A 57,671-nucleotide genomic window follows, 5' to 3' on the forward strand; every position below is an offset into this window, starting at 1 on the left:
AGTTTTACCGTGGTCAACGTGGCCGATAGTACCAACGTTAACGTGCGGTTTTGAACGTTCAAATTTTTCTTTAGACACGACTATATTCCTTAATATCGCTCCCTCTTATTAGAGGGAGCGTAAACTAAATTGAACTCGAAAGGATCTTATTTCGCTTTACGAGCTTCGATAATAGCCTGAGCGACGTTGCTAGGCGCTTCGTTGTACTTCAAGAACTCCATAGAGTATGAAGCACGACCCTGAGTTTGTGAACGCAGGTCAGTTGCATAACCGAACATTTCAGCCAGTGGTACTTGAGCACGGATGATCTTACCGGTAGGCAGATCGTCCATACCTTCAACCATACCACGACGACGGTTTAAGTCACCGATAACGTCGCCCATGTAATCTTCTGGCGTTTCAATCTCAACTTTCATGACTGGCTCAAGCAGAATTGGCTTAGCTTTCATGAAGCCGTCTTTAAATGCCATTGATGCGGCAATTTTAAACGCGATTTCTGAGGAGTCAACATCATGGTAAGAACCGTAATGTAAACGAGCCTGAATATCCACAACAGGGTAACCTGCTAATGGACCAGATTTCAGCTGTTCTTGAATACCTTTATCAACAGCTGGGATGAATTCTTTAGGAATTACACCACCAACGATATCGTTGATAAATACGTAGTTCTCTTCACCACCTGCTGGTAATGGAGACAGGTCGATAACAACATGACCGTACTGACCACGACCACCAGATTGTTTCGCGTGCTTACCTTCGATATCAGTTACTGTATCACGAATAGTTTCACGGTAAGCAACCTGTGGTTTACCTACGTTCGCTTCAACTTTAAATTCGCGACGCATACGGTCAACTAACACGTCTAAGTGCAGCTCACCCATACCAGCAATGATAGTCTGACCAGTTTCTTCGTCGCTTGATACGCGGAAAGATGGATCTTCTTGAGCCAGACGGTTCAGAGCGATACCCATTTTTTCTTGGTCAGCTTTAGTCTTAGGTTCGATAGCAACAGAGATTACTGGCTCTGGGAATTCCATACGTTCTAAGATGATTGGTGCATCAATTGCACATAAAGTATCACCTGTAGTTACGTCTTTCAGACCGATAGCAGCAGCGATGTCGCCCGCACGAACTTCTTTAATTTCTTCACGCTTGTTAGCATGCATCTGAACAATACGGCCAAAACGTTCTTTTTTGTCTTTAACCGGGTTCAGAACTGTGTCACCTGAGTTTACAACACCAGAGTACACACGGAAGAATGTTAAGTTACCAACAAATGGGTCAGTAGCGATTTTGAATGCCAGAGATGAGAATGGCTCTTCGTCGCTTGAATGACGTTCTGCTGGAGTATCTTTACCGTCTGGTAACATACCATTGATAGCAGGAACATCTGTTGGTGCTGGCAGGTATTCAATTACCGCATCCAGCATTGCCTGAACACCTTTGTTCTTAAATGCAGAACCACAGGTAACCAGGATAATTTCGTTATCTAGAACGCGTTTACGCAGAGCAGCTTTGATTTCTGCTTCTGACAGCTCTTCACCGCCCAGATATTTGTCCATCAGTTCTTCTGATGCTTCAGCAGCTGATTCGACTAGGTTGTTGTGCCATTCTTCAGCTAAATCTTGCAGATTTGCAGGAATGTCTTCGTATTCGAAAGTAACACCTTGGTCTTCTTCATTCCAACGGATTGCTTTCATTTTGATTAAGTCAACAACACCGGTGAAATGTTCTTCAGCGCCTACTGGAATTTGCAGTGGAACTGGGTTTGCTGCCAGACGTGTTTTGATTTGTTCAACAACACGCAGGAAGTTTGCACCCATACGGTCCATTTTGTTAACGAACGCGATACGTGGTACATGATATTTGTTAGCCTGGCGCCATACTGTTTCTGACTGAGGCTGAACACCACCAACTGCACAGTAAACCATAACCGCGCCATCAAGAACACGCATAGAACGTTCTACTTCGATTGTGAAGTCAACGTGTCCTGGGGTGTCGATGATATTTACACGGTGAGGCTCAAACTGTTTAGCCATACCAGACCAGAATGCAGTAGTTGCTGCGGATGTGATAGTAATACCACGTTCCTGCTCCTGCTCCATCCAGTCCATTGTTGCTGAACCTTCGTGAGTTTCACCAATTTTATGGTTTACACCGGTATAAAACAGAATACGTTCACTTGTAGTGGTTTTACCGGCATCGATGTGCGCACTGATACCGATATTACGGTAACGTGCTATGGGGGTTTGACGAGCCATTTTTTCCTCTCTCGTGGGCGTTCAATTCAGGTAAAGGACAGCAGAGCTGTCCTGAAAAGAGTTGCGACAACTACTTCGTGGATTACCAACGGTAGTGTGCGAACGCCTTGTTTGCATCTGCCATACGGTGAACGTCTTCACGTTTCTTAACAGCAGCGCCTTTGTTTTCAGCCGCATCAGATAATTCATTTGCCAGGCGAAGAGCCATGGATTTATCACCGCGTTTACGAGCAGCTTCAACAATCCAACGCATTGCTAATGCATTACGACGAACTGGGCGTACTTCAACTGGAACTTGGTAAGTTGAACCACCAACACGGCGGGATTTAACTTCCACAGTAGGACGTACGTTATCTAATGCGATTTCGAACGCTTCCAGTTCAGTTTTGCCTGAACGCTGAGCCAGGGTCTCAAGCGCATTATATACGATAGATTCTGCAGTAGATTTTTTACCGTCTACCATCAGAATGTTTACAAATTTAGCCAGCAGTTCTGATCCGAACTTAGGATCTGGCAGAATTTTACGTTGACCAATTACACGACGACGTGGCATGGAAATACTCCGTTTAAAATTCAGGGTTGTCCAAAACTCAATGAGTTTATTTTGACATTATTGGTGAAAAAATGTTTGGCCTTACTTAACGGAGAACCATTAAGCCTTTGGCTTCTTCACACCGTACTTAGAACGAGCTTGTTTACGGTCTTTAACACCAGAACAGTCCAGCGCGCCGCGAACAGTGTGGTAACGCACACCTGGTAAGTCTTTAACACGACCACCACGGATTAAGATTACGGAGTGCTCCTGCAAGTTGTGGCCTTCACCACCGATGTAGGAAGAAACTTCGAAACCGTTAGTCAAACGCACACGGCATACTTTACGCAGTGCTGAGTTTGGTTTTTTTGGAGTGGTAGTATATACACGAGTACATACGCCACGTTTTTGCGGGCAAGCTTCCAGAGCTGGAACGTTGCTTTTAACAACTTTCGAGCTACGAGATTTGCGTACCAGCTGATTAATAGTTGCCATTTAAAAAAAGCTCCTGGTTTTTGCTTCGTAAACACGGATTTGAACTCTGTCTTGTCAACAAGACAAAACATGAGGACGCAGAATTTTATTGCTGAAGGGCTCATGTGTCAAGAATTATACAGCAATTCTACGCTCCCCAATGAATTTGTTGGGGGTGTTTTACCGTTAAATCGACAAAATCACCATAACTGATGAGTTTAATATGATGAGATGCTTGATCTTTTAAGCCTCTAGCTAAAACATCATCAATTAATGCGTAAACTGAAATTTGCTGTTGAAGACAATATTTTAATAAAGGATTGCCCTCAAGAACTGCCAATACACCATCTTGTATTAACAAAACATCATCTTCTTTTGTCAATAAAGATAAAAAAGCCTCTAAATCACTTTGATAAATAGAGACGGAATAAGTATACAACATAACCGTTCAACCTTCCTGCCTAAGTTCTGTATCAAAAGCGTAATACCACATCATATTCACTCAATTTTTGAGTAATATCTTGATGTGATATCACTTGTGCATCCAACACAAAAGAAGTTTGAGAGGATAATCCACGATGAGCCATGTCTTGGTGTGATATATAGACGTTTGTTACATCATACAAGGGGAGCACTTTAAAAGTTACCGCATGATGGCGTGATAACACACCTTCAGGTTGTTGATTTTCAACCAATTGAAACACACCATCTGAGATAAAAAAAACACCAATATCTTCTGTTAACGCAGAGGTTGCGAGCAAAGCGTCCAGACCTTCTCGTCCAGCACTATTACCGTGCGGTGCCTGTGTAAAAAGAAATGCGATTGAATTCATTTTTTTCATTAAAATTGCACCACACGCGAACAAGTCAACATCGCTTGAGCAAGTGAACCCAGCCCGCTGAGTTCAAACTCCATTGCCATATTATGATTATCAATTCCTTGCTCTTTTGCCTGTTCCTTATCAATAATTCCTCGGCGTAGCGCAGCTGCAACACAAACATGCAAAGGAATTTGGTGTTTTTTCGCCAATGTTATCCACGCCTTGGGAAGATCAAATTCATCATTTGCGGGTGATACTAACTTATTAGCATTTACCACCCCTTCCCGATAAAAGAAAATTTGCGCAATTTTATGCCCTTTTTCAAGAAGGGCATTGGCGAACAAATAGGCACTTGAAGCTTGTTCAGTTCCATAATGAGGCCCTGTTACCACTAAACAATATGTCAAGGAGCTCATAATGTTGCCCTACTCTCCATTTTTAAACTGGCGAATATAGAGATAAACAGTATGTTTTGAGATATTCAGTCGATCAGCAACTTGATTAATGGCATCTTTAATATCAAAAATACCTTTTTCATAAAGACTTAATACCACTTGTTTATTTTTTGCGTTATTGGCCACTTCACGATCATTATTCACTTCTTCAATTGTGAACTCTAATGTTTGAGCCACTAAATCATCAACAGATGAAGCAAAGTTAACATCAGAAGCAACTTCATGTGTTTCTTCAGGTATAAAAGTTTTGATTATTTCAGAGAATGGAACATCAAGGTTCATATTAATACATAATAAACCGATGACACGACGTTCACGATTACGAATTGCAATCGTGATCGATTTCATCAATGCACCACTTTTCGCTCTAGTAAAATAAGCCTTTGAAAAACTTGAATCTTCATCTGTGATATCATGTAACATTTGTAATGCTAAATCGGTAATTGGAGAACCAATCTTACGACCAGTATGTTCTCCATTCGCGATTTTAACCGCTGAACATTTCAAATCTTCCAGAGAGTGCAATACGATTTCGCAATGGTTGCCGATGAGCATGGCCAAACCATCTACGGCTGCTTCATAGGACTTCAATATTTCGTGATCAGTTTGAGTAAAAGGTCGGCTATCTAGTTTTTCAAACTCGCTGCTGTCACCATTAAATAACGGGCTAGACATTTGATTATATAATCCTTAAAGGCTTTAATTATGATAATGACTTGAGGTTCTATTTTTTATAACGATTCGTCACTGCGAATCAATTTAATATTAAAAAATTTTAAATATAAAAACTGAATTAGGGCACGATTCTGACGTTAGATCGTCAAAAGATCTACGTCAAGTGCCTTAGAATAAGAGCTTTGTCATAGGTCACAGCTTTTTTCGTTTTTCTTTATCTTTTTGTATCAACACCCCTATATTTTTGAAGATTTCACTTTTAAAGAGGGTCTGGATAAAGATTGACACTATTGAATAGATTACCTATATTCCAAATTATTGTTATTTTAACGAGTGATTAATCCCATGAATATACTGATGATATGCCAATCTCAGCAAACTTCATCAATAATGGGGTTAATTTCTGTTGCTTCTATGCCTATTGAAACTCTCTCTTCACCACCTCCACCTGTGAAAGTGGTTGTAGTCAATACAACGGTTATTGTTGCAACTTATATCGCTTGATCTATTTAATCAGCTTAATCGCGTATTTAACCAACAGACTAGATTGATATGTTATTTACGTTTATTTATTGATGCTTTATCAATCGCCAACCATGACTAAAAATAATCAAGCTATCTTACTGCTCAGTTTACAGGTGTATCATCATGTACTTACGTCAATATTGGACAAGATTCGGTCCAACGACATTATTTGTTTTATTATGGAGTAGCGGTGCTATCTTTTCTCGCTGGGGTTTAGATAATGGTAGCTCATTTGCTATTTTGACTTGGCGTTTTATTATCGCTTTGGCGTTTCTTTCTTTTTTGTGTATTCAGCGCCATCGCTTTTTGCCACCGAAAGGAAGCCGCTTAAAAACAGCGTGGGTCGGTCTATTAATTATTGGTGGTTATTCTATTTGTTATCTTTTAGCGCTCGCCAATAGCATTACACCTGGAATGCTAGCCACAATCATGGGCGTACAACCCATTATCACATTATGGATAATTGAACGTAACTTTTCAGCGACGCGACTGCTAGGGCTTTTAATCGCATTGACTGGGTTAGTGTTGGTAGTTGCACAAAGTTTATTTAATACAGCACTTTCATTAACAGGGATGATTTATGCGTTAGTTGCTCTACTTTGTATGAGCTTTGGTGCGATTTCACAAAAAAAATTACAATTAGCACCAATGGATGCTTTGCCTTTGCAATATGTAGTTAGTCTCGTGCTGTGTTTGTTATTTGTGCCATTTCAACCTTTTGATGCTTCATTCGATATTGGCTTTATCATTCCTGTTCTTTGGCTGGCTATTATCATTTCTGTTGTTGCTCAGTTGCTGCTATATCGCTTACTCACAACAGGTAATTTAGTTAATGTGACGAGCTTATTTTATTTAGTACCTGGAGTGACAGCATTAATGGATTACATCTTCTTAGGTAATAAAATGTCTTTACTCAGCTTAGCAGGAATGGGAGCAATCATTGTGGGCTTGCTGTTTGTCTTTAAAAAACCCAAAGCTATTATTGTTGAAGAACAAGTAGATTAATATTATCTATTCGTAAGCTATGTGTATTAATGAGCTTTATAATTAGAAATAAAAATGCTGACATTGATGTCAGCATTTTTTCTTTCGTGATAAGTGAATTACTTATCGCTTTCAACACTCAGTAATTCAACTTCAAATACTAATGTTGAGTTAGCTGGAATACCACTTGTTGCGCGTTGGCCATAGCCTAATTCTGGTGGAATAACTAACTTGATTTTACCGCCTTCTTTGATGTATTTCATGCCTTCAGTCCAGCCTGGAATAACACTTTTTAGGCTAATTGTCAGAGGCTCATTACGATCATAAGAGCTATCAAACTGTTTACCATCAATCAACATACCTTTGTAGTGTACAGTAACGCGATCAGCATCTGTTGGAGTTTTACCTTTACCTGGGTTTTCAACTAAATACAGTAAACCTGATTTTGTTTTGACTACACCTTTTTCAGCAGCAAATTCTGTACGGAATTTATCACCCGCAGTTTTGTTCTCGGTTGCTTCTTTTTCCATTTTCGCTGTAGCCGCTGTGCGAACTTGATCTTCAAAAGCCGCTAAGGTTAATTCAATCTCAGCATCTGATAGTTTTGATTTACTGTTAAATGCATCCTGAACACCCGCCAGCAGTTGTTTAGAATCTAAAGTAATACCAATATTTTTTTGCTCTTGTAATGCAGCTTCCATGTAGCGACCCATCGACGCGCCTAACGCATAGGCATTTTGCTCATTTTGAGTTTTAAATGCGCTATTTAATGTTGGCACTTTAGCTGCTTCTTCAGCGAATGCTTGAGGTGCACTGAATGCGAAAGCTAAACTTGTTGCCAGCAACGTCGTTTTTAATAAAGATTTCATCCCATTCTCCAGTATATGTTAGTGAATCGCTACGTTTTACAAACAAAGATCATAGATCTTCACTAAAACGTTTTGCATCACATCTTGCTGTCATTGCGGTATGTACTCGCCATACTTCAAGTTGTCACGTTGTTGATTGCATTTATTCGCACTCGTCAACGTATATATGCGTCTAATGACTTATTCTCTTGTCACCTAGCTGCACCTCGAAATATTTAGAGTAAGATCTATCCGCGGGTAGCAATTTTATATGAATTTAAAAAATTTGCCGACACTCTTAACAGTTAATGTTAGGATTTTTGCCAGCACAGAGTGTTATCACATTAACAAAATAGTCTTTTATCTCAAACCAGATTTATGTCTTCCTGTGTATATATCAGTAAATAAGATTAAATTTCACAATTTCGTTAATCTCATTCGTCGTAATTCGACATTTTAAAGGAGGAAAAACACAATGGATATTAAGGAAGTAGAGCACTTGCTCATACAATTAGAAAGCAAAGTTGCTTTCCAAGATGCGACAATTGAAGAGTTAAATCAGGTGGTCACACAGCAACAAATTGAAATTAGTCGCTTTAAAGAAGCATTAAAGATTGTCACTGAACGCTTAAAAGCATCTCAATCCTCAATACTTGCAAGACCTGAAGATGAAACGCCGCCCCCACACTATTAAGTGATAATTTTCTTTTTAGCGTAATCAGAAAAAACAAAAAAGGAGCGTTTAAGCGCTCCTTTTGATCTTTCTTTAGAAAGATTAGTGTTGGCAACCGCAACCGCCATGACCGTGGCCGTGACCATGACCTTCGCCACCACAGCATCCACCTTCTTCACCATGAGAATGGCCATGACCATGACCACCGCCACAGCATCCGCCTTCTTCACCGTGACCGTGGCCACCACAACATTCGTGCTCTTCTTCTTCACCGTGTACGTGACCGTGTGCTAATTCTTCTTCAGTCGCTTCACGAATTGCAACGATTTCAACATGAAACTTCAGGTTTTGGCCTGCTAACATGTGGTTACCATCAACGATAACTTCGTCACCTTCAATACCTGTAATTTCTACTGGTACTGGACCTTGATCGGTATCAGCAAGAAAACGCATGCCAACTTCTAACTCATCAACACCAACAAAAACATCTTTTGGTACGCGTTGAACTAAGTTTTCATCGTATTGGCCATAAGCATCATCAGAAGCCACTTCTACGTCGAATTTCTCACCGACTTCGCGACCTGTTAATGCATTTTCTAAACCACTGATTAAAGAACCACGGCCATGCAGATAGTCTAACGGTGCGCTTACCGTGGACTCATCAACTAAAACACCGTCTTCTGATCTTACTTGATAAGCCAGACTAACTACCAAGTCGTTTGCTACTTTCATGACATCTCCTACATACCCGTGGGCAAAATTTTCCCGATTGTAACGAAAAATAAATCTTCTGTATCGGGTTATATCAAAAAAACCTACAATTATTGTGGTGTAAAGATCCCAATGACCTGTTCATTTTCACGAACAAGCGAATTAACTTCACCGTCTGTTTGCCGTTGCTGATGGCCACATTGAGCACATTCCACAATATCAACTTTATCTTCGCGCCACATTTTGAGTGTGTCTTGAGCTTGACAGTGTGGGCACACAGCTCCAGCGATAAAGCGTTTACGGGTTGCAGACATGGGGTCAGTTCTCCTGTTTATCAATAGATCTTTTTTCTTTACTTATTTGAGGAATATCCTCGGTTAAAGATTCATCCCAAATATCTGGTTGGTGATGTTCTTGACGAATTTCTTCACTAAAAAGTTCTTCAAGTTCTCGCCTTGCTTCTTTTACACGAGAGACATTGGAAACTTCTTCAGGTGATTCATCCACCAGCTTTCTAAGTAATTGCATATCTAAACGACGAAAATGCTGTTGTGCTCGATAAGCTTGATGAGGATGCATACCTAATTCAATTAATGTTTTACGCCCTAGTTCTAAAGCACTAGAAAATGTTTCTCGGCTAAAATCTGTTACACCCGCTTTAAGCAATTCATGAGCCTCAACACGTCCCCTTGCTCTGGAAATAATATGCAAATTAGGGAAGTGTCGCTGACAGAGGTGAACAATTTCCATCGTCGCTTCAGGTTCATTACTAGTGATTACAATCGTTTTTGCGTGTTCCGCACCCGCCGCACGTAATAAATTGAGATCAGTAGCATCACCATAATAAACTTTATAGCCATATTTACGCATGGTGCTTAAACTTCCCACATCATGCTCTAAGACGGTGACGTTAATCTTGTTAGCCATCAACAAGCGCCCTACAACCTGTCCCATTCGACCAAAACCAACAAGAATGACTTCTGGATGATTGTTTTCAACAAAAGGCTGTTCGTCTGTTTTAGGCTCATTATAACGGCGAGATAATACAGCGTCTGTCATTTGCATCACAAGTGGCGTTGTCATCATAGAAAGCGTGACAACCACCAGCAACAATGCCATCTGCTGACTATCTAATACGCCCATTGCCATTGATGTTGAAAAAACAACAAAGGCAAACTCACCACCTTGACTTAATACTGATGAAAATTGTAAACGTGTAGAAAATCGTAATCCAGCTAACCATGCAATACCGTAAAGTATCAAAGCTTTAACAATGACTAGAATAAGCACACCCAGTAAAACTTCTGGTAAATAGCGCCATAAGATACCTATATCTAAAGACATGCCGACAGAAATAAAAAAGAGGCCCAGTAACAAGCCCTTAAAAGGCTCAATAGAAATTTCTAATTCATGCCGATATTCTGTATCCGCCAATAATACACCAGCAATAAAGGTTCCCATTGCCATTGAAAAACCGAGAGTTTCCATAAAAATAGCCGCACCTAGCACGACTAATAATGCGGCAGCTGTAAAGACTTCTCTTACACCCGATTTGACAACTAAACGAAACAGAGGACGTAATAAATAACGCCCACAAACCAATAACGCAGCAAAAGAGGCAACTTTTAATCCAATACGATACCAATCACTGCTAGCAGTTTCCCCAGCAAGTAGCGGAATAACAGCAAGAATAGGGATCACTGCCATATCTTGGAATAACAGAACTGCAAAACCTAACTGCCCACCCTCATTATGATTCATCCCTTTTTCACTCATAAGCTGTAATGCCATAGCCGTTGAGGACATCGCAATACCTAATCCGCCAATAACGGCGGCCTGCCATGAAAAAGAGGTTAAAACGAGAATAAGTCCTGAGAAAATAGAGGCGGTGAAAACCACCTGCATTGAACCGACACCAAAAATAGCGCGTCTTAATTCCCACAGCTTGGCTGGATTTAGCTCCAATCCAATAATGAACATCAAAAAGACCACACCGAGTTCAGCAAAATGTAAGATGTTATCGACATCTTTAAATAGCCCTAACCCCCAAGGGCCAATGGCAATACCAGCAATTAAGTAACCCAGTACGGCACCAATTTTAAGACGTTGTGCAATCGGTACCATGATAACCGCAGCACAAAGGAAAAAGAGAACCGCTTTAATCATCCAGTTATCTTCCATTAGACATGCTCCCCTTCAAGTGGCGCACTTAACCAATGGCGATAAGCCTCTCCAATATGCGTCAATGTCGTTTTAGACTGTTGCCTTGCTGAATACACAATCATGGGTGATAACCAACGCATACCACACATTTCTGCCATTAATTCAAAAGGACGTAATAATTCTGTGAGTGTGTAGTGATTCTTTCCATTATGTTGGTAAGCATATTCAGGTTCACCTGTGGTCACAACACAGCGGAATGCTTTTCCTTTTAAATGTGACCATCCACTTTCATTTGTAAAAGGACGTGTTAGTACCCTGTCTTGCCATTCTTTTAATAATGCTGGACAACTATATGTTTGTAATGGAAATTGAAAAACAATCACTTGGTGTTTGCACAACAAGGATTGCTCATGGTGTATATCAATAAAAAAATCAGGATAAGTAGCATATAAATCATGAATAGTTATATTCTCTAGATCCCTCACCGCCTTGATTAATGCTTTATTAGCAATGGATTGGCGCGGCTCGGGATGAACATACACCAGTAATACATTTGATGCGTTTGACATCATTCCTCCTTACAAAACGTGTCAGAAACCATTTTTTCCGTTACCATGCACGCATTGTGACCAACTGTTACGAACAACTTACTCTATATATTAATTTACATACTCTTAATAGACGATATTTATGATTGTTTTTTCTTCTTTGCAAATTCGCCGTGGTGTCAGAGTGTTACTGGATAATGCCAGTGCAACCATTAATCCAGGGCAAAAAATTGGTCTAGTCGGCAAAAATGGTTGTGGTAAAACCACATTACTCTCTTTATTAAAAGGTGAGCTTCAAGCAGAAGCGGGGAATGTCACCTTTCCCAGTACTTGGGCTATGGCGTGGGTTAACCAAGAAACACCTGCACTTGATGTACCCGCAATTGATTATGTTATTGATGGTGATAGAGAATATCGCCAGTTAGAACAAAGATTACAAAAAGCTAACGAGACAAACGACGGTCACGCAATTGCACTTATTCACGGGCAATTAGATGCCATTAATGCATGGACAATTCAATCTCGTGCGGCAACCTTACTAAATGGTCTTGGTTTTAGCCAACAACAACTAAATGAACCTGTAAAATCATTTTCAGGTGGTTGGAGAATGCGTTTAAACTTAGCGCAAGCATTAATTTGTCGCTCTGATTTACTATTACTCGATGAGCCTACCAACCACTTAGATTTAGATGCTGTTATTTGGCTTGAAAAATGGCTAAAAAGCTATGCTGGCACCTTAATTTTGATTTCCCATGACCGTGATTTTCTTGATCCGATCGTGGATAAAATCTTGCATATCGAACAAGAAAAAATCTTTGAATATTCAGGTAACTACTCTTCGTTTGAAATGCAACGAGCAACAAAACTCGCTCAGCAACAAGCTTTGTTTGAAAACCAGCAATCAAAAATTGCACACTTACAAAGTTTTATCGACAGATTTAAAGCGAAAGCGACTAAAGCGAAACAAGCACAAAGCCGAGTGAAAATGCTTGAGCGAATGGAGCGCGTTGCTCCAGCTCATTCTGATAACCCATTCCAATTTAGCTTCCGCCAACCTGAAAGTTTACCTAATCCACTACTATCGATGGAAAAAGTCAGTGCCGGTTATGGTGAAAAAATTATTCTTAATGATATTAAACTGAATTTAATTCCTGGATCACGTATTGGATTATTAGGGCGAAATGGTGCAGGTAAATCGACTTTAATCAAATTACTTGCTGGGGAGCTTGAACCATTACAAGGGAAAATGGCTCTCTCAAAAGGCATTAAATTGGGTTACTTTGCACAGCATCAATTAGAATTTCTACGCTCCGATGAGTCAGCACTACAACATCTAACTCGCTTAGCTCCTAAAGAGACTGAACAAAAATTACGTGACTATCTTGGAGGTTTTGGCTTCCATGGCGATAAGGTTACAGATGCGTGTGGTCAGTTTTCTGGCGGTGAAAAAGCGCGTTTAGTGTTATCTCTTTTAGTTTGGCAACGCCCTAATTTGCTGTTAATGGATGAACCAACTAACCACCTCGATTTAGATATGCGTCAAGCGTTGACTCAAGCGTTAATTAGCTTTGAAGGCGCAATTGTCGTGGTATCGCATGATAGGCATTTACTGCGTTCAACCACTGACGACCTCTATCTTGTTCACGATGGTCAAGTTGAGCCTTTTGATGGCGATCTGGATGATTACCAACAATGGTTAGTTGATCAAAATCGCCAAGAAACACAAGCCAATAAAAATCAGCAAGATAAAGATAATACCACGACGACAAATTTAAGTGCGCAAGACAAAAAAGAACAAAAACGTAAAGAAGCAGAGTTTAGACAACAAACTCAACCGTTACGTAAAAAACTGACCACCTTAGAGAGTAAAATGGATAAACTTAGCCAAGAGCTTACTCTCATTGAAACAGCACTTTCTGACAGTGGCATTTACGATATCAGCCGTAAAAATGAGCTTTCAGATTGTTTAAGCCGACAAGGTATCGCAAAGTCAGCACTTGAAGACGTTGAAATGGAATGGATGGAATTACAGGAAACATTGGAAGAGATGACAAACACATTTGGCTCTCAGTAATAATCTATCATTCATTAAAAAAGGAACTGTTTTAAGTAAAATAGTTCCTTTATTTTTATCCCATCATTCATTCTTAAAATTTATACAATTCATTTTACAGTAGCACTATTTACACAAAATATAATCTCACCCTATCTGGCAATACCCCAGTAAAAATAACAATCTAATGTTTATTTTCTGACTATTCATATTAAGTAAGGGAAATAAATCCTTTCACACTAAAGTTTCTAACATTCCAGCCGAATTAATCATTCTGCTAAGTGGACCTCCCACTTACCGACAAAAAGGCAAAGCTAATAGGTAGGGTTATGTTAAAACGAATTAAAATCTCTCAAGGTTTAATGTGTGTCCTGACTCTGTTTTGTATTATTCAGATCATTTCTGGAGTACAAAGCATTCACGATGCCTACCAGACTCAAAATAAACTCAAGCAAATTTCATACAGTTTCGACCAACTACGCACAATGGATAATACCTATGCGGAGTTGAATACATTGCGTACGGATATTATTGCGCAAGCATTTAGCTATATATCAAATCCTCAAGCAGAAGATGCAAACATCACCACATTTATGCAAACTATGCCAGCACGTAAGGCACAAGTTGATGCTTTGATGAATGAGTATGTTGAGTTATCCGCTCAAACAGGTTTCGATCAGCAACGTATGGCACAAATCAAACAGCTTTATCAAAAAAGTCGAGCTGATCTTGATTTATTGGCACAATATTTAAGTGAACGAAATACTAATGCTGTTCGATTGATCTTGAAAAGCCCAGCGAATACTAACTTTACTAACTCACTGTATGAAGCCACAGACTTTATTACCGATGAAGTGGTTAATCCGTCAGTAACTGAAGCGGAAAAGAACTATTACAGCATGCTGTGGATAGCGTCTACCTTCATGGGTATTTTCCTTATTTTCACCACATTAGTTCTTATTTGGATCCGTAAATATATCATTGCTCGTATTAATCAAATGATCACCTATCAAGAAACAATTGCTAAAGGTGATTTAGTCAGTCGTGTGGACAGTGACATTTCAGGTAATACTGAAATAGACCAGTTAATGCTGGGATTACAGCAAATGCGCGCACAATTAAAAGAGATGGTAAGCTCTATCCGAAATAGTAGTGCGGCTATTTATACAGGTGTACAAGAGATTGCTGCAGGTAATAATGACTTATCCAGCCGAACTGAAGAACAAGCTAGCGCGCTAGAAGAAACAGCATCCAGTATGGAGCAGATGACTGCAACCATTCGCAATAACACAGAGAGCGCTCGTGAAGTCACAGAGTTAGTGATGAGTACTGCAGATATCGCAGTTCAAGGTGGTGAACACAGTAATAAAATGGTTATGACAATGACAGATATTGCCGATCGCTCACAAAAGATTGGTGAAATTACGGCTGTTATTGATGATATTGCATTCCAAACCAATATCTTAGCCCTTAACGCAGCCGTTGAAGCAGCGAGAGCTGGCGAGCAAGGCCGAGGATTTTCTGTAGTAGCAAGTGAAGTACGTAACTTGGCTCAACGAAGTGCTGAAGCAGCTAAAGAGATCAAAGAGCTTATTGAATCCACAATCTTACGGGTAAGACAAGGTAATGATCTTGTTGAACAAGTCAGTTTATCAATGGGTGAAATTGTAACATCCGTTAATCACGTTTCGGGTTCAATGAAAGAAATTCTATCTGCATCAGAAGAACAAACTCGAGGTATTGCACAAATTAGTCTTGCTGTTAATGAGATGGATAAGGCAACTCAACAAAATGCAGCTATGGTTGAACAATCAACTGCGGCTTCTGCCACATTAAGTGAACAAGCCAGCATGTTAGATATCATCGTCAATACATTTAAAGTTGAGAATGAAAAACCGACCCTAACGAAACTCCCCACATTCTCAGCAAAACCGCAAGAAAAAGAAGCGATTAAAACACCGACAATAAAGACAAATCACCATGAAACCGATGATAATTGGGAAAGTTTTTAAGTTGACCTCTTATACAAAAGAAAGTAAACGCTCAGTATAATAAGTAGTCAATTACATATAACAAAACCTCTACCTACCATACTCCCAGTTAATTTCTGGGAGTATTTCAATTCTCCCGCACATAAACACAAAAAAGTGACCTTTTTTATACAGAAAAAAGAACGCTTTTTAAGAAACATTGAGAGTATTTTCGAAATCAATACGTTTATTTCACTTATTATAAGATAAATCGATAAATAAAGAAAAAACACTGCTCATTATTGCTCTCTTATTCAGCAAAATCATTACAAAAACTTATTATTATATCGATTAACATAAAAAATGAGTAAGCCAATATACCTATAGTCTTTTATATAAATCATTAGAATATTTTAGTCATTAGCTGATAATTAAAGCTAAAAAAAGAAATATAAGTCGTCTTTACTATTAAATAGAGTAGAAACAATAAAGTTTTTAGATATTAAGCCGAATAAGTTTAATTGATAAATAGTTATCGCTCCTTGCTGTGTGTCCTACAAATCAATTAAATAGGTAAGGCTATGCTGAAACGAATAAAAATATCTAATGGCTTAATGTTTATTTTAATACTGTTTTGCATTATTCAACTTTTCTCTGGTGCAATGAGTATCCGTGATGCGAGTTTAACAAATAAGCGGATCTCACAATTAGCGAATGGCTTTGAACAGATAAAAACGATGGATTATGGTTATGCAGAGTTAAATAAATTACGTGAAGATATGCTTAATGTTATGTTTGAAGCCCATCTCACTCCTGACATTGCAGAAGATAAAATCACCCAATTTCTTTCCACTTATCCACAACGAAAACAAGAAATTACACGTATTATTACCTCATACTTTACTTCTGCAACTAACGCCAACTTTGATCCTGAAAAAATAGAAAGTATGAAAAAGCTTTTTAATCGTGTTATTTACGATCTTGATCAGCTTGCCTCATGTTTAGAAATTCGAGATTACTACGGCTTTCAATCTCTTTATGCTCATAATACTAATGAGCGTTTTACTCAATCCCTCTATGAAGCAACAGATTACCTCAGTGATAATGTGGTGACCCATGCAACACAAGCTGCACAAGGTAATTATGAACGAACGTTAATTTTAGCGTTTGTTTTTATGTTTATTTTTATTCTTTTTACAGTTCTTGTTGTGCTTTGGATACGTCGAAATATTGTTTTACGTATCAATCAAATCGTGGATTATATGTCAGAAATTTCACAAGGGAATTTATTAGAAAATAAAAACATCACAGCAAAAGGAAATAATGAAATTGACCAATTAATTACGGGTATTCAGTATATGCGCACTGAGCTCTCATTAATTGTGAATGCTATTCGGGGAACAAGTCATCATATTTACACAGGTGTTCAAGAATTATCAGCAGGCAATACCGATCTTTCTTGCCGTACTGAAGAACAAGCTAGCGCATTAGAAGAAACCGCATCGAGTATGGAACAACTCACAGCAACAGTGAGAAACAATACCGAAAGCGCTCGTGAAGTTTCACATCTCATCAATCAAACATCAAATATTGCCAGTAAAGGGGGCGATGTCACTAATCGCATGGTGAAAACCATGACGGATATTGCCGACAGCTCACAAAAGATTGGCGAAATTACCGCCGTTATCAACAGTATTGCCTTTCAAACCAATATTCTTTCCTTAAATGCAGCTGTTGAAGCTGCTAGAGCAGGCGAACAAGGGCGTGGTTTTTCTGTGGTAGCGACTGAAGTGAGAGAGTTAGCACAGCGTAGTGCTGAAGCAGCGAAGGAAATTAAAGAATTAATTGATGCCTCAATAAGTCGAGTTCGTCATGGCAATGATCTTGTTGAACAAGTCAGTATTTCTATGGGTGAAATACTGACATCTGTAAAACATGTTGAAGACTCAATGACAGAAATTTTATCGGCATCTGAAGAACAAACACGTGGTATAACCCAAGTCTCTCTTGCGGTTACAGAAATGGACAAAGCCACCCAACAAAATGCTGCCATGGTTGAACAATCCTCCTCTGTTGCTAGTTTACTAACCGAAGAAGCTGGCAATCTTGAACAGATCGTTGAGCAATTTAAGACTGCTGAAAGTGAGCAATACAATAAAAAATCACAACATACCATAATCGAAAAATCATTCTCTTCTGAAAAATCACTGCAACCAAAAGAAGAAAAAATAAAAAACACCACCAAGGATGACATAAAAGAGAAGAATTTCGTGAAAGGAGCATCTGTCAAAAATGATGAAGACGATGATTGGACAAGCTTTTAACTCACCGTTTTTTCATGATTAAAATATGATTTAGATAAACACAAAGACACCTATTTTTAGTAGGTGTCTTTTTCTTTTATTTCCTAATAATTACAACTTAATGGAATACATTAATTGCACTGACTAAGTAATTAGTTTGTACTTTCATTTCACCTGAAATCATTGAAGCTTTAGAAACGTAGTTAGCATTTTCATGCGTAATCGATTCCAATTTTTCAACTGCACGGCCTAACTCCTTTAGTCCCGCACTTTGTTCTGATGAAGCAAGACTAATTTCACCAATTAAATCGGTCACATTTTTGACATGTACGACAATATCCTCCATCGTACTGACCGTCTCATTGACTTGTTTTGAACCAACTTTGATATTACTACTTGAAGCACTAATCAATTTTTTGATCTCTTTAGCTGCTTCTGCACTGCGTTGTGCTAACTCCCTCACTTCAGTCGCTACCACAGAAAAACCACGCCCTTGTTCGCCTGCTCTAGCAGCTTCTACTGATGCATTCAATGCAAGGATATTGGTTTGAAAAGCAATGCTATCAATTACACCAATAATATTGCTGATCCGCTCTGAACTTTTCGCAATATCATTCATAGTATTGGCAATATTATCCATTGCATTACCTCCCTTTATCGCCGCATCACAGGTGATATTAGAAAGGTTATTTGCCTGCCCCGCAGTTTCACTATTACTACTTACCGCTGTAGTAAGCTCATTCATCGTAGATGCTGTTGCTTCAACATTACTGGCTGTTTGTTCCGTTCTTACATATAAATCACGATTACCCGCTGCGAGTTGATCACAAGAAATATCGACTTGATGAATTTGATGACTTACATCATTCACTAACCAACGGAACATTCGCCCTAACTGATTAACTGAACGCTGAGTCATCCCGATTTCATCAATACGATTAAGGTAAGCAACGTTATGTTCGTCTCCTGTTGCAACTCGATTAGCATGTTTATTTAATTGAATGATGGGTTTAACAATTTGAAAATACAGAATGCGCTCATTTGCCATTAGTAATAATAGTAAAACAACGACATGCATCAAAAGAGCATAGCTGGATAGGCCAGAAAACCATGCGCTTAACAACATAAACGGTAGAGGGAATAGAATAAAAAGCCGAAGGCGTTTTTTTAATGAAATAGTTTGATTCCATGAGCGCCAACGTTGCCATCCCTTATAAACAAAAGCACCTTTTAAAAAGGTGTGAGAAGGATATTTACCTTGATTAAATGCATCATAAAGTGCTGAAGCTTGTGCTATTTCCTCTTTTAGTGCACAGGTTCTGACCGACATAAAACTTTGAATTTTACCGTGACGAATAATAGGCGTGATATTGGCCCTTACCCAATAGTGATCACCATTTTTACGTCTATTTTTAACGATCCCAGTCCAAACTTCGCCTTGTTTTAAGGTTCTCCACATATCCTTAAAAACATCTGAAGGGATATCAGGATGCCGGACAATATTATGGGGTTTTCCCACTAGTTCCTCTACTGAAAACCCACTGGCCTCGACGAAGTCCTCGTTGGCATAAATAATATTGCCATCAAGATCTGTCGTCGACATCAGTGTTGCGTTTTCAGATACCGGGTATTCTCGCTGTGTCACCGGTTGATTGTTACGCATTAGTTACTCTCCTCGACATTGAAATTAAAATATCTCAACAAAAAAACACTGCCTAAATAACTATCGTTTCGGCCATTGGGAGAATAACTTTAGTAATAAGTGTAAATACCTACCTTTAAATATTAATTTTTTGAATCAGTTCAAAATTTTTAATTATCTAGGCTATTAATTAATGCCTGAGAACTTAGCACTAATGTCTTCGCACATTCATCACGTTTCTTTAATAACGCCATAAAAATAAGATCTGTTATTGTATTTTGTGCAGTGCGAGATGAGATTGAGGCACTTCTCCACTCTCCTTCATCCGCAATTGTTTCTAATATATAATCAGAAATTCTGCCTAATGGTGAGTGCTTTTCTCCTGTAATAGCAATAATTTTTGCTCCCTGTTTTTTAGCAACAGAGGCTGCCACTAACATGTCTTTTCGTTTTCCACTATAAGAAATAACTATTTGTAAGTCTTTTGAACTTAACATTTGAGCAACAGATATTTGGACATGATGATCCGTTTCAATAAGTGTCGTGATGCCGATTTTTTGTAATTTATAACTTAAATCTCTGGCCACCAACCCAGAACCACCAATACCTATAATTTGAACACGTTGGGCTTCATCAATAAGCTGGATCACCTTTTCAAAATGAAAATAATTAATTTGGCGAGTTGTATCACTAATAGAATTATTTTTTTCTTGTGCCAGTTTTTGTGCAATAACAACTAAACTATCATCAGAACCTATTTGATTATGTAATATGCTAGTATTTTGCCCTGTACCTGCATTTTTCCGGCCTAGCTCTTCACTTATTGCAAGTTTCAAAGATGGAAAACCTTTGAATCCTATTTTTTGACTAAACTTAACAATAGCAGACTGACTAACACCCGTAATTACAGCTAATTGCTGTGATGAAAGTGTCACCATCTTTTCAGGATTATCTAAAATATAATCTGCTATTTTACGCTGATTTGTAGCCATACCTGGTTTGATCCAAGCAATTTTTGTTAATGTTGGCATAATGACAATATCCACTTCGAGTACTATATCGTTATATATGGGATCATTCTTGATAAAGAGTTTGAAACCTAAAGCTATTTAGGTTTTTAGATAAAAACAAATAAAAAAATAGAACATAAACAATGAATTATAAAAAGTAATATTATTATTAAAATACTTACTTTTATAATAGGTTTATAATTATCTTTTTTATCTGCTTTTCTTCATTAACCACGATATTCTATAATACTTAATTTGTTTTTTTTCCAATTTTTAATAATAATTTATTCTTTTTGGTCAATAAGAGAATATAAATTCAATCTATATATATTCAATAATATTGCGTTTTTAAACGCTTTTATTAAGTTATAACAATAAAAAAACACACTAAAAACATATATACAATAAAATTTTCTTTAATTACAACCAGTAAAGAGGAATAAATAATTCCTATTCGCGAGAATTATTTTTCACTTTAAAGTATAAATTTAGATAAATGAAAATGTTAAATAATCACGTTTATATAAAATGAGGAAGTTTTATTCTCACATTATATAAAAGAGCACTTTAACATAAATACCCGTGATAACAGGCGATCATAGATCTCTCTTTCACTAGATTAATACTCTTTTTTTGATGGGTGTTTAGAACAATCATGTCAACTAAACTTAAAAAAGCATTATTTAAATCAAAATAATTAAGTTACTCATTGATTTATAGTTATTTATTCAATCCAAATCAAAGGAACACAGAGCGCTGTTAATAATCCCATTGAAATATTAAAAATAAACCAAGACCTTCTGCTTTGTAAAAATAAGCTGATTAAAGTTCCCCCTAAAATCCAAACAATGCCTGCAACAAAATTCACTATCACCATCACAATGCTCATCGCGATAATTGAACTAAAATAGGCATCACCAGATAAACTAAAGCTTCCAACTGCCCCTAATCCCATCATCCACGCTTTAGGATTGAGAAATTGTAATAATCCACCTTGAAACCAACTTACTGCTTGTGGCGTTTTTGCAGGGATATCTAAACGTTGATAAGATGATGTTGCTGTTTTCCAAGCAAGCCAAAGTAAGTATGCACTCCCGATTATCTTTAATCCTATATGCAATGCAGGATAAATAATCAGTAATGCAGCCACACCAAATGCCGAGCTAAGTAAAACACATTGCATTCCCAGCATAATACCCGCCATAAGCTTTAATGAGCCTTTAAAACCGACATTAGCACCTGATGAAGTAAGTAATAAGTTGTTGGGTCCAGGTGTGATAGCAGCAATAAACAAGAAAATAGTTAAAGAAAAAATAAGGCTAATTGTCATAGCGAGCGCTCAAAGATGTGACAGATGTTTTATTTTCACCGAAAATAGCAGTATGTTATTTAGCAAACAAGTGTTAATTCATTTTGATAGACGGAAAATATGTCTCAATACTTTAATCCAATGCGTTGGGCTAAAAATCCACATTTACAAACGCTTTTACCACGAATAGTGCGTAGAACACCACTATTAACGCCTTACTGGCAACGACTAAACCTTCCTGATAATGATTTTGTCGATTTGGCATGGAGTGAAGATCCTAAAATGGCTCTCGATAAGCCAAGGCTAGTTATCTTTCATGGTTTAGAAGGAAGCTTTAGCAGTCCTTATGTTCATGGCATGTTATCAGCAGCAAAAGAGAGAGGCTGGTTAAGTGTTGTGATGCATTTTAGAGGATGCAGTGGCGAACCCAATAGACAAAAACGCATCTATCACTCAGGTGAAACCGAAGATGCTCGCTACTTTTTAAATTGGCTAAAAAAGGAATTTGGTGAACAGCCAACAGCGGCTGTTGGCTACTCTCTTGGAGGTAACATGCTCGCTTATTACCTTGCTGAGAGTGGTGAAAATGCCGTTGTAGATGCAGCTGTTATTGTATCAGCACCATTAATGTTAGAGCCTTGTTCAGCTAAAATTGAGCATGGTTTTTCCCGTTTTTACCAATGGTATCTATTAAAAGGACTAAAAAATAACGCAACACGCAAGTTGATCCGCTATCCTGAATCATTGCCAATTAGTTTGTTGACAATAAAATCCATCAAAAAGCTACGCCAATTTGACGATCTGATTACCTCTAAAATTCATGGGTTCAAAGATGCCCTTGATTACTATCGTCAATGCAGTGCTTTGCCTTTATTAAATAAAATAAAGAAAACAACACTGATTATTCACGCTAAAGATGATCCTTTTATGTCTGCGGATGTTATTCCTGATATCACAACACTACCGAATAATATTGAATATCAACTTACTGAATTTGGCGGGCATGTGGGTTTTGTTAGTGGCAAGCTTTCTAAACCCGTGATGTGGCTTGAAAATCGAATACCTGACTGGTTGTCCGCTTATTTGGAGAAAACCAAATGATAATACCTTGGAACGAACTTTCCACTGAGACACTAGACAATCTTATTGAAAGTTTCGTTTTACGAGAAGGCACTGATTATGGTATCCAAGAGAAGACGCTAGAACAAAAAGTCGCCGACGTAAAAAAACAACTTAAATCCGGTGAAGCCGTGTTAGTTTGGTCAGAACTTCATGAAAGCGTCAATATTATGCCTGCATCGCAGTTTCGCTCTGATTGATCACCCAGAGCGCAATATCGCCACCAATAAGGGCTAACCTTATTTGCAAAAGGATAATCTATGTCAGTCAAACATCCTATCATCGCGGTTACTGGTTCAAGTGGAGCAGGAACGACTACCACGAGCCAAGCTTTTCGTAAGATATTCCAACAACTTAATGCACATTCTGCTTTAATTGATGGAGATAGTTTTCATCGCTATACTCGCCCTGAAATGGATATGGCGATAAGAAAAGCCAAAGAGCAAGGGCGACATATTAGCTATTTTGGCCCTGAAGCAAATGATTTTAGCCTACTGAGTTCCACATTCAGCCACTATAGCGAAACAGGACAGGGCCAATCACGTAAATATTTACACTCTTATGATGAAGCGACGCCCTACAATCAATTACCAGGAACTTTTACACCATGGGAATCATTACCCAATAATACCGATGTACTCTTTTATGAAGGATTACACGGAGGTGTTGTCACTGATGAACATGATGTCGCACAGCATGTTGATTTATTAGTGGGTGTTGTCCCTATCGTTAACCTTGAGTGGATACAAAAACTTATCCGAGACACAACTGAACGGGGTCATTCACAAGAAGCCGTAAGAGATTCAGTGGTGCGCTCAATGGATGATTATATTAACTATATCATTCCGCAATTTTCGCGTACTCACATCAACTTTCAACGAGTCCCTACCGTCGATACATCAAACCCATTCTCAGCTAAAGCTATCCCAACTCTTGATGAAAGTTTTATTGTTATTCGCTTTAGAGGCTTAACTGATATTGATTTTCCTTATTTGCTGGCAATGTTGCATGGCTCATTTATGTCAACAATAAATACGATTGTGGTGCCTGGTGGAAAATTAGGATTAGCGATGGAATTAATTATGGCGCCATTAGTCAAAAAATTATTAAATGGCGAAAAGATCAGTTAACAAAAATAAACTCTATTTTTATAAAAATAATATCCCCTTATTTAAGGGATATTATTTCCTGATTAAAATTTATTTTAAAATATCAAATTTACTCAGTATCTTTTATTTCAAATGAATGTGTAATATTAGCTGCTTTTCCTAACATTAAAGAGACGGAACAATATTTTTCTGCAGATAATTGAACAGCTCGCTCAACAATTTTATCTGTGAGTTCTTTACCTGAAACAATAAAATGTAAATTGATATCAGTAAATAAACGAGGGGCTTCTTCGCGACGCTCTGATGTTAATTTCACTTCGCAATCAGTGACTTGATGTCGCCCTTTGCGTAAAATACTAACGACATCAATCGCACTGCATCCCCCCGCAGCAATTAAGACCATTTCCATTGGGCTTGGTGCTTTATCGCCAGAGTTCCCATCCATCATTATTTGATGACCTGATGAAGACTCACCAACAAAAGATAAATCTTCAACCCACTTAACTCGTGCTTCCATTTATTTTCCCTCTAAACATGACAGAAACTAAAAGAGTACATTCTCATAATTCAACTAGCAATTAGCAAATAGGTTTATTATGCTGACTGCGTAAAACGAGACTTAATGCACTAATTGTGTTAAAAACAATATCTGCTTGATGATAGTGGTTAAGATCAATGCATTATTTTCTCATTTATTATAATCTACTCCATATTAACTTACCGTGTTCTCAGGAAGTTAATAGGTCAAGATAGGATTTTTAAGCACGCTGTCTCAAAAGGGAGTCCATCCGTTTTGAAAGGCTGCATTTAACGTACAGAGGATAACGCGAATGGTTCTCGGCAAGCCGCAAACAGACCCGACTCTTGAATGGTTTTTGTCACACTGCCATATTCACAAATATCCATCCAAGAGCACGCTGATCCACCAAGGTGAGAAAGCGGAAACACTTTATTATATTGTTAAAGGTTCCGTGGCTGTTCTTATTAAAGATGAAGAAGGGAAAGAAATGATCCTCTCCTACCTGAATCAGGGGGATTTCATCGGTGAACTTGGATTATTTGAAGAAGATCAAGAACGTAGTGCATGGGTTAGAGCAAAAACAGCCTGTGAAGTAGCAGAAATTTCCTATAAAAAATTCCGCCAATTAATTCAGGTTAACCCTGATATTCTGATGCGCCTGTCAGCTCAAATGGCGAACAGATTACAAACCACATCAGAAAAAGTAGGTAACCTTGCTTTCCTTGATGTAACAGGTCGTATTGCACAAACCTTACTAAACTTAGCAAAACAACCCGATGCTATGACGCATCCTGATGGCATGCAAATTAAAATTACACGTCAGGAAATCGGTCAAATCGTTGGTTGTTCACGCGAAACTGTAGGCCGTATTCTGAAAATGTTGGAAGATCAAAACCTGATCTCTGCACACGGTAAAACAATCGTCGTTTACGGGACTCGCTAAGTTTCCCCGCCCGAACAAACAATAGCCCGATACAAAGGGCTATTGATAAAAAGATCTGTATAAACCCCATTCTTGTGATGGGGTTTATAATAAGGACTATTCTTTTACAAACTCCGCAATAGCCGCTTTTAATGCTACCATTCCTTCTTGTAGCTCTTCTTGGGTAATAATTAATGATGGCGTAAAACGCATAACATCAGCGCCTGCATTTAACATCATTAAACCATGCTTTGCAGCTAATCCTAATAGTATTTTGGCTTTACCTTCATATTGTGGTGCGAGTTGTGCACCGATCAATAATCCTTGTCCACGGATTTGCGAAAAGACGTTGTAGGTTTGGTTTATTGCCGTGAGCTCATCTACAATCCATTGATAACGCTTTTCTACACCCTCAAGTACCTCAGGCGTATTAATTAAATCAAATGCGACATTGCCCACTGCACAAGCGAGTGGATTACCTCCATAAGTTGTACCATGAGTCCCTAAACCCATTGCAGAAGCTATCTCATGTGTTGTTAACATCGCACTGAGAGGGAAACCACTTCCTAGTGCTTTTGCGGTTGTAATAATGTCTGGTATCACATCATAGTTCATATAAGCGAAGAGCTTACCTGTACGCCCCATACCTGTTTGTACTTCATCAAGAACAAGTAGGGCTTGATGCTTATCGCACAGCTCACGTAGCCCTCTCATAAACTCAGGTGTTGCCGCCGTTACGCCACCTTCACCTTGAACTGGTTCTAGTACAACGGCACAAGTGTGATCATCCATTACCGCTTTAACCGCATCTAAGTCATTAAAAGGAACGTGCACGATATCTGCAGGCTTAGGACCAAAACCATCTGCATATTTAGGCTGCCCACCGACAGATACTGTAAACAGTGTTCTGCCATGAAATGCATGATGAAAAGCAATAATTTTAGTTTTATAAGGACTATGGCGAGTGATGGCATAATGACGAGCCAATTTAAATGCGGCTTCATTCGCTTCTGCACCTGAATTAGCAAAAAAGACACGTTCCGCAAATGTGTTATCTATTAATTTTTGCGCTAAACGTAATGCAGGTTCATTAGTAAATATATTGCTAACATGCCAAAGCTGCTCACTTTGTTCTTTCAAGGCTTGATTAAGGCCAGGATGAGCATGCCCCAGTGCTAAAACAGCAATACCACCAGCAAAATCAATATACGATTTTCCCTGCTGATCCCAAACACGGCTACCCATTCCTTTGACAGGAATAAACTCTGCGGGTGAATAAATTGGCAACATTACTTGATCGTAAGTTGCCCGGTTGATACTTTGCTTTGTCATTACCCCACCTGATCGTTATTCATATTCAATATGAAAATATAATCACTAAATATGAATAAAAAATCAAATGTGGTTTTGTATAAAAAGGTGTTATTTCGCTATTTAAATACTATCCTATTAATATTTAAGAAAATTATTTAATAACTCATGCCCTTGTTCACTTAAAATACTTTCTGGGTGAAATTGAACCCCTTCAATTGGAAGTGTACGATGGCGAATTCCCATAATTTCATCAACATTTCCATCATGTTGGCTCCATGCCGTTACTTCAAAAGGCACTGGTAACGTCGTAGCATCTATCACTAAAGAGTGATAGCGCGTTACACTTAAAGGGCGATTAAGTCCTTTAAAAACACCTTGTTGGTTATGATGTATCAATGAATTTTTACCATGCATAACTTCTCGTGCTCTGATAACAGATGCACCAAAAGCTTGTCCTATTGCTTGATGTCCAAGACAAACGCCAAGAATAGGGATTTCACCGGCAAACCGCTGTATAGCCTCAAGAGAGATCCCTGCTTCATCAGGAGTACAAGGTCCTGGCGAGATAACAAGATGTGCTGGCATCATCTTTTCTATCTCTTTAAGGTCAATCTCATCGTTACGCTTAACAACAACCTCAGCACCCAATTCACAGAAATACTGATAGAGGTTGTAGGTAAACGAGTCGTAATTATCAATAAGTAACAGCATATTAGCCTATCCGACTGATTTTCTTATCATTATCTATTTTATTACTATTTTAAAGCGAGTGTATATTTGCCAAAATAGCTCGTTGTTTAACCGACTTGGGTACAACAAAGCCGATTATCATAGCACAGGTATAAAATATGAATAGTAAGCAAGAAAATCTGCTGATTTATTGCGCAATAACAATAATGACGGTAATTGATGATGAAGACAGTGATTAATAGTGTAATGAATACTTATTGCAGGAGATCACACGAAAAAACAGACGATAAAAAATATTTTTTTCGTACTAAAAATCCCGGAATGAATACTTCCATTCCGGTTTATATGCATTTTATCTTATTAGAATACGTAAATATCCTATCCTAATAATGCGTTTATTCTTTTACGACTTCAGCAGATAAAATAGTAACCGTTTTTACTGGCACATTTTGGTAAGGACCGATATTGCGGGTTTGTGCTTGTGAAATTTTATCAACCACATCCATACCCTTTACAACTTTACCAAATACGGCATAACCAAAATCACGTTGCCCGTGATCTAAAAAGGCATTATCAGCCACATTAATAAAGAATTGGCTGGTTGCACTATCTTTATCCGACGTACGTGCCATAGCAATAGAGCCTTTTACATTACGTAACCCATTATCTGCTTCATTTTTAATAGGTGCTCTGGTTTGCTTTTGTTGCAAATCAGCGGTGAAACCACCGCCTTGAACCATAAAACCGGGGATAACACGATGAAAAGTTGTGCCGTTATAGTATCCATCTTCGACATACTGAATAAAATTTTTCGTTGTTATTGGGGCTTTTTTATTATCCAGTGATATTTCAATATTGCCTTCAGAGGTGACTAATTTAACGAAGGTTTCTCCCGTTGCCATTGCAAAAGTCGCTGTTGTTAAAGTGCAAGCGGTAACGAAGGTGACAAGAAAACGTTTTAACATGCAGGGATCCTTTACTTTAATAGTCTACAACTTACTTAATATGCAGGGATTCTAATTCGCTGAGGTAAATAGTGCCAATCATTTACCTTTATTTACGCTTAATAAGTCTAATTACGTCATAACAGAGTAAATTTTAATTTTTAAGCTCTGTTATAAGTCATTAAATTGCGCCAAAATAGAGCAAATAGATATTTTAGATATTCTTTCTCACGCAGAATTGAAATGAGTATGCATGAGAAGCCGCATTATTTCAGAGAGGTTTATACCATAATGGCCCAATTTAATTACCAAAAAGCACATTTCATCATCAGTGCGCCTGATATCCGCCATTTACCACCAGATACAGGGATTGAAATTGCCTTTGCGGGTCGCTCTAATGCCGGTAAATCCAGTGCTTTAAATGCATTAACCCAACAAAATGGGTTAGCAAGAACCAGTAAAACCCCAGGTCGTACTCAATTAATCAATCTGTTCCAAATTGAAGAGGGTTTACGCTTAGTCGATTTACCTGGCTACGGTTATGCTCAAGTTCCTGAAGAAATGAAGCGCAAATGGCAACGTTCTTTAGGCGAGTACTTACAAAAAAGAGAGTGCTTAAAAGGTGTGGTTATTTTAATGGATATTCGTCATCCACTAAAAGACCTCGATATGCAAATGATTGACTGGGCTGTTGAGTCTGAACTTCCTACACTCGTCTTACTGACTAAAGCCGATAAACTGGCATCTGGTGCCCGTAAACAACAATTGATGAGTGTACGTGATGCACTAGCAAGTAAAGTCGGTGATATTCGTATCGAATATTTTTCATCATTGAAAAAAATTGGTATTGATAAGCTACGTAACACACTTAATGAATGGTACTCAGGCAAAGAAGAAGCGCCTGTAAATGACAATAACGTTTAATCTCTTCTTTTTCCTATCCAGAAACTGACTATTCTTTTATTGATTAGGGGAAAATTACCTTTCCCCTTTCACTTCTAGCATAAACCACTTCAGCAAATTTTAGGCAAAAAAATGCCCCAGTCGAAATAAAGTCGACTGGGGCAGCTAATATTCAGCTAAATCCGATTACGTGAAGTAAAAGGTCTGAAAGATAGAACATCTTACCTCTGTACCCTACGAGAGATAATGTACTCTATTTTATTGGTTAATAAAAGCCCTTTTGTAATTTTTTTTCACATGCAGACACGATTCAGCTACGTCTTTATGTATTCAAACCATAAATAAATGTAGTTTAATTACATAATTATGAGACTTTAATCACCTAGATGAATATGATTAAAATTAGAACAAATCACACAAAAGGTGCGGTTTCTCCTTAATGATTTTGTGATACGCTTACCGCGAGACCGTAGTAAATATGTAATTAGCGATAAAATGAGGTATCCATGGCTGTATTAACGCTGCTGCGTTTTCCCGATGAGCGTCTGCGCAGAGTTGCAGTACCAGTGGAAAAAGTAGATAACGAAATACGCACATTAATCGATGACATGATTGAAACCATGTACGCAGAACGAGGTATTGGCTTAGCGGCACCTCAGGTTAATGTATCTAAACGCATTGTTGTTATTGATGTTTCTGAAAACCGAGATCAACCGATTGCCCTAATCAATCCTGAAATTATCAGCACTGAAGATGAAGTGATGGATATGATGGATGGGTGTCTATCTATTCCTGATTCTTTTGCCCCAACAGAGCGTTACCGCTTCTTAAAGGTGAAAGCATTAGATAGAAATGGTGATGAAATTGAACTTGAAGCCTCCGATTTGTTTGCAGGCTGTATTCAACATGAGTTAGACCATCTTGATGGCAAACTCTTTATTGACCATTTGTCTCCGTTAAAACGCCAACGTATTGAGAAAAAACAGAAGAAATTAAGCAAGCTGATCGATTCACAAGTTGCTTAATTATTCACTTATCTCTTTTTCACATTTTGATAAGTTTTGACATAAAAAAGCTCGGCAATTAACCGAGCTTTTCTTTTTCCTACCTTAATACAGATAAATTCTCGCTGTTTTTCTTGCCATCACTTATACAATAAATATAAATCTTATTAGCACATCAATTGAGGTAAAAATGGAAAATAGTCAATTTATGGATTTATGTGAACAACTCAAAGCAGCTGGTGCAACAAACCCAAAATCATGGGCAAATAGTGAATTACAAGAAAATATTCCACAGTTTGCACGCTTCCTTGTGTTAAAAGGACTCACCGATATCTATCGTGATGTTGAGGAACATATCAGTGAAATGGATATTTACTCTGATGAGGCCACCGAGATATATCAAAAACTAGCGTCCCAATTTGATAAACAAGAACTTAAAGAATTACTCCATGCCTATGGTAAATCAATTATTGGTAAGGTGATTGGTATGCTTGATGAAGGCTATCTTTATAGTGTTAATGACAACGTAGGTTGGTCTTTGATGGAACTTGATGACACAGGCACAACAACAGGCAGGCTAATCCAAGGTTTGCACGAAGATTTTATTGAATTTGAAGGATCAGCGCTTACTCCTGACACTAAAGCTTAAACAAGAAAAGGCACAATTCTGTGCCCTTTCTATTAAAGAATAATATTAAAAATTAATGTGCTTCATCCCAGTTATTACCCACACCCACTTCGACTTTTAATGGAATAGCTAATTCCATACTACCTTCCATCAATTTGTGGATCATGGTGTTTGCTTTCTCTAAATAAGATCCTCGCACTTCAAACACTAATTCATCGTGTACTTGCATGATCATATGCACATCATCAGGGCATTCATTACAAATCCAATGATCTACGGCAATCATTGCTTTTTTGATGATATCAGCAGCAGTACCTTGCATTGGTGCATTAATAGCCTCACGTTCTGAAGCTTTACGACGAATTGCATTCTTTGAATTAATTTCAGGTAAATAGAGGCGACGACCATCCAATGTTTCAACATAGCCTTGCTCAGAAGCTTGTTTACGAGTGCGCTCCATATAATCCAATACGCCAGGATAGCGCTCAAAATAGAGATCCATATAGCGTTGAGCTTCTCTTCTCTCAACACCAATTTGTTGAGATAAGCCAAATGCGCTCATGCCATAAATAAGACCAAAGTTGATCGCTTTCGCACTACGACGTTGTTCAGAGGTCACTTCCTCTAAAGGTATGCCAAACACTTCAGATGCGGTTGCACGGTGAATATCTTTACCTTGAGCAAAAGCATCTAACAAACCTTTATCTTGCGATAAATGCGCCATTATCCGCAACTCAATCTGTGAATAGTCGGCTGCAACAATTTTAAATCCTTCACGTGCAATAAAGGCTTGGCGTATACGGCGCCCTTCTTCATTTCTCACTGGAATATTTTGAAGATTAGGATCTCGTGATGACAAACGACCGGTTGCCGTCACAGCTTGATGATAAGAAGTATGTACACGCTTTGTCTTACTATTCACCATTAATGGTAATTTATCAGTATAGGTAGATTTTAGTTTCGCAAGTCCGCGATGTTCTAAAATTAAACGTGGTAACTCATGGCTATGCGCTAACTCTTCTAATACTTCTTCATTCGTCGATGGTGCCCCTTTCGGGGTTTTCTTGATAACAGGTAATTGCAGTTTATCAAATAAGATTTCTTGTAACTGTTTAGGTGAAGAGAGATTAAATTCTTGGCCAGCTAGTGCAAACGTTTCTTTTTCAATTTCAGCTAAACGTTGTGTGATTTCTTGAGATTGAACGGCTAAAACTTGAGCATCAATTAATACTCCTTTGCGTTCCATTCTAGAAAGCACAGGTACTAATGGCATCTCAATATCGCGGTAAACATGTTTAAGCGGTTCAATAGCTTCTATTTGAGGATACAGCGCTTGATGGAGTAATAAAGTGATATCGGCATCTTCAGCTGCATATAGCGTTGCTTGTTCAACCTCAATTTGATTGAAAGTTAGTTGCCCTTTACCTTTACCCGCAATTTCTTCAAACGTGGTAGTTTTATGGTTTAAATGTTTTTCAGCTAGCGTATCCATATCATGACGATTACTAACACTATTTAGCACATAAGATTCCAACATCGTATCAAAATGGATACCGTTTAACTCGATGCCTTCATTTTCCATAATACCACGGTCAAATTTCAAGTTTTGCCCAATCTTTAAGATATTTTTATCTTCTAAAATAGGCTTTAATGCTGTAAGAACATCATCCACAGGAAGTTGGTCTGGTGCATCTAAATACTCATGACGTAACGGGATATAAGCCGCTTTACCTGGCTCTATCGCAAACGACATTCCAATTAAACGCGCATCAATATTATTTAAGCTGTCAGTTTCTGTATCAAATGCAAATGCGGGGGCTTTTTTAAGAAGCTCAACCCAGTGCGCTAAGCTTTCGTGCGTTAATATCGCCTCATAATTCTCTTGTGTGATCACAGGAAAATTAGCCGATATAGATGCTTCTTTGGGTTTTGCGACGTCAGAGCTATAAGGCACCGCAACTTTATGAGTGCTACGTTGTGCTAACCAGCCACCATTTTGCAGATCACTTATCCAGCGTTTAAATTCATAACGCGTGAACATCTCTAATAATTGATCTAAATTTGGCTCATTAACCACTAAATCATCAAACGTTTTATCGAGTTCAACATCCGTTTTAATCGTTGCCAGCTTATAAGAAAGTTTTGCCACTTTCTCATGCTCCGCCATTTTAGCGCCAAGTGTTTTAGCACCGCGGAAACTCAACGTTGCGATATTATCAAGCTGTTGATAAATATCGTCTAAACTACCAATACCTTGTAAAAGCCCTAATGCAGTTTTCTCACCGACACCAGGAACTCCTGGAATGTTATCTGATGAATCCCCCATTAATGCAAGGAAATCAATAATCAGTTCAGGAGGGACGCCATATTTTTCTTTAACTTCATCGGGACCTAAAATAACGTTGGTCATAGTGTTAATAAGCGTGATCTTTGGCGTCACTAACTGCGCCATATCTTTATCACCTGTGCTTATTAGGACATCACGTCCGTCAGCAGCAGCTTTTAGTGCCAGTGTTCCAATGACATCGTCTGCTTCCACACCTGAAATAGATAACAAAGGTAAGCCCATTGCTTGTACCATTTCATGTAAAGGCGCTATTTGTTCACGTAAATCATCCGGCATTGGAGGACGGTTAGATTTATATTCCTCATACAATTCATCACGGAATGTTTTACCTTTAGCGTCAAACACAACCGCAACATGGCTTGGTTTATACTGTATTATCAAACTACGTAACATGTTCAACACGCCATACATCGCACCAGTTGGTTCACCTTGACTATTAGTTAGCGGTGGAAAAGCATGATAGGCGCGATAAAGATATGAAGAGCCATCTACAAGGATAAAGGGGTTTTCTGCTATCTGGACCATAATCTGTTCATCATTGTTCTGAGGTTCGTTGATATGACTAGAATGCCACATCACAGCCCAATAGACGAATATTACCTGTTCTTAAATGTGGAAATTCGGCGTAAAAGGTCAATTATTTATTGTTAACAGAACTTAACCGAAAAGAATAAGTGCTAATGATAACTTAATATTAATTAAAACAAATTTTAATCAAAAGCCCTTTCTATTAATCTATTCTTAATTAAAAATAAAGGCTAAAAATCACATTGACAACTTTGTTTAAAAACGATTTAGGATAGTGTCATTGATTCATCATTAATATTAACGTTCATATTAGTGTCACTTTTTTCCCATTAAGATTTCAACTATCCAACAAACCTCACAATAACCTGTGGATAACTCTGTGAGTAGTTTTTTAATTCTCTCTATATTAATAAGTTACCTTTCTTTTTACTTTATTAACACAATTAAAAAATCAATCACTTAGCGAATTTATTAAGATATTATAATTTAATAAAAACATTTTTCATTAATGTGGATAGTTATATTATGACAAATTTATGAAAGCAAAAAAATAGCACTCTTATTTACTGAGTGCTATTTTCCATATAAAAACTATATATTTTTACTTAATCCATATAAGAAAGAATTAAGCCTATACTATTTTTTTAACAATAATTGATTCACAATATCAGAATATGTTTTCGCATATTCTTCTGGTGATTTAGCACTAATACCATCATTTTTCATCTTGTATTTACCACCAACGATCATAGCTGGCACGCCATTAATTTGGAAATCAGCGACAGCATTTTGTTGTTGGCTCACTAAGGAATTAACGACGAAGCTATTCATTGCCGCATCATAGTCTTCGCCTTTAACACCAGCATTAATAAAAGTATTGCGGATATCATCAACAGAACGAATAGATTGAGTTTCTTGGATACCTTTAAATAAAGCAGGAGAAACTTGATCTTCAACACCTAATGCCATTGCCACAGCCCAAGAACGGGTCAAGTCCTTACCTAAAGGCCCTAAAAAATCAACATGATAGCGAACCATATTGGTATTTTCTGGTACGTTCTTTTCAACAGTGCTATTGACTTTATAGACTTCAGAAAACTGGTAACAATGTGGGCAATAAAAAGAGAAAAACTCAACAACGTCCGGCGCTGCATTAACAGTTTTGGAAAGATTAGTATATTGTTTTCCTTCAGAAATATCTGCAGCAGATACACTGAATGCTAACACCATACTTGCTAACGCCAACCAAATCTTTTTCATGTTTCATCGTCTCCTAAGAATTAATACATTGGGCTAAGTTGTAAAGGAGACTCATTTAATTGCTCCACTTGTCCCTTGAATAAGGCTAATTGTTTAAACCAAAAATCTTGTTCTTGAAACCAAATAAAAGCTCTTGGAAAGGCCGGATCATTCCAGCGCTTTAATACCCATGCGAGATAATGCACCATTCTCATCGCTCTTAGCGGTTCAATTAATGACAATTCTCGTAAATCAAAATCTTGGTATTCATAATAAGACTCAAGGATTGTATCTAATTGTATAATTTGCTCTTGCTTTGAACCATTTAATAACATCCAAAAGTCTTGTACTGCGGCTCCCATTCGAGAGTCATCAAAATCAACCATTACAACTTCATCACGCCACAATATATTACCGGGATGGCAATCCCCATGTAGTCGTAATATTTGCCATGTGGAGTCTTCTATTCGGGGACTCACTTCATGAATAAGTTTATCAATCACCTCAATAAACTGAGACCTGAGGTTATTAGGAATTAATGCACTATTTTCAAATTCTAATTTTGGTGCCATCAGATATTCTGCAATAGAAAGGGTTGGGCGATACTGATAACTCTTTTTTCTACCTATTTGATGAATGCGCCCTAATGTGCGTCCTACTTCTTCTAGTTGAAATAAGTTATCCGTTTCATATGCCCTTCCACCAATACTAGGAAATAATGCAAAATAAAACCCGTCATCAGAAAGATGGACTGTCTCATTATGAATGATTAAAGGGGCTGCAACTGATACTTGAGCTTCCTTTAGTGCTAAAACAAATTCATGTTCTTCTTTTATTTGCTCATATGACCAACGCTGAGGGCGATAAAATTTCACCACATAACGCTGTCTATGTTCATCCATAAATTGAAAAACACGATTTTCATAACTATTTAATTCAGTTAACCCTGATTCAGGATAAAAACCGATTTTAACTAATGCATCCCAAATGTTATCAGGTGAAAGTCCCTGAAAATTAAATGAGGCAGATATTTCCATTTTCTATCCTGAACTTAATCTTTAATTACACCGCGGGCGCGTAAAATAGCGGTTTTAAAATCTTCTTCGTAATCTTTTTTTAGTCCTGGTATAACATCTGTTGGTGCTGAATCTCGCATTTTCAGATGGTAAATCAAAATATCATCAGTCAGATCAGATAATTGACCTTTAAAACCCGCTTCATTAGCCAGTTTCTGCAATAATTGAATTAAGTTTAAATCAGAATTCTCTTCCCAAACTGGATGCAGTAATTCCATAACTTCATTAAGACGGTGACATTTCATACAAAAAATCCTTATTATTAATGACAACAACAAAGTACCAATTATTATCTGATAGAAAAAGGAAACCTCTGTCAATATGCGTAAAGATTACGCTTTTTTGATAAAAATTGCTGTTGCTTTATATGAAATCTCACTAAGTCGAGACTTTTTATTAGTATATCGTCTTTGCTTGATAAAAATCGTTCGTAAATTTTAGCCAATTTATTCACAAATATTGAATATGAAAAAGAAGAATATTACAGGTGGCATACTCGCTGGAGGCCAAGCAACTCGAATGGGCGGCGCGGATAAAGGGCTACAAATTCTGCATGGACAACCTTTATACCTCCACATTGCCCAAAAACTAGCTCCCCAAGTTGATGGCATATTGATTAGTGCTAATCGAAATCTAGAGCAATATCGCCAAAGCCAATATCCTGTTATTACTGATGAAATAGAAGGATTTTCCGGCCCCTTGGCCGGTATGCTGACACTATTAAAGCAAGCATCCACACCTTGGGTTGCCTTTGTGCCTTGTGATGTGCCTTATTTTCCACTCAATTTAGTTGAGACACTCTATGAACAAAAAGGAGAATCTTTGGCTGTTTATGTTGATGATGGTGAAAGAGAGCACCCTACACTAGCACTATTGAATCGTAGCATTATTCCTATGCTAGAAGCCTATTTAGCACAAGGTGATCGAAAATTAATGCTGTTTATGAAACAGATAAATGCACACCCCGTTTTATTTGCTGATCAAGCCAGTGCTTTTATTAACTTAAACACCCCTGACGATATTGCAAAAGCCAACCAATTAAAAAAATAGGAGTGAAAAATATGGCACAGCTCGACTTACCTCTTTTAGGGATCACCGCATGGAGTGGAACCGGTAAAACCACACTACTCAAGCAACTTATCCCACAATTACGCAAAAAAGAAATTCGTGTAGGAATGATAAAACACACTCATCACGATATGGATGTGGATAAACCTGGAAAAGACAGCTATGAACTCAGAAAAGCAGGTGCCGACCAGACATTAGTTGCAAGCCAACAACGCTGGGCATTAATGACTGAAACACCCGAATTACCTGAATTGGATCTTTATTATCTTGCCTCTCGCTTTGATGCCAGCAAATTAGATTTGATTTTAGTGGAGGGCTTTAAAGGTGAAACTATTCCTAAAATTGCCCTTTATCGCCATATTAACGAGCGTAATTTTAATGAGTTACTGGATGAACATGTAATTGCTGTCGCCAGTGATTGCAATTTGAATATTGATTTTCCACTATTAGATATCAATAACCCAGAAGCTATCGCACAATTTATTGCAGATTGGCTGAAACGCATTAATCATAAAGCGCCATAAAAGGCGCTCTATTTTTCAGTGAGTATCTATAACAACTCATTGGCTACTCATTAAAAATAATAGCCTGATAAGGTTGAAGAATAAGATGCCCTTGCACATCTTCAACTATTGAACTGTTATGCAGATAAATCTGTTTCGCTTTAAGCGTCAGTGATTTTTCATCTCCACTAAAATTACAGTAAATATTGACTGATTTATTTTGATAAGTACGCTTAAAGGCAATTACATTTTCAGGCGAGAATAAAGGTGAAAACTCACCATAAATTAAAATATCGCTGATTTCTGAATGGCGTCTTAATGCAATTAATTGTTGGTAATAGGCAAAAAGAGAGTGCTTATCTTCAGTCTCTTGCTCTGCATTAATCTGCGTATAATTAGGATTAACTTTTAACCATGGTTTGCCTGTACTAAAACCCCCATTAATATCACTATTCCACTGAAAAGGCGTTCTTGAATTATCACGACTGCGTTCATTAAAATATTCAATAATTTGCTTATCGCTATAACCTAATTTCTTGCCCCACTCGTGTAATTTAAACACATGTAAATCATCATGCTCTTCCAATGTCATCGGGCAATTTGTCATACCGATTTCTTGCCCTTGATAAATAAAAGGCGTGCCCCGTTGCGTTAATAAAAACGTTGCTAACATTTTGGCACTAATGGGGGTAATCGCACCTTTAGGGAGAAATTTATTTAATGAACGAGGCTGATCGTGATTTTCTAAATAAGGTGCTCCCCATCCTACTCTTTGAGTATCTAATTGGCTTTTGATAAATACAGGTTTTAATCTTTCACCTGTAATGGGATTAATTGTAAATGGCTTTTCATTGCGGATATCTAAATCGGCAATGCTAAAATCAAATACCATGGAGAAATAACCATTTTCGCCGACATAGGCTCGTAAATCTTTTTCTGGCACATCAATTTCTGCAACCGTCATACTGTTCGCAGGCTTAAAAGTATTCTCAACTAATTCAGTTAAAAACTTATCAATTCCTGGTTGATTCAGAACCCAAGGCACTAAAGAAGCGGAACCATCATCTTTATCAGGTTCAAATTGATATTCAGATAATGCTTCAGGGGATTTTTTTAAATTACCAATCGCATCAATACGAAATCCAGCAACACCTTTTTTGATCCAGACATTTATCATATCGATAATATCTTTACGTAATTGTGGATTTTCCCAATTTAAGTCCGGCTGCTCTGGGCCAAATGAATTAAAATACCATCGGTCAGTATTTCCTACGCGGCTCCAAACAGAGCAATCGAAATAAGTACGTAAATTATTAGGCGGAGTCGGTTTATCCCATTGTTTAAAAATATAATAATCCGCATAAGGGCTATTAGGATCTTCGATTGCTGCTTTAAACCAAGGGTGTTCATCTGAAGAGTGATTTAATACTAAATCTAATAGAATTTTAATATCACGTTTTTTAGCTTCATTGATCAGTTTATCCAATACCTTATTATCACCAAAAATAGGATCAACAACAGAATAATCAGCAATATCATAACCGTTGTCTTTCATAGGTGATTTAAAAATAGGACATAACCAAATAACATTAGTGCCTAGTGATTGAATATAATCTAATTTTTCTGTGATCCCTGCTAAATCCCCAATACCATCACCATTACTATCGTAATAACTTTTAGGATAAATTTGATAGACCACTGCTTCTTTCCACCAATTATTAGACATATTCACCTCACCAAGGTAATCACTATATATGGAACTGTTCCATATTTAATATAAGATACTATAGGCACTAAAATAGCGGATAAGGTAATTAACATACTAAAATGTGAAATAGCTCATACTAAAAAAACACAATTACCTCATTAAAGAGGATTTTGTCTTAATCAGATTAAGATATATTAGACAATCAACTAATTGAAAGGAGCAACAGCATATTCAATGGCCGGGATCCGTGATGTCGCAAAAAAAGCTAATGTCGCCGCAAGCACTGTTTCAAGAGCGCTAAATAACAGTGGCTATGTTTCTCAAACGGCACGAGAAAAAATAAAAAAAGCGGTAGAGGAATTAGATTATATTCCCGATACCTGGCTAAGAAATTTATATCAACAAAAGAGTGCTGTTGTTGGCGTCATTATTAATAGCCTTGAGTATCCTTATTTTGCAACAGTAACTCGTTTTATTGAAAATAAACTCGCCGAGAAGGGCTATAGCATGATGTTATGCGCAACACAAAATAGCAAAGTACGCGAACGTATATTTTTTGATATGCTCAAACGAGGCCAGATTGACGGTATTATTGCAGAGTATCTACTATTGGATGACAGAGAATATCAGCACATTCAAAAACCAGTAGTAACACTTGACCGTCATCTTCTTGATATTCCATTGGTTTGTTCTGATCACCATACTGGTGGTCGATTAGCCGCAGAACATCTTATTCAAAAAAGTTGCAAAAAAATCCTCTACATCGAAGATAATTCCAGCTATTTATCTTCCACACCCTCTTATCAAAGTTGTGTAGCGTTTAAAGACACATTACTTCAAGCTGGTATTACGCCTATTCCTGCAAAAGTAAATTGGAAAGAAGAAGAGAAAGATTACTTCCATACATTTGCGACAAAAATACTGACACAACATCCCAATATTGATGCTATCTTTGCTGCTGATATTCCCGCGATGGCATTATTTAATGAAGCAACCAGACGAAATATTGCCATCCCAGAGCAATTGAAAATCGTTGCTTACGACGGAAGCCCTTGGCTAAATCAAACGCTGCGCCAATTAACCTGTATTGAACAGCCCTTTGAACAACTGGCTGAAAAAAGTGTAGAAATAATTAGTGCATTAATTGAAAATAAAGAAATAACAGATAACGTCTCTGTTATTCCAGTGAAGTTTATTCAAGGTGAAAGTAGTTAGGACTTATATTATGAAGCCAATTATTCTCTTATTGCCTCTAAGTTAGAGAGGCAATAAAAATGTTATTGATTTAACTCTTGTAGTAATTTTGTATTGAGATACAGTTTTTCACGACCAACACTCATTTCTTCCAATACACCAATTTCAACTAATTGCTTGAGATATACTGATGCAGTTTGGCGTTTAGCTATCCCCTGTTGAACAGGAATTAACTCCCCCGCAGTTTTCAACTCAGCAATTGCCGAACGCGCATTGATGCACGCTTTTAATATTTCTCGCGTTTCAATGAGTTCCAGATCTGGAGGTAAGAGTGGGAGATCGTTATAGGGTATTTTAGGAGACCAGCTCATATGTTTATAAAAATCAATTTTATCGACATATCACCATAACATATCGATACCATAAAAAAATGCCAAAGAAAGTTTCCCCTCTTTAGCATTTTATTTGATTATGTTTTACGTCGAAATAGAGTAAAAACTATCGTTCTTATTTTGCAGGACGAACAGCGATAACTTCAATTTCTACACGCCATGCAGGATTCGCCAGTTTATAAACTTGGAACGCTGAGCGTGCTGGCAGTTGATCAGTCTTTGAAGCATCATAGAACTTAGAGTAGCCGTTCATGAAACCTTTAAAGTCCATAGTGCCATTATTTTCTTCACCACCAACTAAGAATACTTGCATCTTAACAACGTCTTTCATATCAAGGCCAAGATTATTCAAGTTAGTTTTGATTTGCTCTAAAACATTAATGGTTTGTTCTTCTGTATTACCATAAGAAGCTAATTCACCTTCTGGTGCATTTGCTGATTTCTTAGTAGGGACTTTACCACTTAAGAAAACCAGATTGTTGCCTGCATTAATTTCAACTGCTTCTGAAATAGGCATGCCGTCTAATTTATGATGCACAACATTCTCCGCTGCATTTGCGCTTGCTACACCAAAAATAAAAGGTAGGGCAACAAGTAAACTTTTATAGCGCATGAAAACTCCTTAATATGTTTAATTTACAGTAAAACAAGGGGTTATTACTTCTTAAAGCGATCCATACTAAATGGTGTTGGATCAATAACGGGTTTCTTACCTGTTACAATATCAGCAGTCACTTCACCTGCTGCTGGGCCTTCAGTCATACCCCATACAGTCGCAGTATTGATAACCAGACCTGGGTATTCTTTGACCTCAGAAATAATCGGTAACTCATCAAAGGTTGGGCTCACAACTGCTCCCCAACGTTCAACGACTTGTGATTTTTCAAATACTGGGAATTCCGTTTTCATTCTTTGGAAGACCGCATCTAAGTGCTCAGTATTTTGTGTTGCTGTTGCAATACGATATTGTTCGAACGGTGTTTTTTCATCTAATTTCCAAGAGGTTGCCATCTTGAATGAATTAAATAAGTCTTCACCGATAGAAAATTCTAATGGTAGCTCACCGCCACCAAGCAGGTGCATAAATTTAGGCCCTAACAAGAAGCTATCTTTGACGATAGAGCTTGTGAAGATACGTGGAGCAACCGCATAAGTTCCATCAGCTTGTTCGCGGAAGTGAATACCATTTGGTAAATGCACATTACCACGAGGTGCGCCAGGTACACCAGATACACGTTGTTGTGATAAGTAAACATTCAGCGTTGGAATATCAATGCCCATGTTCCCCATAAATAAACGTGACCAAATACCACCAGCAAGAACAACATGAGATGTTCTAATTGCACCTTTTTCTGTTACAACATCAGAAATTTTACCACCAGCAGTTTCAATGCCTCTTACCGCACAATTGGTGTAGATTTTCACGCCAATTTGCTTAGCGTAACGCGCTAATGCTGGTGTTCCTGTTTCTGGATCAACAGAGCCTGAATCTTCTTCAAATGCGGCAACAGTCCATGGTGTTTGTGCACCAACAAGGCGGTTTGATAACTCTTCACCTTTAATAATGCGAGTATTTAATGGTGTATCAAATCCTGCAGATCCTTTTGCTGTTTTGATCCATTCTTGGGCTTTATCAAACGCTTTTTCATCAGCAAGTGCTTCTACGCGGCCTTGTGTACGATAACTGGTATCTGCACCAATTTTCTCATTCATGCCACGCCATAAGATTTTCCCGTAATGATGTAATGGGAAAATTTCTGGTGATGTTTGATAACTAATAATTTGGCTGTATGCTCGGCCTGATTGTTCACCGCCAATCTCGCCTTTTTCTAAAATAGTGACACTCATGCCACGTTCTGCAAGGTTGATAGCGGTCATGATGCCTTGAATACCACCACCAATAATAACAGCATCAGACTCTTTAGGTAGAGCTCCTTCGGTACCTTCAACAAACGATGCTCTTGATTTAGCTTCAACGAATTTGCCATCACGGCGAACCATTGGAACTAGCGCAGCACCACCGGCTAAAACACCCGCAGCACCAACACCTAAAAGCAGCTTTCTCCTTGAAATTTTCATCTTCTACCTCAGTAATGGATTTACCATTTATATTTATAATGTTATTCGTTTATTTCTTTAAAGTTGAATAATACCATAGTTCATTATAATGTTAATAATTATAATTATTTGTTAATCATTTACTAGAATAATAATATCCATAGATACAATATGGTTACTTTAATCGTTTTTTCTCATAGAAACTCATCATTTATTGAATTACCCACAAAAGAAAAATAACCTTATTTATTGATAAATAAGGAAATTCATATTGATAGAATAAATTATTAACAGAAAATATAATTGTTTAAATAATTAACATTTTGATACAAATGATGAAGATACTCTGTAAATTACTGTTTACAAAACAAGCTAAAGCACCGCACGATTACATAAATAAAAGAGTCAATAATGACTATGTAGTCACTTTTCTTACAAAATGGATAATTTCACTTAATGTCGGGTTTATTCATCAATATGTAGATGAATATGCTGTTGTGGAAATGTAGGTGGCTAAATACAAAATAAGATGGGATAAGAAAGAGATTGAATAAGCTTTGAAGGAAAAAAATATTTGATACAGAAAAACCACAATAAAAAAGCTAGAGCGTAAACTCTAGCCTTTTATCTCGCTAATTGAAATCAGCACTCTTGTTGCTTATCTCATGGTGACAAATTCTTCAGCCGCAGTTGGATGGATTGCCACAGTATCATCAAAGTCTTTTTTCGTTGCACCCATTTTTAATGCAACAGCAAAACCTTGTAGCATCTCATCCATACCAAAACCAATGCCGTGAATACCCACAATTTTTTCATCCGCACCAACACAAACGAGTTTCATACGACAAGGTTGGCGATGGCGAGTGACTGCACTATACATTGCAGTGAAAGAGGATTTATACACTTTCACTTGATCAGTACCGTATTGTTCAATAGCTTGAGGTTCTGTTAAACCAACAGTACCAATAGCTGGATGGCTAAAGACAACTGTAGGGATATTCGAATAATCTAAGTGCTCATTAGGTTTATTGTTAAATAAACGCTCTGATAGGCGACGGCCTGCAGCAACTGCAACTGGGGTTAATTCAACCGCACCAGTATTATCACCCACAGCATAAATTCCCTTTACATTGGTGTTTTGGAATTTATCGACTTTGATATAACCTTTTTCATTTAACTCAACGCCCGTTACTACCAGATTTAGGTTATCAGTTGCAGGCTCGCGACCAATTGCCCAAATTAAAGTATCGACGGTCTGTTCTGTGCCGTTTTCCAGTTGTAGCGTTAAACTGCCATCTGCATTTTTAATCACCGCTTTAGGAACAGCATGGGTATGTAATTTTGGTCCTTCTGCTTCCATCACTTCTAATAATGTTTCAACAATTAAAGGATCAAAGCTACGTAATGGTGCATGTTTACGTACAAAGAGATGTGTTTCACTTCCTAAAGCATTTAACACACCGGCAAGTTCTACTGCAATATAACCAGCACCAACGACAGCAACGCGTTTTGGTAATGCTTTTAGCTCAAAGAAACCATCAGAATTAATGCCATATTCGGCACCTGGAATATTAGGTTGAACAGGACGACCGCCTGTTGCAATCAGAATATTATCGGCAGTAATTTTCTCCCCGTTGACTTCAATCGTATTAGCATCAACAAAACGAGCAAACCCTTGGATAACATCAACTTTATTATTACCTAATACACGGTCATAAGACTGATGAATACGGTCAATATAAGCAGAGCGGCTACTGATTAGCGTATCCCAATCAAAACGGTTAACCGTCGTATCAAAACCATAATCAGGGCCATATTGATGAATAGCTTCGGCAATTTGCGCTGCATGCCACATCACTTTTTTAGGTACACAGCCCACATTAACACAAGTGCCACCTAATGCTTTCGCTTCAATTAATGCACATTTTTGGCCATACATTGCAGCTCTATTAATTGATGCGATACCGCCACTACCGCCACCAATGGCGATATAATCGTAATGTTTGCTCGTCATTTCTCTGATCCATTTATCTGTAGAAAAATAGGTAACTCACAGGCTAAGTCTTTCATGTCATAAAGTCTATTATGACAAAGTTTAATACATAGCACGTCAGATTTTAGCTTTTACAGTAATAGGCAAAAACAATAATAAGGATGCTTATTCTGGTACAACCCATTCAACTGATGTATGACCAATACCTTCAGGAACTAATATTTTATGTAACCAAGGTAATATTGATTTCATTTGTGACTCTAGCTTCCAAGGTGGGTTAATCACAATCATACCTGATGCTGTCATACCTAATTGATCACTATCAGGTTTTACTGCTAACTCAATTTGTAAAATTTTACGAATACCCGTTGCTTCAAGCTCTTTTAGCATACGTTTAATTTGCTGGCGATGAACCACTGGATACCAAATCGCATATGTTCCCGTTGCAAAGCGTTTATGACCTTCCACAACACCTTTCACTACAGCAGAATAATCCTGTTTAAGCTCATAAGGAGGATCAATTAATGCGAATCCACGACGACTTGCGGGTGGTAATTTAGATTTCAATTGGCCAAAACCATCTTCTCGAGAAACTCTAACTCGCGGATCACGAGAAAATTCTGTGCGTAATAGAGGGTAATCTGTTGGGTGTAATTCCGTTAATACTAAGGAATCTTGTTCTCTTAATAGTTTTCCTGCTAATAAAGGAGAACCTGGGTAATAACGCAGTTCACCATTTGAGTTTAATTCTCCAACGGCTTCAAGGTAAGGTAAAATAAGCTCTGGCACCTCATCTTGTTGCCATAAGCGTGCAATCCCTTCTAGATATTCGCCAGTGCGAGTTGCATGAGCATTGGTTAATTGATAACGTCCAGCGCCAGCATGAGTATCAAGATAAAGAAACGGTTTTTCTTTCTCTTTTAAAGACTCAATGATGAGTGTTTGAACAATATGTTTTAAAACATCGGCGTGGTTGCCAGCATGAAAACTATGGCGATAGCTCAGCATTCTTTATCTTCCGTTAGAAATAAGTATAGCTTAGTAGTGAATTTGCTCTGAAAGCTTGATTAAGTTCAGTGTATCAGAAAAAGCTGAACTTCTTCATTGAAAGCGAAAGAAACGTTGTGTCTTAGCATTCAGTCGTTATGATAATCCTATATTTCACTTAAGATTAGATAGGATGTTAAAATGAAAAAAATACTCTTTACCGCAATTGCATTAACACTGTCCGTTAGCAGTGCGTATGCCAACACCTCAATCAATGGTTGCGAAATTAAAAAACAAAATATCCAAAAACAAATAGAATATGCGAAAGCACACGGTAATCAATACCGCCTACAAGGCTTAGAACGAGCATTACAAAATGTTGAGCGCTATTGCACACCCGAAAAAGTAGTTGAAAACACACGCCTTGAATTACGAGAAAAACAACTTGATATCAAAGAGCGTGAACTTGAATTAAAAGAAGCTCAACTTAAAGGTGATACAGATAAAATCGCCAAACAAGAAAGAAAACTGGCTGAAGAAAAAGCAGAATTAAAAGCCATTGAAGATGAATTAAATCTACTGACAAAATAATTATCATCATAAATGAATGTCTACTCCTTATTTGCCTATGAAATAAAGAATAGAACAATATGCGAGTAGCCATTTTCTAATTAAACTCAACCAATTCAGAATTACTGTATTGGTTTTGTATTCTTAATTAAGTGCAAGGTGATCACGCCTTTTAATAGTGCATCATCTACACTTAAACCAGAACAAACAATTACATCATCTAAATCAGAGGCTAATTACAATAATCATAAGGTATGTAATAGAAATTAAGCTATGCTATTTTTGAGTAGAAACTATAGTAATACCACTAATTTATTAAAAATGGACTGATCTAATTAAAGAGGATATATGTCAGAAGAGCAGCAACAAAAAACAGCAGATGAAAAAACTCAACTGACTCAGCCACTAAAAAAAGGGCTGGAAAAAGGATTACATGGTGGAAAAAAAGCCATCGGTATTGGGATAAAAATAAGTAATTTCATTACCAATATTCCTTTTATTGCACACCTTATTCGTGCCGCAGAACGCTTCACTGATAGAATGGGAAATCAGTTTGGGGCCGCTATCACTTATTTCTCATTTTTATCATTAATCCCTGTATTAATGCTTTCCTTTGCCTGTGCCGGTTTTATTTTAGCCTCAAATCCCGATTTACTCGCTAAATTAATTACTGGTGTAGCAAATAGTATCGACGATCCAACGTTAGCTGCAACCGTTCAACAAAGTATTGATACCGCTGTTCGTCAACGTACAACTGTCGGTTTAACGGGTTTAGCTATTGCTCTTTATTCTGGTGTTAATTGGGTTGGTAACTTACGTCAGGCCATTTTGGCGCAATCACGACTCGTTTGGGAAAGAAATAAAGAAGAGCAAGAAAAAATCTATTTCCGTTATTTTCGTGATTTCTTAGCGCTGATTGGCTTACTCTTTGCATTAATTGTCACTATAACACTCACTTCTGTTGCGGGATCAGCCCAAAGAATGATTGTTCATACTTTAGGATTAGATGGCATTGAATGGTTAACGCCAGCATGGACAACCATCGGCCTAACAATCTCCATTACTGCAAACTATTTACTATTCTTGTGGATATTATGGATTTTGCCTCGCCATCAACCTAAACGTGTTTCTCTTATGAAAGGCACGCTTATCGCCGCTATTGGCTTTGAAATTTTAAAATCCGTAATGACATGGATGCTACCAAGAATAGCGAGCTCACCTTCAGGTGCCGCATTTGGTTCGGTAATAGGCTTAATGGCTTTCTTCTACTTTTTTGCTCGATTAACGCTCTTTTGTGCCGCATGGATCGCCACTGATGGCCCGAATATGCGTAAAGAACAGCTGACTAAAACGCAATCAATATCTTAATTTTATGATAAAACTACAATGGTTAATCCCCTGCATTAACCGCCTATCAATAACGTAATAAGGAAAAAAAAATGCCATACGTTAATATTAAAATCACACGCGAAGGTGCAACTGCTGAACAAAAAGAACAACTTATTGCGGGTGCGACACAACTCTTGGTTGATATCTTAGGCAAAAACCCAGCGACCACCGTTGTTGTGATCGATGAAGTAGAAACAGATAACTGGGGAATAGGCGGTAAAACCGTAACAGAATTACGAGCTGCGACAAAAAATAAATAATGAATAATTGCAAAATAAATAAGGGTGCCAAGTACACCCTTTTTGCTGATTTATTTTCCTGATAGATAAGGACGTAACTATGGTTCAATCAATGACTGATGCTTTTCATGCCTTACCCTCAGCGAGCGCTATTTATATTACAGGTGCCGGCATTCAATACCCTTTTGGTATGGCACATGGATTTGCCGATGAAAGTACCCAGAAAAAATTAACTGTAGATACTCCTTTTCGGATCGCAAGCAATACAAAAACCTTTCTTGCAGCCGCTTTTTTACGTTTATGGGAACAAGATGCCTTGTCTCTTGATGATAAGATAACAAAATATCTAAGTCCCCATTATCAACAAACATTATCAGAACTTGGGTATGATCTTAACACTATCACATTGCGCCATTTATTAAGCCATAGTAGTGGATTATTTGATCACGCTAATGAAGCTTACCTTGAAAAGGTTATAAATAATCCCACCCATCAGTGGACTCGAGAAGAACAGATAGCGCATTATACTCACCAAGGATTTCCCATCATCCCTGCTGGAAAACGCTTTATTTATTCAGATACTGGATACATTTTATTAGGAGATATTCTTTCTCAATTTATGAGAAAAAATATGGCTACAGCAGTTCGTGAATTATTACATTTTCAAGACTTAGATTTACCGCAAACATGGTGGGAAGGTCTGGAGCCACAACCCATATCCAAGAAAATTCGCGCTAGACAATTTGCCGATGAACATGAAGGTACTCACATTGATGCCTCAATGGATACTTTTGGTGGTGGAGGTCTTGTGATGACAACGCTTGAATTAGCTAAATTCACAGCAGATCTCTTTGAAGATAGAGTGTATACACATCCATCCACCTTAAAAGAAATGAAATGGCAAGGCTCACATACTGGTGCTGCAAATTATCGTTTAGGATTGATGGCTGAAGAGACGAACTTAGGTACTCTTTATTATCATCTAGGGTATTGGGGTTCTGTTGCTTGTTATTTGCCAGAAAAACAGATTGCTATCGCAGGCTTTACAACTCAAAGAAATAACCGTGAAGCATTAACTGATATAATTAAAGAAGCGTTTAAACGCCTTTAATATTAAAAAAAGCAAAAAGCCAAAAATGTATTAATAACACTTTTGGCTTTTTTAATTGTATAAACCGTTAATTTTTTATATCAGCCCAGCGACTTATTTTATGGCTATTTCTTTGTCGGAGTTGTCACTGTAGGTGCTTCCACTGTTTTATTTGGCGCCGTATTAGCAGGCACTGAAACAGGCGTATTTACCACTTCTGGATGAACTTGCTTTTCAAATTGAATACGCAATTCACCTAAATTTACGGTAGGTGTTTCACCACTTTGCGTTAATACAAAAGTAATATCTTCAGACAATACTCTTGAAAGCTCCTGATTTAAGGTTTCTTTAGTTAAACCAGCTAAAAATGCTTGGCGTAAACGTTGATATTGCTCAGGAGGAATATCAATAATATTACTTTGTTGTGATAACAAACGCTGATTAATTAAAATAGCCGTACTTGTTTTTGCATAACGGGCAAAAAGCTGTGTTAACTGAAGTTGTTTCTCTTGTTGAAGCTCTTTATATAACTCATCGCTAATGCCTTGATTGCGCAAATGACCTAATTCTTCACCCACCCATGATGCTAACGCTGGAATATTAGCCGTCGCGGTATCAACATTCAAAGAACAACTGGCGCGCTGATATTGTACTCTGCAATCAATGTTAACTTGCGTGCTGTCATTTTCTTTACGTTGTTCGAGGCTACGGCCTAAATGAACAAAGATCACTTCGCGTGCCAAATCGCTTAGCCAATATTTATTTAACGTATCAGAGTCTTTTACTGGCGACCAATCTAGATCCCAAATTAAAGAAATTTGATCTTTAGCTCGCATGGGCTCTTGTACATATAATGTTTCAGGCTTCATATCTGCCAACATCGGTACTGGAACAGGGGTAACTCGTTTTCCAGATAGAGATGAAAAGGCCTGATTAATACTTTCGGTCAATACTCGATTATCAACATTGCCAGCAATATAAAGCGTCATCATATCAGGGGTATACCAGCGCTGTTGATAATCTGATAATTCTTTTGTATTAACTGACTGATTAACTGGCTTACCAGGGTTGTGGCCTTTTAGGTTAGAGCCTTCAAGACGTGAGCGCCAAATGGGATCTTCAATATTAAGTGGGAATGTGGCAACAGGAAGTGGTGATTGAACAGCATTACGGACTGCATTTTCAGTATATTGCGCAGGTTTAGCAATTCCCGCAAGCAATGCAAAAGCATCTTTTAATAGTTCAGGTTGGTTATTTGGCAGACTTAGATTATAAACCGTAAAATCATATGAAACGATCATTGGCGGTAACGGATAATCTGGATCTAACGCATTTTTCCATAAGTTATCGCGCTTCTCTGGTGTCAGACCTGTATTTTCCAATACATTGAGTTTAGACACCAAGGATGAAAAACCCGTTTCACTGCTTTTCTCTGATAAAGAACCTGTATTCACTAATAAACGAATTTGTATTCTATCATTAGGGCGTTGCGGTGTTTGTAAGATTTGCCACTGAAAACCATTTGCTAGTCGCCCTTCTTGCCAAGCAGGATCAGGCTGTAAAGCTTCGGCCTGAACTTGACAAACAACAGCGCCAAACATAACGCTTCCCAATAAAATTCGTGTCATTACACCCTGCATGTGAACCTCTGTTTTATTAATCCTTGGTATTAAACCACTTATGAGGTTTAACAATAAGCGCCAAAAGACATGTTAGATGTTTGATGTCTATTTTTTGTATTATCATTCTTTGTCACCACAGAAACATGAAATAAAATCACTATAGTGATTAGACTCATTATGGTGTAAGAAGGTTCAGACCTTCGGCAATTTTTGATCAGATTTTTGATGATTATATCCTTTAACCAGCAAACCAATCTCATCATCACGATGTGATTCTGGACAAGATAAAGCAGAAACTTGGCTATCTTTATTAAGAGTAACGGCTATTTGGCGTAAAGGTTTCACCACAATACGATTGATACACCAGCTAATTGCAACCGTTAGAATAAGCCCCATTAACAGATATGTAGTTAACATTAGTGCGACAGTATTGCTGGCAAAGCGATAAAAACGGTTTGTGTCAGCCTGTAAAATAAGATAGCCAGTATAAGACTTATCATCTGTTGAAGTAATACCTAATGGCTGTAATGGAATAACAGCCTCAACAGGGATACCAAAAAGCCAGCTTGAGAAATCAGAAACGTCTTTTTTGGGTGCAAAATCTAAGTTCATCACTTGAATATTCTCAGGTTGCATTACTATCGCTTTACCAAGAATACCCGTTGCTTTTAACCCAATTATCTGTTTTTTGGCATCATTTAAATCTGATCGTAACAATGCATCAGCAAGCGGTTGTTGGATACTGACGCCCGCATTAAAAAGCTGATTTTGATAATCTTCACGGCGTTGATCTATCAAATAGACAAGTTGAATACTGATAAAAATAGCAATAGTCACCAACGTAACGCCCGCAACTGCGGCCATCTGTTTTATTGTTAATGAATGTTTAAGATGAGGTTTCATCATTGCTATTTCCAATATACTTACTTGAACAAAGTGATTATACTGTATTTTTTAGATTATGTATCACTCTCAATAAAGAAAATAGCGCGATAAAAACTGCCTATCCATTAAAATAAAAGTAGATAAATATATAATTATTATTATTTGAGTATAGTTGTAAGATAAAAATAGTAAAATGAGATAAACGCTGGATTTCACTTTTTTAACTACGATATTGCCATATTATTTTGATTATAGAATATAATTCACTAAAAAATACAATGCCATGTAAGTTTAAATCTATAAAAACCTTATTAAGACATTAAAAACAAAAATAAAAGAATAATAATATTTTAATATATAAATATTTTTTTATTTTTAATACCAGCACACTTAATATTTAAAGAGATTTATATAAAATAATATTTAATATTTATTGAATCACAATGAGATTATCTTATTTTGATCGACTTAATATAATTAAAAAAAGGAGCAATATTTTTTATATATATTGCTCCTTTTTGATTAAAAATATTCTTTTTATTTAAAGTGCTATGTTATCTTGCTCAACAGCAAAACAAGCAATAAGTTGGCCATTATAATCTTTTAAAGTTGGCTGTAATTGACTGCATGGTCCAAATGCACGACGGCAACGTGCTGCAAAAGCACATCCTGGTGGTGGACTTAACGGGCTTGGCAATTCTCCTGTTAATTTAATGCGTTCGCGTCTTAATTCCGGTGTTAATCTTGGCGTTGCTGATAACAAAGCTTGTGTATAAGGATGTTGAGGATTTTCAAAAATTTGAGCCTTAGTCCCTTTTTCTACGCAACGGCCTAAATACATCACAATAACTTCATCTGCAATATGCTCAACAACGGAAAGATCATGGGAAATAAAGACATAAGAAAGCCCCATATCCTGTTGAAGATCCATCATTAAATTTAGCACTTGAGCACGCACTGAAACATCAAGAGCAGAAACAGGTTCATCCGCCACCACAATATCCGGTTCAAGCATTAAACCACGAGCAATAGCAATACGCTGACGTTGACCACCAGAAAACATGTGAGGATATCGACTATAATGCTCTGTTTTCAATCCTACTTTTGCCATCATTGATAATACTTTTTCTTTACGTTCAGATACGTTAAGTGTCGTATTGATCAAAAGTGGCTCTTCTAGAATTTGTCCCACCTTTTTACGGGGGTTTAATGATCCATAAGGATTTTGAAATACAATTTGGATCTTTTGGCGACGCAATTTCTCTGCTGATTTATCTTTGATTAACAGATTTTGCCCACGGTAAGAAAGCTCCCCTGAAGTGGGTATTTCAATCATGGTTAATAATCGACCTAATGTCGATTTTCCACAACCTGATTCACCAACAACCGCCAAGGTTTTACCACGCTCTAACTCAAACGAAACACCATCGAGCGCTTTCACTGTTTTCTCTTTTGAAAACAGTCCCCCTTTAACATTGTAATACTTGGCTAAATTGACCGCCTTTAATAAGGGAATAGTGACATTTGGATTAACTTCAGCCATGTGTGGGTCTCCCTGCATTATCTAACGGTGTATGGCATTTCACGCGATGTGTTCCCAATTCTCTTAAGGCAGGTTCGGTTTTATAGCATTCATCATGAGCATAAGGGCAACGAGGATTAAGTAAACATCCTGTTGGTCTATCATAACGACCCGGTACGACCCCAGATAATGAAGCTAATCGCGCTTTGTTGCTGGCAAATTCAGGTAATGCTCTTAATAGCGCCTGTGTATAAGGATGACGAGGTGATTTAAAAATTTCTGATGCCTTCCCTGATTCCACTACTTGCCCCGCATACATCACAATAATGGTGTCGGCGGCTTCTGCCACTAATGCTAAATCGTGAGTGATAAGCACTAGCGCCATATTTTCTTGTTTTTGTAAATCAAGCAACAGTTCTATGATCTGCGCCTGAATAGTCACATCCAGAGCCGTTGTCGGTTCATCAGCAATCAATAATTTAGGACGACAAGCAATCGCCATTGCAATCATCACTCGCTGACTCATACCGCCAGAAAGTTGATGTGGATATACATCTAAACGTGAAGCAGGATCAGGAATACCCACCAGCGTTAAAAGGTCGATAGCACGTTGTTTACGTGTTTTTCGGCTTCCGCCTTGATGAACTTTTAATGCTTCCATGATTTGATAACCAACCGTGAAACAGGGGTTTAGGCTGGTCATTGGATCTTGGAAAATCATTGCGACATCAGCCCCCACCAAATTACGTCGCTCTGATTCAGAGATTTTCATTAAATCTCTACCATCAAAATAAAGCTCTTGAGCACTCACTCGCCCCGGAAAATCAATCAGCCCCATAATAGCCAATGAGCTCACAGATTTACCTGAACCTGATTCTCCAACAATACCAACAACTTGCCCCTCTTCAACTTGATAGCTAATTCTGTCTACCGCTTTAAACGGAGTATCTTCATCACCAAAGTGAACAGATAATTGATTAATATTTAATAATGCCATCTTCTTACTCCGTTACTGCTTTAATTTCGGATCAAGCGCATCTCGTAAACCGTCACCCATTAAATTAAAGGCAAGCACAGTAAACAAAATAGCAAGACCAGGGAACGTCACAACCCACCATGCACTTTGTGTAAACTGCAACACGTCAGATAACATAGTTCCCCACTCAGGAGTTGGAGGCTGAGCGCCCATACCTAAAAAGCCCAATGCTGCCATATCTAAGATTGCATTAGAAAAACCTAAAGAAGCTTGAACGATTAAAGGTGCGAGACAGTTAGGTAAAATATTGATAAACATTTGGCGCATTGACCCCGCACCAGCGACGCGAGATGCAATAACATAGTCACGGTTTACTTCAATTAAAACAGCAGCTCGTGTTAATCGAACATAATGAGGTAAAGCAACAAAAGTCAGTGCAATAGACGCATTGACGATAGAAGGCCCAAAAATTGCTACCAGCACTAATGCCAATAATAAACTGGGTAATGCCAACATAATATCGACCACTCGCATAATGCCGATATCCACAAGACCACCGAAATAACCCGCAGCTAGCCCTAGAATAATTCCTAAGATAAGTGACAGTACGACAACGATACAGCCAACTAATAATGAAAGACGAGCACCAAACATTAAACGAGAAAGAATATCCCTGCCAACATCATCAGTGCCTAGAATAAATTGCCAACTTCCCCCTTCTTGCCAAACAGGAGGCGCTAATAAGAAATCACGAAATTGCTCATTCGGTGCGTGAGGAGCAAGAAAGCCTGCAAATAGCGCAATCAGCAACATAATTACGATATAAATTAATCCAACAACTGCGCCCTTATTTTGTTTAAAATAGTGCCAAAATTCTTGGAAGGGGGTCATAGGAGCCGGTGCATTGATGACCGGTGTAACTTTATTTTCAGTCATTATGCATTCCTTATTTTTTATGGCGAATACGTGGATTCACAATGCCATAAAGAACATCAACCAACAGATTGACAAAAATAATCATCGTTGCAATTAAAAGTACACCACCTTGAACCACAGGGTAGTCTCGTCGTTGTAAGGCATCGATTAACCAGCGACCTAAACCCGGCCATGAGAAAATAGTTTCCGTTAAAATTGCACCAGCCAGCATTGTTCCGACTTGCAATCCAATAACGGTGACAACAGGTAACATCGCATTGCGTAATGCGTGAATAAGAATGACACGAGCACGACTCAAACCTTTTGCTCTTGCCGTACGGATATAATCTTCACCTAATACTTCAAGCATAGATGAGCGAGTCATACGCACAATAACCGCTAAAGGAATCGTTCCTAATACAATGGCAGGTAAAATAATATGATGGACAGCATCAATGAAGTCGCCTTCTTCTCCCCAAATAAGAGTATCAATAAGCATAAAGCCCGTTAATGGATTGCTATCATCTAAAAAGACACTATCAGCAAGTCGCCCTGACACGGGAGTTAAATCTAATTTCACAGACACCAGCATGATTAGCATGATCCCCCACCAAAAGATTGGCATGGAATAACCTGCTAATGACACACTAATCGCGGTATGATCAAAGATAGAACCACGTTTTACCGCAGCCAGCACACCCACAGGAATGCCGACAGAAACCGCAAAAATCATGGCACAAACGCCAAGTTCTAAAGTGGCTTTAAAGCGAGGTAAAAATTCATCCCAAACAGGAATGCGGCTTTTTAATGAAATTCCCAAATCACCATGAAGAATACCATTTAAGTAATTGAGATATTGTTGCCATAACGGCTTATCCAGCCCTAATTCTGCCATTAAATAAGCATGACGCTCTGGAGATAGACCACGTTCACCCGCCATAATCATGACCGGATCACCGGGAATAAGATGCACAAAAATAAACGTAAGTAATGTAATTCCGATAAACGTAGGGATAACAAGTCCCAAACGTTGAAGGATAAATTGCAGCATATCCTAATTCTCTTTTCAAACATCAGCTAAAAGATAGCGCTGATAAATCAGGAGAAAATCCCCTGCGCCCACAGTGTACTGAATGTATTCTTTATTATGGAATAGCGGTGCCTTTCACTAAGAAAGACACCGTACTTAAGTAAGGTATTGCTATTATTTCAGAGAGACATTCTCGAAGTGATGTTTACCTAATGGATCAACCACATAGTTCTCTACTTTTTTACTCACTGGCTCATATACCGTAGAGTGAGCAATAATCAGTGCGGGAGCTTGATCGTGCATAACGACTTGAGCTTGTTTATAAAGCTCGACACGTTTTTCATGATCAGATGCTACTCGTGCAGGTTGGATCAGATCTTCAAATGGCTTATAGCACCACTTAGAATAGTTTGAACCTTGCTCTTTCGCAGCACAGCTAAATAATGTCGCAAAGAAGTTATCTGGATCTCCATTATCCCCAGTCCAACCCATCATTACTGCTTGGTGTTCACCGGATTTAGCACGTTTGAGATATTCACCCCACTCGTAACTGACAATCTTGGTTTTAACACCAATTTTTTCCCAATCCGCTTGTACCATTTCAGCCATACGACGGGCATTTGGATTATAAGGACGCTGTACAGGCATTGCCCATAAATCGATAGTAAAACCATCTGCAAGACCCGCTTCTTTTAGCAGTGCTTTGGCTTTTTCAGGGTTATATTCATAATCAACGATATCGTCGTTATAACCCCACATTGTTGGTGGAATGAGGTTTTTCGCTTTTTGGCCCGCACCTTGGTAAACCGCTTCGATAATCGCGTCTTTATTCACAGCCATGCTTAATGCTTGGCGAACTTTTTGGTTATCCAGTGGTTTTTTCTCAACGTTAAACGAGATATAACCCACGTTTAAACCCGGTTGTTCTAATAGATTGATATCGCTATTTTGTTTCATTTTCGCAATATCAGCAGGATTTGGGAAAGGCATTGCCTGACACTCACCTTTTTGCAATTTAGCATAACGCACAGAAGCATCAGGTGTAATAGAGAAAACTAAACGATCAATGTCTGGTTTTTTACCCCAATATTGATCATTTGCTTTATAAAGAATACGAGAATCTTTTTGATATTGTTGTAATTGGAAAGGCCCTGTACCAATAGGGTCTAAATCTACTTTTTCAGGTGTTCCTGCTTTCATCATATTATCGGCATATTCCGCAGATAATAT

The 57,671-nt window shown here is 37.9% G+C and carries 56 protein-coding genes and 2 pseudogenes (1 of these 58 running past the window's edge); 20 read left to right on the forward strand and 38 right to left on the reverse strand.

The window, feature by feature from the left end; all coding sequences use genetic code 11:
* From ABN256_RS11295 to ABN256_RS11330, 8 genes and pseudogenes are all read right to left on the reverse strand, one after another.
* A pseudogene (locus ABN256_RS11295) lies at window positions 1-78 on the reverse strand (GTP-binding protein); the annotation flags it as partial.
* A 68-nt stretch (window positions 79-146) separates the two neighbouring features.
* Complete coding sequence (fusA, locus tag ABN256_RS11300; RefSeq protein ID WP_196554346.1) at window positions 147-2,261, reverse strand: elongation factor G; 2,115 nt, start codon at window positions 2,259-2,261, stop codon at window positions 147-149.
* 82 nt (window positions 2,262-2,343) lie between these two features.
* On the reverse strand, window positions 2,344-2,814 hold the full coding sequence (gene rpsG / locus ABN256_RS11305; protein WP_004246897.1) for a 30S ribosomal protein S7: 471 nt from the start codon (window positions 2,812-2,814) through the stop codon (window positions 2,344-2,346).
* Between the two features lie 99 nt (window positions 2,815-2,913).
* Entirely contained in the window at window positions 2,914-3,288 is a 375-nt protein-coding gene (rpsL, locus tag ABN256_RS11310; protein ID WP_004236497.1) for a 30S ribosomal protein S12, read from the reverse strand.
* Window positions 3,289-3,415: 127 nt separating this feature from the next.
* Window positions 3,416-3,709: a sulfurtransferase complex subunit TusB gene (tusB, locus tag ABN256_RS11315; protein ID WP_196554347.1), complete on the reverse strand. Its 294-nt coding sequence runs from the start codon at window positions 3,707-3,709 to the stop codon at window positions 3,416-3,418.
* Between the two features lie 31 nt (window positions 3,710-3,740).
* The gene (gene tusC / locus ABN256_RS11320) at window positions 3,741-4,100 is read right to left on the reverse strand and encodes a sulfurtransferase complex subunit TusC (RefSeq protein WP_196554472.1); all 360 of its coding nucleotides are present in this window, start codon (window positions 4,098-4,100) and stop codon (window positions 3,741-3,743) included.
* An 8-nt stretch (window positions 4,101-4,108) separates the two neighbouring features.
* Complete coding sequence (gene tusD / locus ABN256_RS11325) at window positions 4,109-4,504, reverse strand: sulfurtransferase complex subunit TusD (RefSeq protein ID WP_196554348.1); 396 nt, start codon at window positions 4,502-4,504, stop codon at window positions 4,109-4,111.
* Window positions 4,505-4,513: 9 nt separating this feature from the next.
* On the reverse strand, window positions 4,514-5,218 hold the full coding sequence (locus ABN256_RS11330) for a helix-turn-helix transcriptional regulator (RefSeq protein WP_023583301.1): 705 nt from the start codon (window positions 5,216-5,218) through the stop codon (window positions 4,514-4,516).
* 345 nt (window positions 5,219-5,563) lie between these two features.
* On the opposite strand from ABN256_RS11330, the gene ABN256_RS11335 reads away from it, so the two are divergent.
* Window positions 5,564-5,722: a hypothetical protein gene (locus ABN256_RS11335; RefSeq protein WP_196554349.1), complete on the forward strand. Its 159-nt coding sequence runs from the start codon at window positions 5,564-5,566 to the stop codon at window positions 5,720-5,722.
* 144 nt (window positions 5,723-5,866) lie between these two features.
* Window positions 5,867-6,748: a DMT family transporter gene (locus tag ABN256_RS11340; RefSeq protein ID WP_196554350.1), complete on the forward strand. Its 882-nt coding sequence runs from the start codon at window positions 5,867-5,869 to the stop codon at window positions 6,746-6,748.
* A gap of 98 nt (window positions 6,749-6,846) precedes the next feature.
* Here the strand turns inward: ABN256_RS11340 and fkpA are convergent, their stop codons facing one another.
* A complete protein-coding gene (gene fkpA / locus ABN256_RS11345; RefSeq protein WP_072068762.1) occupies window positions 6,847-7,596 on the reverse strand; it encodes an FKBP-type peptidyl-prolyl cis-trans isomerase in 750 nt (249 codons plus the stop codon).
* Window positions 7,597-8,050: 454 nt separating this feature from the next.
* On the opposite strand from fkpA, the gene ABN256_RS11350 reads away from it, so the two are divergent.
* Entirely contained in the window at window positions 8,051-8,269 is a 219-nt protein-coding gene (locus ABN256_RS11350; RefSeq protein WP_072068763.1) for a SlyX family protein, read from the forward strand.
* An 81-nt stretch (window positions 8,270-8,350) separates the two neighbouring features.
* On the opposite strand, the gene slyD is transcribed toward ABN256_RS11350, so the two are convergent.
* The 4 genes from slyD to kefG form a co-directional block, all read right to left on the reverse strand.
* On the reverse strand, window positions 8,351-8,980 hold the full coding sequence (gene slyD, locus ABN256_RS11355) for a peptidylprolyl isomerase (protein ID WP_349439478.1): 630 nt from the start codon (window positions 8,978-8,980) through the stop codon (window positions 8,351-8,353).
* A gap of 89 nt (window positions 8,981-9,069) precedes the next feature.
* Window positions 9,070-9,273 carry a YheV family putative zinc ribbon protein gene (locus ABN256_RS11360; protein WP_072068765.1) on the reverse strand — a complete coding sequence of 68 codons (204 nt, stop codon included), beginning with the start codon at window positions 9,271-9,273 and terminating at the stop codon, window positions 9,070-9,072.
* Between the two features lie 4 nt (window positions 9,274-9,277).
* Entirely contained in the window at window positions 9,278-11,140 is a 1,863-nt protein-coding gene (kefB, locus tag ABN256_RS11365; RefSeq protein ID WP_197269802.1) for a glutathione-regulated potassium-efflux system protein KefB, read from the reverse strand.
* The gene (kefG, locus tag ABN256_RS11370; RefSeq protein ID WP_349439479.1) at window positions 11,140-11,691 is read right to left on the reverse strand and encodes a glutathione-regulated potassium-efflux system ancillary protein KefG; all 552 of its coding nucleotides are present in this window, start codon (window positions 11,689-11,691) and stop codon (window positions 11,140-11,142) included. The genes kefB and kefG overlap by 1 nt, the downstream gene beginning before the upstream one ends.
* A 121-nt stretch (window positions 11,692-11,812) precedes the next feature.
* Here kefG and ABN256_RS11375 point away from each other — a divergent pair, with 121 nt between their 5' ends.
* From ABN256_RS11375 to ABN256_RS11385, 3 genes are all read left to right on the forward strand, one after another.
* Window positions 11,813-13,744 (forward strand): ABC transporter ATP-binding protein, encoded by a 1,932-nt coding sequence (locus ABN256_RS11375; RefSeq protein WP_196554352.1) that lies wholly within the window; start codon window positions 11,813-11,815, stop codon window positions 13,742-13,744.
* A 308-nt stretch (window positions 13,745-14,052) separates the two neighbouring features.
* Window positions 14,053-15,735 (forward strand): methyl-accepting chemotaxis protein, encoded by a 1,683-nt coding sequence (locus tag ABN256_RS11380; protein WP_196554353.1) that lies wholly within the window; start codon window positions 14,053-14,055, stop codon window positions 15,733-15,735.
* Window positions 15,736-16,274: 539 nt separating this feature from the next.
* Window positions 16,275-18,017 carry a methyl-accepting chemotaxis protein gene (locus ABN256_RS11385; protein WP_196554354.1) on the forward strand — a complete coding sequence of 581 codons (1,743 nt, stop codon included), beginning with the start codon at window positions 16,275-16,277 and terminating at the stop codon, window positions 18,015-18,017.
* A gap of 97 nt (window positions 18,018-18,114) precedes the next feature.
* On the opposite strand, the gene ABN256_RS11390 is transcribed toward ABN256_RS11385, so the two are convergent.
* The 3 genes from ABN256_RS11390 to ABN256_RS11400 form a co-directional block, all read right to left on the reverse strand.
* The gene (locus ABN256_RS11390) at window positions 18,115-19,659 is read right to left on the reverse strand and encodes a methyl-accepting chemotaxis protein (protein WP_196554355.1); all 1,545 of its coding nucleotides are present in this window, start codon (window positions 19,657-19,659) and stop codon (window positions 18,115-18,117) included.
* 149 nt (window positions 19,660-19,808) lie between these two features.
* The gene (locus ABN256_RS11395; protein WP_072068771.1) at window positions 19,809-20,669 is read right to left on the reverse strand and encodes an SIS domain-containing protein; all 861 of its coding nucleotides are present in this window, start codon (window positions 20,667-20,669) and stop codon (window positions 19,809-19,811) included.
* A 703-nt stretch (window positions 20,670-21,372) separates the two neighbouring features.
* Window positions 21,373-21,978: a LysE family translocator gene (locus ABN256_RS11400; protein ID WP_072068772.1), complete on the reverse strand. Its 606-nt coding sequence runs from the start codon at window positions 21,976-21,978 to the stop codon at window positions 21,373-21,375.
* Window positions 21,979-22,077: 99 nt separating this feature from the next.
* Between ABN256_RS11400 and ABN256_RS11405 the strand changes: the two genes are divergently transcribed.
* From ABN256_RS11405 to ABN256_RS11415, 3 genes are read left to right on the forward strand one after another with little or no spacing between them, the layout of a single operon-like run.
* Complete coding sequence (locus tag ABN256_RS11405) at window positions 22,078-23,058, forward strand: hydrolase (RefSeq protein WP_072068773.1); 981 nt, start codon at window positions 22,078-22,080, stop codon at window positions 23,056-23,058.
* Window positions 23,055-23,276 (forward strand): YheU family protein, encoded by a 222-nt coding sequence (locus ABN256_RS11410; protein WP_036933921.1) that lies wholly within the window; start codon window positions 23,055-23,057, stop codon window positions 23,274-23,276. The genes ABN256_RS11405 and ABN256_RS11410 overlap by 4 nt, the downstream gene beginning before the upstream one ends.
* Before the next feature lie 60 nt (window positions 23,277-23,336).
* Window positions 23,337-24,206: a phosphoribulokinase gene (locus ABN256_RS11415; RefSeq protein WP_072068774.1), complete on the forward strand. Its 870-nt coding sequence runs from the start codon at window positions 23,337-23,339 to the stop codon at window positions 24,204-24,206.
* An 88-nt stretch (window positions 24,207-24,294) separates the two neighbouring features.
* Here ABN256_RS11415 and ABN256_RS11420 read toward each other — a convergent pair whose 3' ends face one another.
* Window positions 24,295-24,702 (reverse strand): OsmC family protein, encoded by a 408-nt coding sequence (locus tag ABN256_RS11420; protein ID WP_197269801.1) that lies wholly within the window; start codon window positions 24,700-24,702, stop codon window positions 24,295-24,297.
* Between the two features lie 313 nt (window positions 24,703-25,015).
* Here ABN256_RS11420 and crp point away from each other — a divergent pair, with 313 nt between their 5' ends.
* The gene (crp, locus tag ABN256_RS11425; protein WP_004246872.1) at window positions 25,016-25,648 is read left to right on the forward strand and encodes a cAMP-activated global transcriptional regulator CRP; all 633 of its coding nucleotides are present in this window, start codon (window positions 25,016-25,018) and stop codon (window positions 25,646-25,648) included.
* A gap of 96 nt (window positions 25,649-25,744) precedes the next feature.
* Here crp and argD read toward each other — a convergent pair whose 3' ends face one another.
* The 3 genes from argD to ppiA all read right to left on the reverse strand — a co-directional run bounded on the left by argD (window position 25,745) and on the right by ppiA (window position 28,596).
* Entirely contained in the window at window positions 25,745-26,959 is a 1,215-nt protein-coding gene (argD, locus tag ABN256_RS11430) for a bifunctional acetylornithine/succinyldiaminopimelate transaminase (protein ID WP_349439480.1), read from the reverse strand.
* A 117-nt stretch (window positions 26,960-27,076) separates the two neighbouring features.
* A complete protein-coding gene (locus tag ABN256_RS11435) occupies window positions 27,077-27,652 on the reverse strand; it encodes an aminodeoxychorismate synthase component II (RefSeq protein WP_196554357.1) in 576 nt (191 codons plus the stop codon).
* Window positions 27,653-28,026: 374 nt separating this feature from the next.
* Window positions 28,027-28,596 (reverse strand): peptidylprolyl isomerase A, encoded by a 570-nt coding sequence (ppiA, locus tag ABN256_RS11440; protein ID WP_072068777.1) that lies wholly within the window; start codon window positions 28,594-28,596, stop codon window positions 28,027-28,029.
* A gap of 270 nt (window positions 28,597-28,866) precedes the next feature.
* On the opposite strand from ppiA, the gene yihA reads away from it, so the two are divergent.
* Entirely contained in the window at window positions 28,867-29,499 is a 633-nt protein-coding gene (gene yihA / locus ABN256_RS11445; RefSeq protein WP_109408929.1) for a ribosome biogenesis GTP-binding protein YihA/YsxC, read from the forward strand.
* Window positions 29,500-29,650: 151 nt separating this feature from the next.
* Here the strand turns inward: yihA and spfP are convergent, their stop codons facing one another.
* Window positions 29,651-29,698, reverse strand: a complete 48-nt coding sequence (spfP, locus tag ABN256_RS19230) for a small protein SpfP (protein ID WP_438361642.1) — start codon at window positions 29,696-29,698, stop codon at window positions 29,651-29,653.
* Between the two features lie 286 nt (window positions 29,699-29,984).
* Between spfP and def the strand changes: the two genes are divergently transcribed.
* Entirely contained in the window at window positions 29,985-30,503 is a 519-nt protein-coding gene (gene def, locus ABN256_RS11450; protein ID WP_072068779.1) for a peptide deformylase, read from the forward strand.
* Between the two features lie 169 nt (window positions 30,504-30,672).
* Complete coding sequence (locus tag ABN256_RS11455) at window positions 30,673-31,131, forward strand: hypothetical protein (RefSeq protein WP_349439481.1); 459 nt, start codon at window positions 30,673-30,675, stop codon at window positions 31,129-31,131.
* Between the two features lie 52 nt (window positions 31,132-31,183).
* On the opposite strand, the gene polA is transcribed toward ABN256_RS11455, so the two are convergent.
* The 4 genes from polA to ABN256_RS11475 all read right to left on the reverse strand — a co-directional run bounded on the left by polA (window position 31,184) and on the right by ABN256_RS11475 (window position 36,545).
* Window positions 31,184-33,982 (reverse strand): DNA polymerase I, encoded by a 2,799-nt coding sequence (polA, locus tag ABN256_RS11460; RefSeq protein WP_349439482.1) that lies wholly within the window; start codon window positions 33,980-33,982, stop codon window positions 31,184-31,186.
* Window positions 33,983-34,621: 639 nt separating this feature from the next.
* Window positions 34,622-35,245 carry a thiol:disulfide interchange protein DsbA gene (gene dsbA, locus ABN256_RS11465; protein WP_072068781.1) on the reverse strand — a complete coding sequence of 208 codons (624 nt, stop codon included), beginning with the start codon at window positions 35,243-35,245 and terminating at the stop codon, window positions 34,622-34,624.
* Between the two features lie 20 nt (window positions 35,246-35,265).
* Window positions 35,266-36,261, reverse strand: coding sequence for a serine/threonine protein kinase (locus tag ABN256_RS11470; protein ID WP_349439483.1), 996 nt, complete (start codon window positions 36,259-36,261; stop codon window positions 35,266-35,268).
* Between the two features lie 14 nt (window positions 36,262-36,275).
* Window positions 36,276-36,545, reverse strand: coding sequence for a YihD family protein (locus tag ABN256_RS11475; protein WP_196554361.1), 270 nt, complete (start codon window positions 36,543-36,545; stop codon window positions 36,276-36,278).
* 220 nt (window positions 36,546-36,765) lie between these two features.
* Between ABN256_RS11475 and mobA the strand changes: the two genes are divergently transcribed.
* Together mobA and mobB are read left to right on the forward strand one after the other, a co-directional pair.
* The gene (gene mobA / locus ABN256_RS11480) at window positions 36,766-37,350 is read left to right on the forward strand and encodes a molybdenum cofactor guanylyltransferase MobA (protein WP_196554362.1); all 585 of its coding nucleotides are present in this window, start codon (window positions 36,766-36,768) and stop codon (window positions 37,348-37,350) included.
* Between the two features lie 11 nt (window positions 37,351-37,361).
* Window positions 37,362-37,892, forward strand: a complete 531-nt coding sequence (mobB, locus tag ABN256_RS11485) for a molybdopterin-guanine dinucleotide biosynthesis protein MobB (RefSeq protein ID WP_196554363.1) — start codon at window positions 37,362-37,364, stop codon at window positions 37,890-37,892.
* Between the two features lie 43 nt (window positions 37,893-37,935).
* Here mobB and ABN256_RS11490 read toward each other — a convergent pair whose 3' ends face one another.
* Window positions 37,936-39,597, reverse strand: coding sequence for an alpha-glucosidase (locus ABN256_RS11490; protein ID WP_196554364.1), 1,662 nt, complete (start codon window positions 39,595-39,597; stop codon window positions 37,936-37,938).
* 216 nt (window positions 39,598-39,813) lie between these two features.
* On the opposite strand from ABN256_RS11490, the gene ABN256_RS11495 reads away from it, so the two are divergent.
* The gene (locus tag ABN256_RS11495) at window positions 39,814-40,794 is read left to right on the forward strand and encodes a LacI family DNA-binding transcriptional regulator (protein ID WP_196554365.1); all 981 of its coding nucleotides are present in this window, start codon (window positions 39,814-39,816) and stop codon (window positions 40,792-40,794) included.
* Between the two features lie 62 nt (window positions 40,795-40,856).
* Here ABN256_RS11495 and ABN256_RS19235 read toward each other — a convergent pair.
* The 5 genes and pseudogenes from ABN256_RS19235 to ABN256_RS11520 form a co-directional block, all read right to left on the reverse strand.
* Window positions 40,857-40,997 (reverse strand): annotated as a pseudogene (locus tag ABN256_RS19235) (Fic family protein); the annotation flags it as partial.
* Between the two features lie 283 nt (window positions 40,998-41,280).
* Window positions 41,281-41,778: a RidA family protein gene (locus ABN256_RS11505; protein WP_072068788.1), complete on the reverse strand. Its 498-nt coding sequence runs from the start codon at window positions 41,776-41,778 to the stop codon at window positions 41,281-41,283.
* Between the two features lie 44 nt (window positions 41,779-41,822).
* Window positions 41,823-43,244 carry an NAD(P)/FAD-dependent oxidoreductase gene (locus ABN256_RS11510; RefSeq protein WP_196554366.1) on the reverse strand — a complete coding sequence of 474 codons (1,422 nt, stop codon included), beginning with the start codon at window positions 43,242-43,244 and terminating at the stop codon, window positions 41,823-41,825.
* Between the two features lie 637 nt (window positions 43,245-43,881).
* Entirely contained in the window at window positions 43,882-45,237 is a 1,356-nt protein-coding gene (gorA, locus tag ABN256_RS11515) for a glutathione-disulfide reductase (protein ID WP_196554367.1), read from the reverse strand.
* Between the two features lie 144 nt (window positions 45,238-45,381).
* Window positions 45,382-46,224: a 23S rRNA (adenine(2030)-N(6))-methyltransferase RlmJ gene (locus ABN256_RS11520; RefSeq protein WP_072068799.1), complete on the reverse strand. Its 843-nt coding sequence runs from the start codon at window positions 46,222-46,224 to the stop codon at window positions 45,382-45,384.
* Window positions 46,225-46,404: 180 nt separating this feature from the next.
* Between ABN256_RS11520 and ABN256_RS11525 the strand changes: the two genes are divergently transcribed.
* From ABN256_RS11525 to ABN256_RS11540, 4 genes are all read left to right on the forward strand, one after another.
* The gene (locus ABN256_RS11525; RefSeq protein ID WP_164526823.1) at window positions 46,405-46,794 is read left to right on the forward strand and encodes a DUF1090 domain-containing protein; all 390 of its coding nucleotides are present in this window, start codon (window positions 46,405-46,407) and stop codon (window positions 46,792-46,794) included.
* Window positions 46,795-47,121: 327 nt separating this feature from the next.
* Complete coding sequence (yhjD, locus tag ABN256_RS11530; RefSeq protein ID WP_196554368.1) at window positions 47,122-48,141, forward strand: inner membrane protein YhjD; 1,020 nt, start codon at window positions 47,122-47,124, stop codon at window positions 48,139-48,141.
* A 71-nt stretch (window positions 48,142-48,212) separates the two neighbouring features.
* Window positions 48,213-48,422 carry a 2-hydroxymuconate tautomerase family protein gene (locus ABN256_RS11535; protein ID WP_196554369.1) on the forward strand — a complete coding sequence of 70 codons (210 nt, stop codon included), beginning with the start codon at window positions 48,213-48,215 and terminating at the stop codon, window positions 48,420-48,422.
* Window positions 48,423-48,501: 79 nt separating this feature from the next.
* A complete protein-coding gene (locus tag ABN256_RS11540; RefSeq protein ID WP_197269796.1) occupies window positions 48,502-49,512 on the forward strand; it encodes a serine hydrolase domain-containing protein in 1,011 nt (336 codons plus the stop codon).
* Window positions 49,513-49,616: 104 nt separating this feature from the next.
* Here the strand turns inward: ABN256_RS11540 and ABN256_RS11545 are convergent, their stop codons facing one another.
* From ABN256_RS11545 to dppA, 7 genes are all read right to left on the reverse strand, one after another.
* Window positions 49,617-51,131, reverse strand: coding sequence for an insulinase family protein (locus ABN256_RS11545; RefSeq protein ID WP_231619348.1), 1,515 nt, complete (start codon window positions 51,129-51,131; stop codon window positions 49,617-49,619).
* 174 nt (window positions 51,132-51,305) lie between these two features.
* Window positions 51,306-52,016, reverse strand: a complete 711-nt coding sequence (locus ABN256_RS11550; protein WP_109409039.1) for a HAMP domain-containing protein — start codon at window positions 52,014-52,016, stop codon at window positions 51,306-51,308.
* A 523-nt stretch (window positions 52,017-52,539) separates the two neighbouring features.
* On the reverse strand, window positions 52,540-53,541 hold the full coding sequence (gene dppF / locus ABN256_RS11555; RefSeq protein WP_197269795.1) for a dipeptide ABC transporter ATP-binding subunit DppF: 1,002 nt from the start codon (window positions 53,539-53,541) through the stop codon (window positions 52,540-52,542).
* Window positions 53,534-54,517, reverse strand: coding sequence for a dipeptide ABC transporter ATP-binding protein (gene dppD, locus ABN256_RS11560; protein WP_072068806.1), 984 nt, complete (start codon window positions 54,515-54,517; stop codon window positions 53,534-53,536). Before dppD ends, dppF begins: the two co-directional genes overlap by 8 nt.
* A gap of 12 nt (window positions 54,518-54,529) precedes the next feature.
* Window positions 54,530-55,432, reverse strand: coding sequence for a dipeptide ABC transporter permease DppC (gene dppC / locus ABN256_RS11565; protein WP_072068807.1), 903 nt, complete (start codon window positions 55,430-55,432; stop codon window positions 54,530-54,532).
* A 10-nt stretch (window positions 55,433-55,442) separates the two neighbouring features.
* Window positions 55,443-56,462 carry a dipeptide ABC transporter permease DppB gene (gene dppB, locus ABN256_RS11570; RefSeq protein WP_072068808.1) on the reverse strand — a complete coding sequence of 340 codons (1,020 nt, stop codon included), beginning with the start codon at window positions 56,460-56,462 and terminating at the stop codon, window positions 55,443-55,445.
* 153 nt (window positions 56,463-56,615) lie between these two features.
* Window positions 56,616-57,671: the 3' portion of a dipeptide ABC transporter periplasmic-binding protein DppA gene (gene dppA, locus ABN256_RS11575; protein ID WP_197269794.1), read on the reverse strand. Its footprint extends 552 nt past the window's final position; the window shows 1,056 of its 1,608 coding nt (coding positions 553-1,608); its start codon lies off the right edge, out of view — the gene reads right to left on this strand; the stop codon is at window positions 56,616-56,618.

The sequence above is a fragment of the Proteus sp. fly-1008 genome (assembly GCF_040140305.1).
Classification (GTDB): domain Bacteria; phylum Pseudomonadota; class Gammaproteobacteria; order Enterobacterales; family Enterobacteriaceae; genus Proteus; species Proteus vulgaris_B.

What these genes read in the sequence shown, in the direction of transcription:
- fusA (WP_196554346.1), bottom strand. Translation starts at nt 2,261, where the DNA reads ATGGCTCGTCAAACCCCCATAGCACGTTACCGTAATATCGGTATCAGT.
- rpsG (WP_004246897.1), bottom strand. Translation starts at nt 2,814, where the DNA reads ATGCCACGTCGTCGTGTAATTGGTCAACGTAAAATTCTGCCAGATCCT.
- rpsL (WP_004236497.1), bottom strand. Translation starts at nt 3,288, where the DNA reads ATGGCAACTATTAATCAGCTGGTACGCAAATCTCGTAGCTCGAAAGTT.
- tusB (WP_196554347.1), bottom strand. Translation starts at nt 3,709, where the DNA reads ATGTTGTATACTTATTCCGTCTCTATTTATCAAAGTGATTTAGAGGCT.
- tusC (WP_196554472.1), bottom strand. Translation starts at nt 4,100, where the DNA reads ATGAATTCAATCGCATTTCTTTTTACACAGGCACCGCACGGTAATAGT.
- tusD (WP_196554348.1), bottom strand. Translation starts at nt 4,504, where the DNA reads ATGAGCTCCTTGACATATTGTTTAGTGGTAACAGGGCCTCATTATGGA.
- ABN256_RS11330 (WP_023583301.1), bottom strand. Translation starts at nt 5,218, where the DNA reads ATGTCTAGCCCGTTATTTAATGGTGACAGCAGCGAGTTTGAAAAACTA.
- ABN256_RS11335 (WP_196554349.1), top strand. Translation starts at nt 5,564, where the DNA reads ATGAATATACTGATGATATGCCAATCTCAGCAAACTTCATCAATAATG.
- ABN256_RS11340 (WP_196554350.1), top strand. Translation starts at nt 5,867, where the DNA reads ATGTACTTACGTCAATATTGGACAAGATTCGGTCCAACGACATTATTT.
- fkpA (WP_072068762.1), bottom strand. Translation starts at nt 7,596, where the DNA reads ATGAAATCTTTATTAAAAACGACGTTGCTGGCAACAAGTTTAGCTTTC.
- ABN256_RS11350 (WP_072068763.1), top strand. Translation starts at nt 8,051, where the DNA reads ATGGATATTAAGGAAGTAGAGCACTTGCTCATACAATTAGAAAGCAAA.
- slyD (WP_349439478.1), bottom strand. Translation starts at nt 8,980, where the DNA reads ATGAAAGTAGCAAACGACTTGGTAGTTAGTCTGGCTTATCAAGTAAGA.
- ABN256_RS11360 (WP_072068765.1), bottom strand. Translation starts at nt 9,273, where the DNA reads ATGTCTGCAACCCGTAAACGCTTTATCGCTGGAGCTGTGTGCCCACAC.
- kefB (WP_197269802.1), bottom strand. Translation starts at nt 11,140, where the DNA reads ATGGAAGATAACTGGATGATTAAAGCGGTTCTCTTTTTCCTTTGTGCT.
- kefG (WP_349439479.1), bottom strand. Translation starts at nt 11,691, where the DNA reads ATGTCAAACGCATCAAATGTATTACTGGTGTATGTTCATCCCGAGCCG.
- ABN256_RS11375 (WP_196554352.1), top strand. Translation starts at nt 11,813, where the DNA reads ATGATTGTTTTTTCTTCTTTGCAAATTCGCCGTGGTGTCAGAGTGTTA.
- ABN256_RS11380 (WP_196554353.1), top strand. Translation starts at nt 14,053, where the DNA reads ATGTTAAAACGAATTAAAATCTCTCAAGGTTTAATGTGTGTCCTGACT.
- ABN256_RS11385 (WP_196554354.1), top strand. Translation starts at nt 16,275, where the DNA reads ATGCTGAAACGAATAAAAATATCTAATGGCTTAATGTTTATTTTAATA.
- ABN256_RS11390 (WP_196554355.1), bottom strand. Translation starts at nt 19,659, where the DNA reads ATGCGTAACAATCAACCGGTGACACAGCGAGAATACCCGGTATCTGAA.
- ABN256_RS11395 (WP_072068771.1), bottom strand. Translation starts at nt 20,669, where the DNA reads ATGCCAACATTAACAAAAATTGCTTGGATCAAACCAGGTATGGCTACA.
- ABN256_RS11400 (WP_072068772.1), bottom strand. Translation starts at nt 21,978, where the DNA reads ATGACAATTAGCCTTATTTTTTCTTTAACTATTTTCTTGTTTATTGCT.
- ABN256_RS11405 (WP_072068773.1), top strand. Translation starts at nt 22,078, where the DNA reads ATGTCTCAATACTTTAATCCAATGCGTTGGGCTAAAAATCCACATTTA.
- ABN256_RS11410 (WP_036933921.1), top strand. Translation starts at nt 23,055, where the DNA reads ATGATAATACCTTGGAACGAACTTTCCACTGAGACACTAGACAATCTT.
- ABN256_RS11415 (WP_072068774.1), top strand. Translation starts at nt 23,337, where the DNA reads ATGTCAGTCAAACATCCTATCATCGCGGTTACTGGTTCAAGTGGAGCA.
- ABN256_RS11420 (WP_197269801.1), bottom strand. Translation starts at nt 24,702, where the DNA reads ATGGAAGCACGAGTTAAGTGGGTTGAAGATTTATCTTTTGTTGGTGAG.
- crp (WP_004246872.1), top strand. Translation starts at nt 25,016, where the DNA reads ATGGTTCTCGGCAAGCCGCAAACAGACCCGACTCTTGAATGGTTTTTG.
- argD (WP_349439480.1), bottom strand. Translation starts at nt 26,959, where the DNA reads ATGACAAAGCAAAGTATCAACCGGGCAACTTACGATCAAGTAATGTTG.
- ABN256_RS11435 (WP_196554357.1), bottom strand. Translation starts at nt 27,652, where the DNA reads ATGCTGTTACTTATTGATAATTACGACTCGTTTACCTACAACCTCTAT.
- ppiA (WP_072068777.1), bottom strand. Translation starts at nt 28,596, where the DNA reads ATGTTAAAACGTTTTCTTGTCACCTTCGTTACCGCTTGCACTTTAACA.
- yihA (WP_109408929.1), top strand. Translation starts at nt 28,867, where the DNA reads ATGGCCCAATTTAATTACCAAAAAGCACATTTCATCATCAGTGCGCCT.
- def (WP_072068779.1), top strand. Translation starts at nt 29,985, where the DNA reads ATGGCTGTATTAACGCTGCTGCGTTTTCCCGATGAGCGTCTGCGCAGA.
- ABN256_RS11455 (WP_349439481.1), top strand. Translation starts at nt 30,673, where the DNA reads ATGGAAAATAGTCAATTTATGGATTTATGTGAACAACTCAAAGCAGCT.
- polA (WP_349439482.1), bottom strand. Translation starts at nt 33,982, where the DNA reads ATGGTCCAGATAGCAGAAAACCCCTTTATCCTTGTAGATGGCTCTTCA.
- dsbA (WP_072068781.1), bottom strand. Translation starts at nt 35,245, where the DNA reads ATGAAAAAGATTTGGTTGGCGTTAGCAAGTATGGTGTTAGCATTCAGT.
- ABN256_RS11470 (WP_349439483.1), bottom strand. Translation starts at nt 36,261, where the DNA reads ATGGAAATATCTGCCTCATTTAATTTTCAGGGACTTTCACCTGATAAC.
- ABN256_RS11475 (WP_196554361.1), bottom strand. Translation starts at nt 36,545, where the DNA reads ATGAAATGTCACCGTCTTAATGAAGTTATGGAATTACTGCATCCAGTT.
- mobA (WP_196554362.1), top strand. Translation starts at nt 36,766, where the DNA reads ATGAAAAAGAAGAATATTACAGGTGGCATACTCGCTGGAGGCCAAGCA.
- mobB (WP_196554363.1), top strand. Translation starts at nt 37,362, where the DNA reads ATGGCACAGCTCGACTTACCTCTTTTAGGGATCACCGCATGGAGTGGA.
- ABN256_RS11490 (WP_196554364.1), bottom strand. Translation starts at nt 39,597, where the DNA reads ATGTCTAATAATTGGTGGAAAGAAGCAGTGGTCTATCAAATTTATCCT.
- ABN256_RS11495 (WP_196554365.1), top strand. Translation starts at nt 39,814, where the DNA reads ATGGCCGGGATCCGTGATGTCGCAAAAAAAGCTAATGTCGCCGCAAGC.
- ABN256_RS11505 (WP_072068788.1), bottom strand. Translation starts at nt 41,778, where the DNA reads ATGCGCTATAAAAGTTTACTTGTTGCCCTACCTTTTATTTTTGGTGTA.
- ABN256_RS11510 (WP_196554366.1), bottom strand. Translation starts at nt 43,244, where the DNA reads ATGAAAATTTCAAGGAGAAAGCTGCTTTTAGGTGTTGGTGCTGCGGGT.
- gorA (WP_196554367.1), bottom strand. Translation starts at nt 45,237, where the DNA reads ATGACGAGCAAACATTACGATTATATCGCCATTGGTGGCGGTAGTGGC.
- ABN256_RS11520 (WP_072068799.1), bottom strand. Translation starts at nt 46,224, where the DNA reads ATGCTGAGCTATCGCCATAGTTTTCATGCTGGCAACCACGCCGATGTT.
- ABN256_RS11525 (WP_164526823.1), top strand. Translation starts at nt 46,405, where the DNA reads ATGAAAAAAATACTCTTTACCGCAATTGCATTAACACTGTCCGTTAGC.
- yhjD (WP_196554368.1), top strand. Translation starts at nt 47,122, where the DNA reads ATGTCAGAAGAGCAGCAACAAAAAACAGCAGATGAAAAAACTCAACTG.
- ABN256_RS11535 (WP_196554369.1), top strand. Translation starts at nt 48,213, where the DNA reads ATGCCATACGTTAATATTAAAATCACACGCGAAGGTGCAACTGCTGAA.
- ABN256_RS11540 (WP_197269796.1), top strand. Translation starts at nt 48,502, where the DNA reads ATGGTTCAATCAATGACTGATGCTTTTCATGCCTTACCCTCAGCGAGC.
- ABN256_RS11545 (WP_231619348.1), bottom strand. Translation starts at nt 51,131, where the DNA reads ATGCAGGGTGTAATGACACGAATTTTATTGGGAAGCGTTATGTTTGGC.
- ABN256_RS11550 (WP_109409039.1), bottom strand. Translation starts at nt 52,016, where the DNA reads ATGAAACCTCATCTTAAACATTCATTAACAATAAAACAGATGGCCGCA.
- dppF (WP_197269795.1), bottom strand. Translation starts at nt 53,541, where the DNA reads ATGGCTGAAGTTAATCCAAATGTCACTATTCCCTTATTAAAGGCGGTC.
- dppD (WP_072068806.1), bottom strand. Translation starts at nt 54,517, where the DNA reads ATGGCATTATTAAATATTAATCAATTATCTGTTCACTTTGGTGATGAA.
- dppC (WP_072068807.1), bottom strand. Translation starts at nt 55,432, where the DNA reads ATGACTGAAAATAAAGTTACACCGGTCATCAATGCACCGGCTCCTATG.
- dppB (WP_072068808.1), bottom strand. Translation starts at nt 56,462, where the DNA reads ATGCTGCAATTTATCCTTCAACGTTTGGGACTTGTTATCCCTACGTTT.